The organism is Pedobacter cryotolerans (assembly GCF_005116475.1).
GTDB classification, from domain to species: domain Bacteria; phylum Bacteroidota; class Bacteroidia; order Sphingobacteriales; family Sphingobacteriaceae; genus Pedobacter; species Pedobacter cryotolerans.
The window spans coordinates 346,030-403,700 of sequence record NZ_SWBO01000004.1 but is presented as its reverse complement, the minus strand read 5'-3'; the positions used below and the strand labels follow the sequence as shown (position 1 = coordinate 403,700).

Sequence of the window (57,671 nt, the reverse complement as noted above, 5' to 3'; positions counted from 1 at the left end):
ATTTTACTACATTGCGTTGGTTGGCTACTATCCCAACTGCCCAACCGTCAATACGAGCCAAACCACAAATAATACTCTGACCGAACAGTGTTTTATATTCTTCAAATTCAGAATCATCAACCAAACGATTGATGATATCCCTCATTTCGTAAGGTTTTTCTCTATTTTCGGGTAAAATACCATATAATTCTTGCTGGTTTAGTTTTGGCATAGCCGATTTAATCCGATCAAAACCTGCATTTTCTGGAGCGCCCAACATCCCCATTATTTTCTTGATGCTATCTAAACAAGCCTGATCGTTAGGATGTTTATAATCAGTTACGCCAGAAATTTCACAGTGTGTAGTTGCTCCGCCTAAACTTTCATTATCTATATCTTCGCCTATGGCTGATTTTACCAAATAAGAACCAGCTAAAAAGACTGAACCCGTACCTTCAACAATCATGGCCTCATCACTCATGATAGGTAAATATGCACCACCAGCAACGCAAGAGCCCATAATTGCAGAAATCTGAACTATCCCATCGGCACTCATCATGGCGTTGTTTCTAAACATTCTTCCAAAATGCTCCTTATCCGGAAAAATTTCATCCTGCATAGGTAAATAAACGCCTGCGCTATCCACCAGATAAATTACTGGCAACCTATTTTCCATGGCAATTTCTTGTGCCCTTAGGTTTTTCTTAGCCGTCATCGGAAACCATGCTCCTGCTTTTACAGTGGCATCATTGGCCACAATTAAACATTGTCTGCCACTAACGTAACCAATACCAGTAACCACGCCTGCACTTGGGCAACCACCTTGTTCAGCATACATTCCATCGGCTGCAAAAGCACCAAGTTCTAAAAATTCGGTATCCTCATCAGTTAAGTAAGCTATTCTTTCTCTGGCTAAAAGTTTGCCTTTTTCTTTTTGTTTTGCCGCGTTTTTTTCACCTCCGCCAGCATATATTTTTTTCAACTTGGTTTTAAGTTCATAAACCAATTGTTTATTCACATCTTCGTTTTTGTTGAATTCTATATTCATTGTTTTATTTGGCTAGATCAGCATTTTTAACTTTAATGCTTTGGGGGCAAGTTAGTGGTTAAAATTAATAAACTAAAACCTGTTTTGGTATTCAGTAAACAGTTATTATCAAAAATTAAATACAAAATATAAAGTGTATTTGTGCATCAACAACAAAAAAATATATCCAGCGTTTTATCCTTAATGAAATACATCTTATTATTAGCTCTTTTTACAACTCAAATTACTAAAGCCCAAAGCTTTTCTTACCCTAGTTTAAACAAACAGGTTAAGCATATTGAGCAAATTATACCTGCACAATGGAAGGCTATTGATACGGTTTTTGGAGATTTGAATAATGATAAAACAGATGATCTTGCACTCATACTAGAATTTAATTTACCTATTTCGGAGCACCGAGCTTATGGAGACAATGAAACTGATTTGATTAAAGAGTTTCAGCGACCTAGGGTTTTGGTAATTTATTTTAAAAATCCACAAAGTGGAAAATATTATTTAGTTACCCAAAACAATAATTTTATTTTACGAGCTAACGAGGGTGGTTCATTAGGCGATCCATTAAAAAATATCAGCATTGCGAATAACAGATTACTATTACAATTTGAAGGCGGCGCCGATTGGCGTTGGATTTTAAATTATGAATTTAAGTACAGCAGTAAAGATTGGAATTTGGTAAAAGCAAATAACATTTATTACCATGCTTTTACTGGAGAAATGACTAACAATCAATATAATTTTGCTGAGCGTAAAAAAAGATTAATATCGGGTAATTTAGCCAATCAGAATGAAAATAACTTGATTAATGAAGAAGCACTAATTTTCACAAGCTATAAAACATTAAACACGTTTAAAAAGCCATGGACTTGGCAGATCAGTGATGGTATTTTTCTATAAATTTCTATTTTAACAAACTTTACCTATCTATTTAAAGATAACTGCTTATTAATTGATATTTTTGAATAAATAATGAATTGATATGACTTTAAGCATTAATACGCCAGCATTACTATTCCCTGCAATTAGTTTAATTATGTTGGCTTATACCAACCGGTTTTTATCTTTAGCTACGTTGGTTAGAAACTTACATTCAAAATACTTGAATGATGATAAAAACAGTGTGATCATTCCTCAACAGATTAAAAACTTAAGAACTAGATTGAAATTGATTAAAAACATGCAGGCTTTTGGCGTATTGAGTTTTATCTCCTGCATTGTGTGTATGTATTTTATTTACATTGGGCAAGAATTTACTGGAGAGATTTTCTTTGCTTTAAGTTTAATTCTTTTCACGGGTTCATTATTTATGTCGCTTATTGAGATACAAATCAGCACGAAAGCACTAGAATTAGAACTAAGCGATATGGAGTTGAATGACCCTTCTTTAGTGCAGTATATTAAAAAGAAGTTTGATAAGTAATTTGAGACATGCGTATTGAGATGTGAGATATGAGACCTTGCGAACTTCAAAACCTTTGAACATTTCAACCTTACAACGCTTTCAACTTTACAACCTTCTCAAACCAAATTCCGATCTCTAAACCAAACTTCATCTGGTGCAGCTTTAAAGTTTTGCATTTTTTCTACTAAAATCTTTGCATCAGTTTCATTAAAAACTAAATCTCTATTGGTTTGCTTTAAAAATCGATGCGCTACCATTACATCCATCTGTTTAAAAAGAGGGTCGTAAAAACCACCTACATTTAAAACTCCAATAGGTTTACCGTGCAGCCCCAATTGCAACCAAGTTAGCACTTCAAACAATTCTTCGAGTGTACCAAAACCGCCTGGTAAAATCACAAAACCATCTGCTAAATCGGTCATTTTTTGTTTACGCTGGTGCATATTTTCGGTCACAATCATTTCTGTTAAACCTTTGTGACCAACTTCTTTATCCATTAAAAATTGAGGAATAACACCTAAAGCTTTACCACCACGTTTTAAAATTTCATCGGCAATTACACCCATTACCCCTACACTGCCCCCGCCAAAAACTAAGGTTATATCTTGAGCAGCCATTGTTTCTGCCAAATCTTCAATGGCTTTTCTTAACACTGGGTCGCCATTAAAATTAGAGCCGCAGTATACACAAAGTGATTTCATTTCATTTAGATTAAACTCAAAAGTAATGAAATTGGCTCATCGATCAATAGTTCATTGGCATGATCAATTAAAAAAACTTTGACAAACCAATTGCCAGATGCACAAAGGTTTGTCAAAGTAGTACTAATGAACCAATGAAACCAATGAACTGTTAAAATGTAAACCTCAGAGTTGCTCCGTAAGTTCTCGGATCTCCGAGTACACCAGCATACAAACCTGAATTACCAGCAGCAGCTTGCAATTGCTCAAAGTAATCTGTTCCAGTTAAATTTCTGCTCCAAACAAAAATGGAAAATTTCTCAGATCTAAAACCTGCTCTTGCATTTAATAAGGCGTATGCATCTACATTTAAAATACTTGATGGTGTGGGATTTGATGAATAACCAGATCGATATGATGCATCTGCTGCTACAAAATATCTTCCAACTTTGGTTGCTAAGTTTCCTGATGTACTTAACTCTGTTCCTCCAGAAATATTCCATTTAGAGATACCTGGCAATCTGCCACCCGAAGCATCTTTAAAAGCAACTTGTGTAGCCACACCATTAATAATCTCGGTATTTCCAGTTTCTTCTAACGGAAGTGGTGCATTTGTAAATTTCACATATTTACCACCAAGATAAGCCACAGCTGCATTTAGTGTTAAAAATCTTTTTAACTGGTAGGTTCCATCTATTTCTAAACCTTTAACGTTTACTTTTTCTGCATTGGCTAAATATCCTCTATTTACACCTAATTGTGGAGATTGTACATTGGTTTGATAATCTTTTATATCAGTGTTGAAAGCCGTAACATTTAAGATTGCTCCCTTAGCAGGTTTAGTCTTAATACCCAGTTCGTAATGTTTTACAAACTCTGGCTTAACAACAGCCAATGATAAATCTGCTTGTCCATTTGCTATTGTAGGTAAACCACCAACATTTACACCAACTGGTTTATAAGCTGTAGAGAAAGTTCCATAAGCATTTAGATTATTATTTGGCCTGTAAGATAAAGTAATATTTCCCGATAGATTATTATTATCAGTACTAGTAATAAATTGCTGATTGCTGTAAACGGCTGATTTTAAAGTTAGCAAAGCTGCATCAGTTGTTTGCAAACCTCCGTAAGTTACTTGGTTATAGTCTACATCTTTTTTATCATAAGTATACCTCAAACCCGGCAAAACGTGAAAGTTCTCTAAAAACTCCCAATCTGCCTGAGCAAATACTGCAGTACTTAATGATTTAATTGTTGAGTTTGTCGTAATACCAAATCCATCTAACAAACCCGGGGTAGCATATAATGCTTGTGCGCCAGTATTACTTGTTTGCACAAATCTCCATTGGTCTTTACCAACTTCTTCTGTTTGACCCAAACCTTGTAAATTCTGACTGAGCGCAAACACACCTACCACGCCACTTAATTTTTCAGTTATATTTCCAGAATACCTAAATTCTTGTGAATACTGATCATGTCGAGAGTTTCCTTGAGATTTTGTAAGTGCAGATAGTTCAGAAAAATCCCTGTCATTGGTAGGATCCCAATTCCAAAACCGCCATGCAGTAGTTGATGTTAAGGTGCCATGACCTAATTTATAATCAACATTTACCGATAAACCTCCGATAGATTGGTTATGTCGCCAAGGTGTATTTGTATTAATTTCTCTAGAGAAAGGATCAATTTTTGGTTGATGATATCCTAAGTCTGAAACTATTTGAGCGTATTGTCTAAATGCGCTACGCTTAGTTGTGGTAACTCCGGCAATTACTAGCGGATAACCAGCCGGATGTTGGATGCTTACATCTCCACTCACTAAAATTTGAAGTTTATCTGTCGGCGTAAAATACAATTGTCCTTTTAAACCAAGGTTATTTTGTCCACTATATTTCCTTTCCTCTAAAGTATTCCAAATGGTACCATCTCTTTGGGTGCCCGAAATAGATAATTTTGCGGCCAAGTTTTTCGCTAAGCCTCCAGAAACTGAAGCTTTACCTTGAATAAAATTATAATTACCAACACTTATTTCTGCTTTTGCAGTTGGTGTTTGCGTTGGTTTGGTAGTAGTAATATTAAAAGCACCAGCTGTAGTATTTTTACCAAATAAAGTACCCTGTGGCCCGCGAATAACTTCTATTTGTTCGATATCTAAAAAATCTGTAGAAGTTGCTGCCGGACGAGCGTGATAAACACCATCAACATAAAAACCCACACCAGGATCAATACCATCATTTGTTAAACCAAATGTAGAACCTAAACCTCTGATATTTAAAGTAGTATTACGGGCATTTGATGCGTACAATTGCACAGAAGGAACCAATTCTTTTAAACGATTAACATTAAAAGCACCTGCATTTTCTGCTGCTTGTCCACCAATAACTGTTATGGCAATTGGTACATCTTGCAAAACTTCAGAACGTCTTCTAGAGGTTACAACGATTTGATCTAACAAAGCATCCTCTACCAATACCAATTCTATTGGAGTGTCTTGAAGTTTTAAAATCTGAAAATCTTGTGGCTTATAACCTACGGAACTAACTTGAAGGTAAAAAGGAATGGGCTGGTTAGTATTAATCTTGAACTTACCTAGTGTATCGGCCCGCACATTTAGGTTTGTCCCTCTTATTTTAATAGAGGCAAAAGAAAGAGGTATGCCTTCTGCACTTTTAATTACACCAGTTAAAGCATTCTGGGCATAAATAGATGTTGTTGAAATTGATAAAAAGATTAAAATTAAAAAGGAAAAGTAATTGTGTTTCATTGCGTTGTTTATAATTAAAATGGATGATTAATTTTAAAGTCTACTAATTCTATAGAACTTATCGACAAATGTAAATCATTATTTTAATTCACCAAATTTTATTTGGAAATAATTTTAAATAATTAGATTTTCGGAATTAAATATTGAAATTATACTTTTAAAGAGCTAATCTTAAACATTAAGAAATGAAGAAAATTAATTGTTTTTAATGCCTTAATGTTAAATTTTAGGTTTCGTGGAGACACAAACCAAGACATCTTCCTGTTAACCAGGATATTGTAAAATTAAGACACACTAAGTCTTCATCCTTCTTAATGCCTTAATGTTAAACTTTAAAAAATATTTAAACTTAAATTTTAAGGGTTGTGCAGACAAGAACCAAGGCATCTCGCTATTTTTAAACATTTAAGAAAATTTAAGGCTAAGCATTTTGCGACCTAAGTTTCTTGCACTGTTTTTGGTTATCTGAATCCGCCACGGCGGACAGGCTCCGAGTGAAGTGTAAATACTTTTTTCTAAACCTCGTAGCTTTTAAAAACCTACGAGGTTTGATGAGAAAAAAGATTGAAACGAAAAGCGGGACTATCGTAACCGATGCCCCGCTGTATTTGCTTTACAAATCCCCTAAATCCCCTAAAGGGGACTATGTTGATCATTCCCCCTTTGGGGGTTAGGGGGATTTTTATCTAGTATAATTTGGTGCTTCTTTAGTTATTGTAATATCGTGAGGATGACTTTCTCTCATACCAGCTGCAGTAATTTGTACAAATTGTGCTTCTTGTAATTTTTCGATAGTTGCTGCACCGCAGTACCCCATACTTGCACGTAAACCACCGATATATTGATACATTACCTCTGCCAAAGTACCTTTAAATGGTACACGACCAACAATCCCTTCGGGAACTAATTTTTTAATATCATCTTCTACATCTTGAAAATAACGGTCTTTAGAACCTTGCTCCATCGCTTCTATAGAACCCATACCTCGGTAAGATTTAAACTTACGACCTTCGTAAATAATCGTTTCGCCTGGGCTTTCTTCTACGCCTGCAAATAACGAACCCGCCATAACTGTGCTTGCACCAGAAGCAATTGCTTTCGCAATATCACCCGTATGTTTAATTCCACCATCGGCGATCACTGGAACGCCTGTACCTTTTAATGCTTTAGCACATTCGAAAACAGCATATAATTGAGGAACACCAACACCAGCAATAATTCTTGTAGTGCAAATAGAACCTGGTCCAATACCAACTTTAACGGCATCAGCACCAGCATCGGCTAAAAATTTAGCAGCAGCACCAGTGGCAATATTACCAACAATTACCTGCAAATCAGGATATTTTGCTTTAACTTCTTTTAATTTATCAACCACTCCTTTTGAGTGACCGTGAGCGGTATCAATGGTAATTACATCAACACCTGCATTTACTAAAGCATCAACTCTTTGTAAAGTGTCTGCAGTTACACCAACTGCTGCACCAACGCGTAGTCTCCCTCTTTCATCTTTACATGCAATTGGATAATTTTTTACTTTCGAAATATCTTTAAAAGTAATTAAGCCACTTAAATAACCATCTGCATTAACTACTGGAAGTTTTTCGATTTTATAATTCTGTAAAATTTCTTCTGCTTGAATCAAATTTGTACCTTCTGGAGCAGTAATTAAGTTCTCCTTGGTCATTACCTCGGCAATTGGTCTTGCCATATTTTTTTGAAAACGTAAATCGCGGTTGGTAATGATCCCTACCAATTTATTATCGGCACTTACCACCGGAATACCGCCAATTCTGTGCTCCTTCATAATTTTAAAAGCATCGGCTACAACTGCAGTTTCTAATAAAGTAACAGGATCTTGGATCATGCCGCTTTCAGAACGTTTAACTTTACGTACTTCTTCTGCTTGTCTTTCGATCGTCATATTCTTGTGCAACATACCGATACCACCGTTTTGAGCAATGGCAATTGCCAATTCTGCTTCGGTTACGGTATCCATTGCTGCAGAAATTAAAGGAACGTTGAGCTTTATTTTTTTGGTTAAAAATGTAGTTGTATTCACATCACGAGGCAAAATCTCTGAATATGCAGGCACTAAAAGTACATCATCGTAGGTTAAACCAGTAGCAATAAATTTGTTGGGATCGAGTTGCATAGCAAATAAATTAGGAGTTCTTATTTGCAGGGCAAAGATACAAAATATTAAACAATATAAAAATATCATTAAGTCTTGTTCTAGATAAAAAGAATTCAGCACCTTTAATGATTAAACCAAATTTATGAAAAAGTTCCTATTGATAGCCCTATTTTGTGTGATTAGCACCATTGTTTTTGCCCAAAACTTTAAATACGCATTTGTAACCGATACGCATGTTGGAACCGCTACGGGAGAAGAAGATCTGAGAAGAACCGTTTCTGACATAAATACTCAAAAAGATATTGATTTTGTATTGATTACGGGTGATATTACTGAAATGGGAACTAATGACGAACTAAAATTGGCCAAAAAAATTCTTTCTGGATTAAATAAAAAATACTACATCATTCCGGGTAACCACGACACAGGCTGGTCTGAATCTGGCGGCGTAAGTTTTATTAAAGAATTTGGCAATGACAAATTCACCTTCGATTATAATGGCTACCGCTTTATTGCCTGTGCATCCGGCCCCTATGTTCGCATGTCTGATGGGCATATTCCACGTGATGCAACCGTTTGGTTAGATAATATCTTAAAAAAAACACCAGCAGATATGCCTATTGTTTTCATTAACCACTACCCTATCGACAATAGTTTAGACAATTGGTATGAGGCAATAGATAGGTTAAAAAAGAAAAATATTCAGTATGCAATTTGCGGTCATGGGCATCAAAATAAAGCCTACAATTTTGAAGGGATAGAAAGTACTATGGGCAGATCTAATTTACGTGCTAAAGACAGCATTGGTGGTTATAACATTGTAAATATGACCAAAGACACAGCCTATTTCGCTACTAAACGTCCTACACAAGATTTACTGCCTAGTTGGAGAAAAATACCGTTGAAGACTTTTGTCAATCAAACAATAAAATCTTATGAAAGACCAGATTACAGCGTTAATCAAAAATATAATAATGTTAAAGAAGTTTGGACCTATCATTCTAATGCCAATGTGGTGAATACCCCAGTCTACAACGCTAATTATGTGTTCTTTGGTAACAGCATTGGATTGATTGAAGCATTAAATATAAAAACAGGAAACAAGATATGGAGTTACCAAACTGGCGGGGCAATTTATTCATCACCCTTGGTAAGTGGTAATTTACTTATTTTCGGTTCTGGAGATGGTCATATTTATGCTTTGAACGTTGCTAACGGCAAAGTTAAGTGGAAAATAAAAACTGATAACGCAGTTTTAGGTTCGCCAATATTAAAAGATGGAGTGGTTTACATTGGAGGTAGCGACAACTGCTTTAGAGCATTGGAAGCTAATACAGGTAAACAATTGTGGAAATTTAATGAGGTAGAAGGAACAATTGTAGGCAAACCACTTATTTATGAAAATAAAGTAATTTTTGGATCTTGGGGCAGGCATTTATACGCTTTGGATGTTAAATCAGGTCAATTGGTATGGAATTGGAATAATGGTAGTCCAAACAGAATGTTCTCCCCGGCTATGGCTACACCTGTTGCAACCAAAGGAATTGTATTTATAGCAACTCCAGACAGATTTTTAACTGCTATTGATAGTAAAGTTGGAACAACATTATGGCGCAATAAGGAAGCTACTGTTAGAGAATCTATCGGATTATCTACTGATAGTAGCTTTGTATATGGCAAAACTATGCAAGATGAAATTGTAGCTTACGAAACACAAAAAACCGACCCTGGAATTGCTTGGAGGCATAAAGCAGGTTATGGTTATGAACATACACCATCCGACTTGATAGAAAAAGACGGCAAAGTTTATTTTGGAACTAAGAACGGAGTAGTATATGCCATCGATCCAAAAACTAAGCAGAATTTGTGGTTACACAAGATAGATAACTCAATGATTAACACCATGCGTATGATTAATAAAAATATTTTGGCAAGCACAATGGATGGCAAAGTTACGCTCTTGCAAGCTCAATAATTTACTCCTTTTCGCAATGCTGCCTCAATTGTTTTGGTCCTTGTGGCCAAATAAATGAGGTGGTTTGTTTTTTCCAGCCCATGCTTTTATAAAAAGTATCAGCACCTGGAGCTGCACTTAAATTTACAAAGTGATAATCTATCAATTGGTTGTTTAGGGTAGTTACTAAATATTTACCTAAACCCTGACCTTGGAAATCTGGATCTACTACAATATCTGCCAATTGCGCATAGTATCTACCATCGCCTACTACCCTGCCGAATGCAATAATTTTATCCTCATTAAATATAAAAATAGTGGTGGTGCTGTTTTTAAAAGCAGCAGCAATTTCTTCCGCTTTGCGGTGTTTCCATTCTATTTTATAAAAAAGAGAAATTACATAATCCCAATCAATGGCATCAAGATTGGGATTTAATTTATAGTTATAATTTGGGTTTTCTGTTGGGATGTTCATTTAATTTTTAGGATTTACGTTCAATAAACGAAGGCTAACCTTAAATGTTTAATAAATTTTAATACTATTTTTTACCAACTACAACTTTGGTCATTGCATTCCAATCTAAATATTCATTTGCAACTGCTTTTATCTCTTCGGGTGATATTGTTTTTACCGTTTGGATATAATCGCTGTAATAACTATAATCTAAGCCAGAAAAGTATAGATTTTTAAATTTATCAGCATGAGAAAAAGCATTTTCTAAACTACCTAAAAGTGAACCTAGCATATAATTTCTAACCAAATCAAGCTCCTCAGCCGAAACTAAATCAGATTTTAAAACATTGATTTCTTTTTCAATTTCTGTTAATGCACTAGCGCAAACAGCAGTTCCTACTTCGGTTGCAATAAAGAAATAACCCGCATGTTTTAACGAAGCTATGCCCGAGCCAATGCCGTAGGTATACCCTTTTTCTTCTCTAATGTTTGCCATTAGGCGAGAACCAAAATAACCGCCCAATAACGTATTTAAAATTTGAAGTTTGGCAAAATCTTGATGCTTTCTGTTGATGGTTAAATTACCCAATCTCAATGCAGATTGCACGGCATCATCTTTTTCGATGTAAATTTCACTTCCTTTTACAGCAGAAAAATGAAATTGATTAACGCTTGATGTTGCTGCATTTTCCCAAGATTGACCAAAAAATTGATTTAATAACTGAAATTCTTTCTCTTCAAACTTACCAGCCGCAACAATTATACAATTTTCGGGTTTGTAAGCTGCTTTAAAATAAGCTAAAAGATCTGCTCTATTTAAAGTATCGTAATCAGCTGCCGCGATATCAGACCCATAAGCTGTGTTACCAAAAATGGTGTTGGCAAATGTTTTACGTGCTAAAAAATCATTCTTTTGCAAATTTACCTGTAATTTTTGTTTCTGATTTTGAATAAAAATATCAAGCTCATGCTGAGGAAAAATACTTTCGTTAAAAATTGACCAAACAATTGGTAAAACTGATACCAAGTGTTTATTTAAACTATGTAAAGTAATGGTTGTATGATCGGCACCATATTCTGTTTGTAAAAAAGCCCCATAATAATCAACTTTTTCGGCAATTTCTTTATCTGTTAATGTTTTAGTGCCATTGTTAATTAAACTATTAACCGTAACTGCCTGTAAAGGTTTAGATTGATCGTAGTTTACGTTTTCGAAAATAAATTCGATCCGAACCAACTCTTGCTGACCAGCATTTACTGTAAAAACCTTAATCCCATTAGCTAATTGTTGGGCTTTAGGTGCAATAAAATTGATTTCATTTACCTGTTTAAACTCAGGCGCTGTAGTACGATTAAGCATTTGCTAAATAATATAAGGTAGAAGATTTTTCTTTTTGTAAGGTAGTTTTTGCTGCTTCTTGAATTTGCAAAGCTGTTATCGAATGATATTTCTCAATCTCAGCATTCAATAAATCTGCATCACCCAATAGCTCGTAATATGCTAAATTCATGGCTTTGTCTAACAAATTCATTTCAGAAAACACCATTATCGATTCTGATTTATTGATCACTTTTGTTAATTCATCATCAGATACTAAAGTCGTCGTCATTTTTTCGAGTTCTGCCCAAATTGCCTTTTCGGCAACTTCCATTGTTACTCCAGCAATCAATTTACCTTCAACAATAAACAAGCCTTCATCTAAACTGCTTGAGATATAAGCATTAATATCGCTAAACAATTGCTGCTCTTTTAATAAGCTATTGTACAAACGAGATGACTGTCCCTGCGAGAATATATCCGTCATTAAATCATAAACCTGATAGGTTGGATCTAATCTTGCTGGCATTTTAAAAGTAATATAAATAGCGTTTAATGGCACATTTGCATTAACGGTTAATGTTTTTGCTTGAACTTGCTCAGGTTCTTTTGGCAAGTTTCTTTCATATTTATTACCTGCCGGGATAGGTTCAAACCATTTTTCGGCCATTGCTTTCACATCTTCAGTTTTCACATTTCCACCAACAACCAAAATTGCGTTTTGCGGATTGTAATGCTTCTTAAAAAATGCTTTAACATCTTCCATTTTAGCATTTTCTATTTGTGCCAAATCTTGCCCAATTGTTGGCCACCTGTATGGATGCTTTTCATAAGCCAATGGCCTTAGCTTCAACCAAACATCTCCATAAGGCTGGTTTAAGTACCGTTGTTTAAATTCTTCCATCACCACATTTCGCTGGGTATCTAAACTTTTCTCAGAAAAAGCCAAACTTAACATGCGGTCACTTTCTAACCAAAATGCAGTTTCTATGTTTTCTGCTGGCAAAGTGATGTAATAATTGGTGATATCATTACTTGTAAATGCATTATTTTCGCCACCAACACGTTGCAAAGGTTCATCGTAACTTGGTATATTTACAGAGCCTCCAAACATTAAATGCTCAAATAAATGCGCAAAACCGGTTTTTCCTTCCTCTTCATCTCTTGCGCCAACATCATACAAAATATTTAAAACCGCCATTGGCGTTGTTGGATCTTCATGAACCAAAACCTTTAAGCCATTAGCTAGCGTAAAACGATTAAAATCTACCATAGCCGACAAAGATAATTGAATTGTTGAATTGCGAAATGGTTAAATTGTTGGAGGATTGTTAAATTGTTGGATTGGTTGATTGTTGGAAAGTTGAAATGTTGGAATGTTAAAAGAGTTGGAAAGTTAAATATTTAAAATACGACCTAATCCCTAAACCCTACCCAAACTTTTACAAACCTTCAACCATTCTACCTTCTACCTTCAACCCTTTTTAATATCTTTGTACATGAATACTGCCGAACTACTCCAAAGGGCTTTAAATTTCGACTTTTTAACTAAAGAAGAAGGCGTTTTTTTATACCACAATGCCAAAACTGCTGAATTAGCTTATGTTGCTAACGAGTTGCGAAAAATTCAAGTACCGAGCGGTAAGGTAACTTGGCAAATTGATAGAAATGTAAATACCACCAACGTTTGTATTGCCAACTGTAAATTCTGTAATTTTTTCCGTCGCCCTGGCCACGATGAAAGTTACATTACTGATATAGAAACTTATAAAGTTAAAATAGAAGAAACTTTTCGCTTAGGCGGAGATCAACTTTTATTACAAGGTGGGCACCACCCAGATTTGGGTTTACAGTTTTACGCCAACTTGTTTAAAGAGTTGAAAGAATTATATCCTGATTTAAAACTCCATGCCTTAGGTCCACCAGAAATTGCTCACGTAGCCAAATTAGAAGGAATTTCGCATACCGAAGTTTTAAGAGAACTAAAAGCTAACGGAATGGATTCCCTTCCAGGCGCTGGTGCAGAAATTTTAAATGATAGGGTAAGGAGATTAATTTCTAAAGGTAAATGTGGCGGACAAGAATGGCTTGATGTAATGAGAGCTGCTCATCAGTTAGATATTACTACCTCTGCAACCATGATGTTTGGACATGTAGAAACCATTGAAGAACGTTTTGAACATTTAGTTTGGATACGCGAAGTACAAAGTGAAAAACCTGAGCATGTAAAAGGATTTTTAGCTTTTATTCCATGGCCTTTTCAAGATGACGGAACTTTATTGAAACGTTTACGTGGCATTAGCAACAATGTAAGTGGCGACGAATATGTGAGAATGTTGGCTTTAAGCCGTATCATGTTGCCAAACGTAATTAATATACAAGCAAGTTGGTTAACGGTTGGTAAAGCTGTAGCTCAAATGTGTTTACATGCTGGCGCTAACGATTTTGGCTCAATTATGATTGAAGAAAATGTGGTTTCTGCTGCTGGTGCACCACATCGTTTTACAGCAAATGGAATACAAACTGCTATTACAGAAGCTGGTTTTGAACCACAATTACGTGGCCAACAATATAATTACAGAGATTTACCTGCACAATTAGAGGAACAAGTAATTACATACTAAATTAACACCCTACCCATGCTAAAGAACATTCTTACTTTATTCATTTTATCAATCACCATTCTTTCTGCAAAAGCTCAAACTAGCTGGGTAAAACAAAAATTTGGAGATAAATTAATCCTTAATTTTCCCACTGAGGCTAAAAAAGTTGCAGAATCCACTTATTTAGCAAAAGATAGTACTGGAGCTGTTTATGGCGTTGTAATTATGGAGATTGATCAAAGTGCTTATAAAACTACTTTAAGCGCCGATACTTTAATGGTTAGACTTAAATTTATTGATGAAGTTGTAGGGAGTATCAAAGCTAAAATGCCTAAATACACCATTGGCAATCTTAAAATTGCGGAGATCAATAAAGTTAAAACTTACTCATTAAATGGTAAAAACGACGAAAATCAATCTACCGTACATTTAAATATATTTTTAATTGGTGATGTTTCTTATTCACTAACCTGTTTTTTACCCGCTGGCTTAGATCCTAAAAATAAAGATGCTTTTTTAAATGGTTTTTCGGTAAGCAAATAATACAGTTTTTGGTAACGATTTAACCTTCTTCTCAATTTAAAAACTGCAATGCTTTAAGTTATGCTCATTTTTTGATAAATTGAGCCCTGTAAATACTAAAGCCGTGTTAAATGCAATAATCGTTGACGACGAGGAATTCGCCCGTTCGTCTCTTTACTTCCTTTTACAACAAAATTGTGCTGATGTAAATATCATTGGTATCGCCAAATCTGTTAGCGAAGCTAGAGTGTTGCTAAATTTACACAATGTGGATTTGATTTTTTTAGATATTGCCATGCCTGGAGAAAATGGCTTCGAATTAATTCCTCAAGTTCAGCTCACCAATGCATCGGTTATTTTTACTACAGCTTATGACCAATATGCGTTAAAAGCTATTAAGGCTAATGCTTTAGATTACTTATTGAAACCAATTGATATTGAAGAACTTAAAGAAGCAGTGAATAAAGCTGTTAAATATATCAATTTAAACAAAGTTGAAAACAACCGTAACGAAAGCCTAAAAAACTTAGCGAATGATGTAAGTGGCGACAAAGTCATTAAAAAAATTACGCTTCCTAGTGCACAAGGTTTTAAATTAATCGACATTGATGATATTGTACACATCGAGGCCGACAGTAATTATTCTGTTTTTAATTTAACTAACCTCGAAAAGATTGTAGTTTCTAAGGTTTTAAAAGATTATGAAGAAATTTTGCCAGCAAATAAATTCGTTAGGATACACAAATCCAGCATTGTAAATCTAGAATATGTAAAACAATACAATTCTAAAAACGGTTTACAAGTGCTACTTACCAATGGAGAAAGCATCAATGTATCTAGAAGAAGAGCTAGCGATTTTTACGACAGTATAAAAGCATATACTAATATACAAGGTGAATAATAAGCTGTCATACATACAAGCTATTCTTTTCACACTGTTTTCACTTTGTGCCTTAAAAACTAACGCTCAAACTGCTTATTTACCTCATTACACTACAAAAAACGGACTTCCAAGCAACAATTGTTATTATACCACACAAGACAAAAAAGGATATATTTGGGTAGCTACAGATGCTGGTGTTAGTAGATTTGACGGCACAGTTTTCGAAAATTTTACTGTTGATGATGGTTTACCTGATAATCAAATACTGCAGCTACATGAAGATAGTAAAGGAAGAATGTGGTTTCTTTCTCTAAGCGGCCAACTTAGTTATTTTTATAATGGAAAAATTTACAACGAGCAAAATAATAAACAATTAAAAGGACTTAATTTTAATGCGGTTATTGTCTCTTTTTTTGAAGATAGCAAAGGAAGGATTTGGTTTGGCACAAACAAAAACATTTTAGGCTTATGGGATGGTAAAAGTTTAATTAAATATAGTTCTACCTTAAAAGAAAGCCAATATGCCAATGCCTATATACAAGAAGATAAACAGGGCAATATTTGGGCTTATAGTACGCAGGCAGTTTTTCTGTTCATAAAAAACAACTTTGTTCTCATACACGATAATAAATTAGCCCTCTCTTACAAAACCTTTTATACCAGAGCAGATAAATCTGTTTATTTCTTAAATAGTGAAGGATTAAACATTAGAAATGGCGCATTAAGTAATTTGGTTTTTAAGGTAAATCCAGAATTACTTAACAATAGACCTGGCTATATTTATGTAGATGAAAAAGGCTTATGGCTGGGAAATAATAGTGGAATTTATGTTGTTGACTTTAACGGAAAGACAACGCAACTGCTTAAAGATGTTGATGTAAGTCAGGTAATTAAGGATAAGAACAAAAACATTTGGTTTACTACAAACAACGGAATCTATAGATTACCAGAAGAAAATGAACGCGTTTTTATTTTTGGTAGAGGAAGTAAATTAGGTAACGAATCAATTAAAAGCATTAATAAAGATAGTTTTGGAAGATTATGGATGGGTTTAGGAAATAATAACATTCAAATTTTAGATCCAAAAAACAATAAACTAGAAAAAGTAAATATCCCTGACCAGAAAAAATATAACACCATAAAACAACTTCTAGTTGATGAAAAGTATAAGAAAATCTTTTTCGCATCTGATTATGGAGTTGGTTATGTTGATGAAAACTATCCAAAAAAGAAAGAAATTAACTACTTAAAAGAAGTAAACAATTCTGTTTTTGTGGTTAAAAACTTTAGCTTAAACACAGCAAATAGTTTAGCATTGGCTCTTTCATCTGGTGTGGTAATCATTAATGATAGGATCAACAAACTAGAATTTTCATCACTGCATTATCGAGAGAATAAAGATTATTTTCAAGATCGAGCTTACAGAGTTTATTATGATCATTTCCAAAACCTTTGGTTTGCAAACATTAATGGCATTAACGAATTTAAGAATGGTAATTTAAATCAATATTTTACCAAAAACCCTCTACTCACCAAAAGAGTTAATGATATTAAGCAACTAAAAGATAATTTATTTGCAATGGCAACAGATGGTTATGGTATTTTAATAATCAAAAACGGCAAGTTGATTAAACATCTCAATCTAAAAAGTGGCCTAAACAACAACATCATTACTAAACTTTTTGTTAAAGAAAATTATTTATGGGCAATTAGCAACAATGGTGTAAACAGAATAAATATTGCAAACGATACTTTTGTAATTAACTCATTTGATTATGCAAATGATTTATTATCTGATGATTTGAATGATTTATACATCACATCTAACATCGCGTATTTTGCTACAAACAGTGGGTTAGTTTATTTTAACTATAACAAACAGAATAAGCAAACCAAGGCACCAGCCACATTTATTTCTTCAGTTAGTGTAAATAGGGTGATGTTAGATTTAACACCAGCTAACTTTATTTTAAAACCAAGCGAAAGAAATATTACCATTAATTATAGCGCCATAGATTTTAAGAATAGAAAAATTAGCTATCGTTACCGTTTAAAAGATGACCAGAATTGGTCTGAAACAAAAAACAGGAGATTAGAACTTTCATCATTAGAACCTGGAACATATTGTTTTGAAGTTAGCGCTAAAAGTCAGGATAGTGAGTGGAGTAAACCAGCAAAAATTGATTTTAAAGTAGAGAAACATTTTTGGCAAACTACGCTTTTTCTCATCATTTTATTAGCAATAGGTGCATTTGTCATTTACATCATTACAGTTCGTATTACTAAAAGACAAAAAAATAAAGAGCAAGAACAATTATTATTAAAAAATAAAATTTTAATGCTCGAGCAGCAAGCGCTTCAGGCAATGATGAACCCCCATTTCGTATTTAACGTAATGAATTCAATACAGCATTACATCAATACCCAAAATACATCTTCGGCTAATAAGGTATTAACAGGTTTCGCAAAGCTGATTAGAAAAAACTTAGAGATTTGTACAAAAAGCTATATTAGTTTAGAAGAAGAAATAGCTTACTTAAATCTTTACCTCAGTTTAGAGAAAAATAGATTTGGAGATCGGTTTACGTATCACATATCTGTTGATCAGCAATTAGACAAAGAAGAAACACAAATCCCATCGATGCTTTTACAACCATATATAGAAAATGCGATATGGCACGGCATTATGCCCAAAGAAGAAGGTGGACAAGTGAAGTTAGATATTATCCAAAAAGATGACGAATATCTTTGGATAAAAATAATTGATGATGGTGTCGGCATAAAAAACTCATTATCAAACAAAAATACATCGCACCAAAGCAAAGGCATGAGTTTAACGCAAGAACGCATCAACCTACTAAATAAAATTGAAGCAAAACCCATACAGTTGTTTATAGAACAGAACGGCAAAAGCGGCACAACGGTTACAATTTTGGTTCCTTTAACCTAGATTTTACCGTTTACTCAATAATTACTACCACTTACTAATTATAATCTATTGCTTGTTCTATTAGCATTAAACTTGTTATAAGATATTAAACAAACACGAGTTGTTTGTTCAAAAAGCGTTCTTATAGGATTGACAAAAGATATTTTTTAACCTAACCTAAAACTATATCTCAATTCAGGTTTCATTTGTGTGTTAAAAGCGTCCCAATTATATTGAGACGCTTTTTTGCTTTAAGCTAATGGCGTAATTATTATAATTTCTAATAAATTAACCTAAGTAGCTGCATTTCAGCACCACAAAAAATCAAAAAAAACTTTCGTTAAAACTGTTTTTATTTTAATTTTGGCTCATCAAAAAACCATATACATGGTTTCATTCTATTAAAAGATTTTTGTAATTTAGACTAACGATTTAACTTTCCTACTATTAATTATTTGTTTTATGAAAGCGCCAAAAAAACCAACAGACAAAGACATCATCAATAAACCGATATCTAGCAGAGATGATGAAGATGAGGATGACGATTTATTATTAGATGATGAAGTTCTTGAAGTTGAAGAAGTAGAAGTTGATGAAGATTTTGATGTGCCTATTGATGATTTGGGTACTTTTGATGAATTTGATGACGATGATGACGACGACGATAGATTTTAATTACATATAAAAGAGTACATTTAAAAGCATCCTTAATTGGGTGCTTTTTACTTTAAGCTAGTTCCATTCGATGAAGATTATACCAGTTAACGATAACCAAACCAAAAAAGAATTTTTAGCAGTTGTAAACAAAATTTATAGCGGTGATAAAAACTATATTAGGCCATTAGATAGCGATATAGAAAAAGTTTTTAATGAAAAGGCTAATCCATTTTTTACGCATGGTAAATGTACCAGATGGATTTTGGTTGACGAAGACAATCAGACTATTGGACGTATTGCCTCATTTATTAATGATAAAAAAGCACATAATTATGATGTACCAACAGGTGGAGTTGGTTTTTTTGAGTGCATAAATAACAAAGAAGCTGCTTTTCTACTTTTTGACACGGCCAAAGAATGGTTATCGAAAAATGGCATGAAAGCAATGGAAGGGCCAATTAACTTTGGGGAAAATGATACCTTCTGGGGTTTATTAGTTGAAGGTTTTACACCACCTTCTTATGGTATGAATTATCACTTACCATATTATCACGATTTTTTTAATGCGTACGGCTTTACCACGGCGTATGAACAGCTCACTAACCATATTAACCTTACGATTCCGTTTCCGGCTCGTTTTACAAAAATTGCCAATTGGGTAGCTGCAAAGCCAGATTATAGTTTCGAACACTTTAAAAAGGCAAACGCAGAAAAGTACATTAATGATTTGATGGAAATATACAACGATGGTTGGCAAGACTTTGACAACTTTGTTCCTATTAAAAAAGAAACGCTTAGAGAGAGTTTTAAGCAGATGGAAGTAATTATGGATGAGCAGTTAATTTGGTTTGCTTACGCGAATGGAGAACCTGCATCATTTGTTGTAATCATTCCAGATGCTAACCAAATGATTAAAGGCTTAAATGGTAAGCTAGGCCTAATTGAGAAGCTAAAATTCGCCTACAAGCGATGGATTGGAGTTACAAGAATGCGAGCAATTGTGATGGGCACAAAAACATCTTTCCAAAAACTGGGCTTAGAATCTGCGTTAATTATTAAGTTAGGCGAATATGTATTGCCTAAAAATCAATATACAGAACTTGAGCTTTCGTGGGTTGGAGATTTTAATGATAAAATGCTCTCATTTCACCAAGCTACTGGTGCCACTTTTGGGAAGCGGCACCTTACTATGCGAAAGATCTTTTAGAAAAACCTCTAATCTCTTCATACAAATCAATTACTTTTTTCTGAAGTTTAACTATTTCATCATCTTGCGATGCAATTCGCTCTTTAAGCACATTAACTTCTGTAAAACTACCTGCATGTAAGTTTTCTGTATCTCTAGAAATGATTTGAAGCGTTGAAACATCAAATAATCTAGCAATTTGATCTAATCTTGAAATATTAATATCGGTTATACCAGTTTCTATTTTTGAAAAAGCCGGAATAGATATTTTTAATTTGCTTGCAACTTCTCCTTGGCTCCAACCATTTTTCTGACGAAGTTGTCTAATGTTTCTTCCTATAATATTCATTTGACTATTTGGTTTTGTTGTTTGTTTATTCATTTTAAACATCCAACTCTAATGCCAAATTATTCAAATCCATTCCACCAAAATCACCAGAACTCATCATTAACAAGTTAGTATGATCAAAATTTAAACCTTTTAAATAGCTTAATAAAGCAGTTGCTTCATTAAAAAATAAGATCCTTTCATCACCAAAAGATGTTTGAACATCAAGCTTACTTAAGGGATCCATTTTTTTGTGCTGAAACGTTTTGTCGTCTATGTAAACTATTGCCAAATCGGCATCATCCATCGTGTTTTTATACCCTGCTAAAAATGCCTTATTCAGGCTACTAAAAGTATGTAATTCAATGCAGGCAACTAATTTTCGATCGGCAAACTGAGCCTTAACTGCCTCAATTGTAGCCTTTAATTTAGATGGAGAGTGTGCAAAATCTTTATAAACATTGGTGCTTGCCCTTGCACTTAAAAGTTCTAAACGTTTAGCTGCACCAGTAAATGTAGAGATCGCTTCCATAAAATCATCCTCACCTATTTCCAGCTGTTCGCATACCAATTTTGCAGCATTTAGGTTCATTAAATTATGGTCTCCAAAAACTTTTAAAGGTAGCTTTTGTGGCAAAAGATATGTTACACCATCTTTTACTTCATTACTCGGAATTGAGTATGGAATCCGTACTATGTTTGCTTTAGAGTTAACAACAATTTTTCTTAATTCTAAATCATTTTCACAATAGATTAATTTTCCTTGGGGAATTATCGTCTCAATAAAAATTTTAAACTGAGAAATATATTCCTCAAATGTTGGAAATACATTGATATGATCCCAAGCTATTCCACTAATTACGCCGATGTTAGCTTTATACAAATGAAATTTAGGCCTCCTATCAATTGGCGAAGCTAAATACTCATCACCTTCAATAATAATTATAGGTGCGGTATCGGTTATTTTAACCATGGTATCAAAGCCTGTAAGCTGAGCCCCAACTAAATAATCAAAATCTTTATTGAAATGATTCAATACATGCAAAATCATGGATGTAATTGTGGTTTTACCATGGCTGCCCCCAATTACTACCCTAACCTTATCTTTAGCTTGCTCGTAAATATATTCAGGATAAGAATAGATTTTTAATCCCAATTCTTGCGCTTTCAACAATTCGGGATTATCTAAGCGAGCATGCATTCCTAAAATAACCGCATCAATAGCCGAAGTAATATTTTCGGCAAACCAACCAAAAGTAGCAGGTAACAATCCGTGCTTTGCTAATCTTGATATCGATGGTTCAAAAATTACATCATCAGAACCTGTTACTTTAAATCCTTTTTTATGTAAAGCAATCGCTAAGTTATGCATAGCGCTTCCGCCAATGGCGATAAAATGTACCCTCATAGTTTAAATAACCGATAAATTAGCTAATAGTTAATTTAGAGAAATAAATTGAGCAGCTACCCAATCTCCTATTTTTTTATGATCAACGTAATTAAGATTAAACTTTAAACAATGTTGCTTAATCATCTCCAAGTCTGGATCTTCATAAAAACCACTAAATAAAATAATTCCATTGTTCTTTAAAACCGCAGCATAAGTCTCAATCTGATCTAACAATATATTTCTATTGATATTTGCCAAAATTACATCAAATTCTTCTTTAGGAATGGTTTCTTTACTTCCGCAGAGCGATGTTAAATTGTCAATTTCATTTAAGGCAGCATTTTCTATAGCACTCAAATAACAAATATCATCATTATCTATAGCTACAATTTGCTTTGCCCCTCTTTTGCTAGTCAGTATACCCAAAATACCTGTACCTGCTCCCATATCTAATACCAGCTTATCTTTAACATCTGTTTCCAAAATGTAAAGCATCATCATGGTGGTAGTTTGATGATGACCCGTACCAAAAGCCATCTTGGGATCTATAACAATTTCATATTTATATTGTGGCTGATGCTCGTGAAAAGTTGCTCGCACGTAGCAATCTTCATTAATAATTAGTGGACTAAAATTCTTTTCCCACTCCTCATTCCAGTTCTCTGGCTCTATATGATGGATGGTATAACTGTATTTAAAATCATCGCTAAACGTTTTTAATAGATCGTCTAATTTAGTTTGTACAAATTCTGCAGCTACTATAAAGGCTGCTACACCATCCTCCGTATCTTCAAAAGTATCAAAACCAATATCCGCTAATTCGGCAACTAAAAGATCTTGTTGGTATTCTTCTATATCACTTAAACTTAAAGCAACTTTTAAATATTTCATTAAACTAATTAAATTATAGGTTTGCCTGAGCATAATCTCTCAACTATGCTCAAGACAGTTACATGCTAAGAATTAAATGCTTTAACAATATCAACAAAATCACGAGATTTTAATGAAGCACCACCAATTAAACCACCATCAATATCATTTTGAGCAAATAATTCGGCTGCATTTTTTGGATTGCAACTTCCACCATATAAAATAGTGGTATCATCAGCAATGTTTACACCGTATTTCGCTTCAACTTTTGCTCTAATAAAAGCATGTATATCTTGTGCTTGCTCTGGCGAAGCTGTTAAACCTGTGCCAATTGCCCAAACTGGCTCATAAGCTAAAACAACTTTAGCAAAATCTTCGGCATTTAAAGTAAAAACACCATTTTCTAACTGTTTTTCTAATACCTGGTAATAGCTCCCATTGTTTCTTTCGTCTAATGTTTCGCCGATGCAAAAAAGTGGGGTTAAATTATTTTGCAAAGCGATTACAGTTTTAGCTGCCAAAAGTTCGTCTGTTTCTGCAAAATATTGTCTACGCTCTGAGTGACCGATAATCACATATTCGCATCCAGTGGATTTTACCATTTTAGCAGAAATCTCTCCTGTAAAAGCTCCACTTTCATTTTGGTGACAGTTTTGAGCACCTATTTTTACTACACCAGCACCCAACTGCGTTAAGCTATTGATATGAATATAAGGGGCACAAATCACTGCAATTTGATCGCCTTTTTTCTCATCTCTAACCATGTTAACAATTTCAGAAAATAACGAAATTCCTTCGCTAAAATCCATATTCATTTTCCAGTTACCAGCTACAATTTTTTTTCTCATATCATCTTATTTGTCATCCTGAGTATCACGAAGGATCTCTGAGATGAATATTTGTAATTATTTATATTTCAATTGCAATATGCAATAAACTTATTAAGCTTATTTTTTATTGACGAACTTATAATGAAACTCTTAAAAACTTTAGTTATTGGGATCCTTCGCTGCACTCTGGACGACAAAACAACTTTAAAAATGTCTATATTCTTTAGTTCTTTCAAAAATTTCTGTTAAGATTTTAATTTCAATTTCATCCAAAACCATGTTTCTACGTTCTAGAACCAACTTTGCAGTGGCTAGCATTTTATTTAAACTATAAACTTCAAAACCATGTGCGCCACCCCATGCAAAATCTGGTATAAAATTTCTTGGAAAACCAGAACTAAAAATGTTAGCGCTTACCCCAGCAACCGTACCGGTATTAAACATCGTATTGATGGCACATTTGGCATGATCTGCCATAATTAATCCACAAAACTGTAATCCCGTTTTACGGAAACTTTGTTGTGCATAATCCCACAACCTAACCTCGGCATAATTATTTTTTAGGTTAGAGTTATTGCTATCGGCGCCAATATTACACCATTGCCCCATTACCGCGTTACCTAAATACCCATCATGCCCTTTAGATGAGTAGCCCCAAATTACCGCATTATTTATTTCGCCACCTACCCTACTGTATGGCCCTATTGTAGTTTGCCCATAAATTTTTGCACCCATTTTTACTTGAGAATTATTACACAAAGCAAATGAGCCACGAATATGAGTTCCTTCCCAAACTTGTGCATTTTTACCTAAATAAATTGGCCCTGCTGTACTGTTAAAGGTACTGCATTCTGCACTTGCTCCTTCTTCCGCAAAAAACTGGTCGCCAATAAAAGTATTGGTGTTACTAAGCGTAGCTGATGTTTTCCCTTTGGTTAATAAAGCAAAATCTAAAACTAATTCGTTATGGTTATTTTTAAAAATATCTTCAGGAAATTGAATATAGGTTAAATCTCCTATAAACTCAATTGCTTTGAATTTACTTAGCGCTTCATCGCAACTAATGATCTCCTCAGCTATTTTATAGGCAATAACCAATTCTGCTTTGATTAAAACTTCAGCTTCTTTTAAATCAGCAATAGCTGCTAACAATTCTTTATTCGGACAAACCCCACCATTGATATACAGCGGTGCAGTTAGTGCGGGATATTTAATTTGTAAATAATCTTGTGTTAGAAAGCCAAATTCGGCATTTAAATATTTAGCCCATTTTTCGGCAATGGTTAAAATACCAATTCTCAAATCGGCAACTGGCCTGGTAAAGGTTAATGGTCTGAGCGTTTGCCAAGACTTATCATCAAATAAATTGATCGTCATAAGCTACAAAAATAAAAAAAGTCCTGAGCTTATGACTCAGGACTTCAAAAAATATGGTGTTTTCGCTAAATTATTTCTTAGCGTAACGAGTTTTAAATTTATCGATACGACCAGCTGTATCTACTAACTTCATTTTACCAGTATAAAAAGGGTGAGAAGTATGAGAAATCTCTAATTTATATAAAGGATAATCATTACCATCTTCCCATTTAATAGTTTCTTTAGTCTCTACGCATGATTTAGTTAAAAATGCATATTCGTTAGACATATCTTTAAATACTACAAATCTGTAGTTTGATGGGTGCAAATCTTGTTTCATTTGAATATTATTTTAAGTTATTTATGTGAAACTATCAATGACTTGATTGCGTTTTGCGGGCAACAAAGCTGATGACAATCTCTATTTGTCTTTTTTAACCTCTATTTAAGAGGTTGCAAATATCACGATTTTATTTTTGAAAAACAAACTCAAATAAGATTTTTTTAAAACATAGGAATTTGACCAGAAATTTTATCTGTATCAAAAGCAACACGAGCTTCGCCTTGTTTAATAAACCTCGTTCCACCTTTAGAATTATCAATATTTATAATTCCCATTCTTATATCTTTTAACTCTGTTCCTTCTCTAGACCCTGATATTACAATTGCAAAAACTGCCGAGTTTGTACCAGCAAATGATTTCACTTTACCGTAAATTGTAAATTGATTTCCACTACCTGATATTGCTGTAACAATGCTAGTATCTGCCTCATTAAGTAAATTTTTGCCAATTAATTTAATATTGTTATCTTGATCTTGATCAAAAAACTTAACCCTACCGTCGAGAAACTTTAAATTTGGCACATCTTGAGATCTATTGCTTTTAAACAAAACGAAAGGTGTAAAAATAAATGCCTCATTATTAAATTTGGGAGGATTAACATCCTGATTAATTACCAATCCTAATTTTGTTAAGGTATCCTGAAATTCTTTAGGTATGATATCTGCAATTTTCTTTTGTAAAACTTCCTGTTTTGCAAGTTCATCAACTTTTTCTTTATCTTTTTTACAAGCGAATAAAGTAGTTGCAATTACCAATACGAGTAAACTTTGTTTAAATGTTTTCATTTTTTTTAGTTTTAAATTATTAATTTGATCATCAATTTCTTTTGCAACAAAGTCTCGGAAATACCTCAACCAGGTGCATTTATAACTTTTATATATTAATGGGGGTATTTAATTGTATGGCCACGTACGGTTTAATTTGAAATGGGCAATACTATACGTTAGAAATCTATAGTGTACAACTAAGTATCTATTTAGCAATTACTTCAATCTTCCAATTTACTATAATATGAGAAGCGTTTTTATTCCCACCTTCATAAAAATTGAGCTTAAACTGGTCTGAATTTCCTAGCTTAATAAACTTGCTCTCGCCAGGTTGCATCGTTTCTATCTGATTAGCATAATCTGCCAAATTGATAATTAATGGCGATCCATTACATTCTTCACAAACATATCCTCTATCTGCAAATACTTCTTTATCTTTCAAATTGCCTCTAAGAGAAATTTTCGTTTTTCTTAAATCTTCATTCGAAACGTTTGTAACAATGGTTTTGATGGCGTTGATATTAGTGGGAATATCTTTATAAGCTTTTGTTACGCCATCTTCGTTGCCTAATGCTTTAACATCATAACTTTCGCCATTCTTTTTCCACATGTTTGGGAAACTTGCATTTTTGCCAGGTGCTTGTACACTTGCAGAAAGTGATCCAAATAAATCTTCATCATTATCAGTATCTTCAACTTTTTTAGCGCTTAAATTTTGCAATACCAATTTCACATCGTATTTCCTATCGGCCGAAACAACACCACAATTGGTTGTTGCATAATTAACATTGGAATTAATCCAAGCTGGCGAATGATCTGCTGCAAAATTTAGGGTGTAACCTATTGGTGCGCCAATATTTTGCGCATTGAATTTTACTACAATTTTAGAATTTAAATTCCTTAACACTTCATCAATAGTTGTACCCATATTTATTGCTTGCCCGCCATACTGAAATGTTTTTATCTCTGTTTTACTTGAGGTTAAGATATTGGTTACTTCGCTAGTAGATAAATTAGAGGTGCCAACAGTAACAGCCCCTCCAACTGGCAAACCAACTCCTGTTACACCCAAACTTGTTTCAGTAGAAACCTTATTCATTACGGCATTATATAAAGCCTCTTTTGTAAATTCTGAAGTAAGCACCACATAAAACATTTGCCCATAAGAAACACTACTCACATAAACCAAATCTTGTTCTAATTGGGTTTTATCAATATCATTAAAAACATCAAACTGAGGTCCTTGCTGAGCGGTCATACTTGCTACATAAAAAACCTGTCTGAAACGTAGAATTACCGTATTTTTTTTACTTTCTGTTGATGTGGTTGTTGTACTTGTATTAGATACAGAAACTTTGTTAGCTAAATCTACAGTTACTGGAATTTTAGGAATTGGTACATTTAATTTAAATCCAACATCTACACTACCTGCTGTACCTAAAATAGAATTCATTTGCTCGTTAGACTCTACTAAAATTACCTCGGTTACTACATCTGCTGGTGTAACTCCGTTGATGTATTTACTTAGAATGTTTTTTGTAGCACCAGAAACAGTACCATAGCCAAAATTAGAAATAACTACCGGAGGATTATCTCCAATAGCTGCATCAAAAATATTCATTGTTAAATCCATAGGGTTTCTATTCATGAATTTTGTATAAGGTATAGGCGACTGCGTTTTAATGGTATTAAATTGATAAATTGCCCCAGGAAAAATGGCATTGCTAAAATTCGGTGAAGGAAAGAATAAACCAACTTCTTGCTGAGAATTGCGGTAATTAATAGGCAAAAAATTACAATCTGCATTTATTAATCTTTCAGGAAAAACCTTCTTTTCTTCAGCTAAATATTTGGCAAAGTTTGAAACGTCAACTACATCCTTATTAGAAGATTGAATAGGGATAGTAAATTGTTTTTGTGGTTTAAACTGCAAAGCCTTTTGCTTTGAAAGTGTTTTAAAGCTCGCATATTTTGTGTTTTTTTTTAACACAATTGGCAAATTAGGCCTTACTTGCGCTAAGGCAAAATTAGAAACTGTTAATGCTATAATTAATAGCCAAATTTTTGTTCTCATAACTTTTAGGTTTAATTGTTTTAGTATTGTAAAACTGAGGATAATACACTCCACTTTGTAGCCCTTGATAATGGGATTTTTACACTTAAAAACTACCTGAATTAGGGTATTTGTAAGCTGAAATTTTATTTTTACTTTGCCTAGATAAATTACACTATATGAAGAGTTTATCTCCCTTTTTGAAGTCTACTTTACCAATCATTATTTCAACTCTATTTGCAGTTAACCTAGCATTTAGTCAAACGCTAAATACAGATAGCTTAAAAAATTTAATTAAAACTGCTAAAGATGATACCACTAGAGCTATTCAGATGCGAAAACTGGCTTCTTATCAAATTTTACACGATAACAAAGCAGATGATGGATTAGCACTTTTAAACAACACAGAAATTTTAGCCAAAAAGATTGGTTTTGCTAGAGGAATTTGTGAGGTATTGCTTACCAGAGGTAATTATCATTTTCGCAGAAGTGAGTGGGGAAAAGCCATTGAATGTTTTAGCGAAATAAATGAACATGCTGATAAAATACCAGATTACACTATAAAAAATCGTTCAAAAATGATTGCATTAAACAATCTAGCTGGCATTTATAGTAAAAATGGCGATAAAACCACAGCACTCAATTACTATTTAAAAGCTAGGGTTATTTTAGAGAAATTAAAACCTGACGCGACATCGTTGTGCACTATTTACATCAATATTGCTACTCACTATAGCGCTCTAAATCAAATTAAAAAGACAAATGAATACCTCAACCTATGTTATCCTTTATTAAATAAGGCAAAACCATATTTAAAACACCTTTATTGGTCTGAGAAAGTAGGTTTAGCAGACAATATGAAAAATGGCAAAATGTATAAGTCTTATATGGACTCTTTAAAGAAAAACCTAAAAACTAACGAGCTCAGTGATTTTGAAAAAGATAATTACCGAATGGCACTGTACGAAATGGAAGGTAAATACAACCAAACGTACTTAAAGAACATACCTAAAGCCATCAGCATTTACAAAAACAAATTAGCTTTAGCTCAAAAGATTGAAGATGTAGCAGAAATAAGTTATACCAATAACAAATTAGGTGAAATCTATTACAACCTAAACGATTATAACCTTGCTACCGATTACCTTAAAAAAGCAAATGAGGGTGCTAAAAAAGATGCCATCCAAGAGATTGTACTTTCATCTTCAAAATTATTAAGTGAGATTTATTACAAACAAAACAAAAGTGATAGCGCATATCGCTCCCTATCTTCTTCTTTCGCCATAAGAGACAGTCTTAACACCGAAAAAAACTTAGCCCAATTGAACTTTTTAGAGAATGGATATCAAACCGAAAAGAAAGAAAAAACAATTGCGCAACTTAAACTACTGAATATTGAAAAAGAACTTGCAGCCAATCAGCGGAATAAATTACTGCTAATTGTAATTATCTCAAGTATTGCTTTGCTAATTATATTGGTGTTATTGTACAGATCTAGTAGACAAAAACAAATCATTGCTGATAAGGATAGCGTCTTAAAAGGAGAGCAAATTAAATTTTTAGAACGCCAACAACAAGTAGTTTCCTTACAATCTATGGTAAACGGACAAGAAACAGAACGCAATCGAATTGCCCAAGATTTACATGATGGTTTAGGTGGTCTTTTCTCGACCATTAAAATGCAATTAAGCACCCTTAAACACGAAGAAAAATATTTAGAAAGTAACGAATTGTTTCAGAAAAGCTACAAATTGGTAGACATGGCTTCGGTTGAAGTAAGAAGAATTGCGCACAACATGATGCCCGAAGTATTGATAAAAATTGGTTTAGTACCAGCTATACAAGAGTTGTGCAATAGCGTAAATGCGGGTAAATTGTTAAATGTTTCTGTACAAGCTTACGGAATGGACGAAAGATTAAATGCATCAACAGAAATGATGTTGTTTAGAATAATTCAAGAATTATTAAATAACATTATTAAACATGCCAATGCAACTGTTGTAATCATTCAATTTAATAGAGAAGCCGAAAGGTTAAGTGTAACCGTAGAAGACAACGGCAGAGGCTTTGATTTGAAAGAAAACAATACCACCGCAGGTTTGCAATCTGTTAAAAATCGGGTAGATTATCTACAAGGCAAATTATCGATAGATTCTGAACATGAAGTGGGTACCACAGTTTTGATGGATTTTCTGATAAATAATCAGTAATTTAACAGCATTAAAATAAAATAATGCTCATCTCTTTCTAATTGTTTAAATGATTACAATCTTAATTATAGATGACCACCCGCTTGTTGGAGATGGAATATCAACTATGTTAAACGGCGAAAGCTATTTAAAAATTTTAGGAATTTGTAAAACGGCTAAAGAGGCGTTGGCTTTTTTAAAAACTAACCAGCCAGAAATTATCTTATTAGACATTAATTTGCCAGATATGAATGGCTTGGCCTTGTGCGAACGCATTCGTGAAAACAATAACAGCAGTAAAATTATCGGCCTTACTTCTACCAACGAGGCAGGCATTATCGTACAATTTTTATCAAAAGGTGCCAATGGTTATTTGCTAAAAAATATGGAACGCGACGAATTACTTTTAGCCATTAGGGAGGTAATGAACGATAAAATATTTTTAAGCAAAGCTGCAAATCAGAAACTATTAGAGCAATACAACACCGTAAACCAGGCTTTAAAAAGTGTACCGATTTTAACCCGTAGAGAAAAGGAAATCCTCGGTTTATTATACGAAGGCTTTAACGGACCTCAAATTGCTGAAAAATTATTCATTAGCCACTTTACGGTAGAAACACACCGCAAGAACTTGATGCAAAAAATGAATGCCAATACTACACAGTTATTGCTTAAAAAAGCGAAGGGTTTTAATTTGGTTTGATAGGTTGGTAGACCTACAACCTTATACTTCTTAATCAGTTTGCGGATATTGAGCAAAAAAAATGCCCCCGTTTAAAGTCGAGGGCTACTTAATGTTTTCACAACGGAATAATCCTTATTGTGATTTGCTTTCAATTTCAAATATAGAACTTCTTTTTATATCCGCATTACGGGAATCCGTAATTTTTAAAATATTTTTTTGATTAGCTTTAAAAATCTATTGATTAACGTATGAAAAAAATATTAGGACTTGATTTGGGGACGACATCTATAGGCTTTGCGCAAGTAAATGAAAGCGAAGATTTTCAAAGCTCAACAATTGAGAGAATTGGTGTACGTGTAAATCCACTTACTACAGATGAACAAACCAATTTCGAGAAAGGTAAACCAATAACAGTTAACGCAGATAGGACCTTAAAACGAGGAGCCAGACGAACCTTAGACCGTTATCAATTAAGGCGCTCGAACCTAATAGATGCTTTAGCAAAAGCTAATGTCATAACAAAGGATACTGTTTTGGCAGAAGATGGCAAAAACACTACCCATTCTACTTTCGCCCTACGGGCAAAATCAGCAACAGAAAAGGTAGAGAAAAATGAATTTGCAAGAATATTGTTAGCTATTAATAAAAAACGAGGTTACAAAAGCAGCAGAAAAGCCAACAACGAAGATGAAGGTCAAGCAATTGATGGAATGGCAACTGCAAAAAGGCTATATGATGAAAACCTAACACCTGGTCAATTAGCTTATCAATTATTAAAGAATGGCAAGAAACATCTGCCTGATTTTTACCGTTCTGATTTGCAAGCAGAATTTGAAAAAGTTTGGGATTTTCAAAAACAATTTTATCCTGAAATTTTAACCGAGGGATTTAAAAAAGAGCTAAATGGAAAAGGGCAAAGAGTTACATCTTCTCTTTTTTGGCTAAAACACCAATTTAATACAGCAGAAAATAAAGAAAAAACTAGAGAAGCTAAAAAACTAAAAGCATACGAATGGCGAGCAGATGCAATAAACAAACAATTAGAGAAAGAAGAAGTTGGTTATGTAATTACAGAGATAAACAGCAACTTAAATAATTCGAGTGGTTATCTTGGTGCAATTAGCGATAGAAGCAAGGAGCTGTACTTCAATAAACAAACAGTTGGCGAGTACTTATATAGTCAAATTCTAAAAAATTCGCATACAAGATTAAAAAATCAAGTTTTTTATCGCCAAGATTATTTAGATGAATTTGAAAAAATTTGGGAAACACAAGCAAAGTTTCATACTGAATTAACCGAAGAGCTCAAAAAAGAAATTCGTGATATCATTATTTTTTATCAACGAAAACTAAAATCGCAAAAGGGATTAGTAAGTTTTTGCGAATTTGAAAGTAGAGAAATAGAAATTGATAGAAATAGTCAAAAAGTAAAAAAAACAATTGGTTTAAAATCAGCACCAAAATCTTCTCCCCTATTTCAAGAATTTAAAATTTGGCAAGTTTTAAGTAATGTACTAATTAGAAAAAAAGGTAGTAAAAAACGCATTGTAAACCAAACAGACAGAGAAGAAGAGCTATTCCTTTTAGATTTAGAAACAAAACAAATTTTATTTAACGAACTAAATATAAAAGGAAATTTAACATCAAAAAAAATTATAGAATTATTAGGATATGATGTAAAAGACTGGGAAATTAATTATTCTGCTTTAGAAGGAAACAGGACGAATAAAGTGTTATATAATTCTTATTTAAAGATTTTAGATTTAGAGGGTTATGACACAAAAGATTTATTAAAAGTAAAATCAAACAAGGATGAAGTAGAACTCGATGACATTGAAATATCAGCCATAGAAATTAAAGATATGGTTAAAAGTATTTTTGAAACATTAGAAATAAGAACAGAAATTTTAGATTTTGATGCTGAATTAGATGGAAAAGCTTTTGAGCAACAACTTTCTTATCAATTATGGCATTTGTTACTTTCTTATGAGGGGGATAATTCGGCAAGCGGTAACGAGAAACTGTACGAATTGTTAAATCAAAAGTTTGGTTTCAAAAAGGAGCATAGTCAAATTTTAGCTAATATTGCTTTACAAGATGATTATGGCAGTTTAAGCGCCAAAGCAATGCGCAAGATTTATCCACACATTAAAGAGTTGCATTTTGACAAAGCTTGCGATTTAGCAGGATATAAACACTCGGCTTCATCATTAACAAAAGAAGAAATTGCTAACCGACCTTTAAAAGATAAATTAGATTTATTGAAGAAAAATAGTTTGCGTAACCCTGTGGTTGAGAAAATTTTGAACCAAGTTGTAAATGTTGTAAATACTTTAATTGAAAGCAATAGCAAAAAAGATGCAGATGGGAATATTATAGAATATTTCAAATTTGATGAAGTAAGAATTGAATTGGCTCGCGATTTAAAGAAAAATGCAAAGGAACGAGCAGAATTGACAACAAATATTAACGCATCAAAAATTGTACACGAAAAAATATTTAAATTCCTACAAACAGAATTTGGCATAAAAAATCCAACAAGAAATGACATTATTCGTTACAAACTGTATGAGGAGTTAAAAAACAACGGTTACAAAGATTTATATACAAATACTTACATCGCAAGAGAAATTTTATTTAGTAAACAAGTAGATATAGAACACATTATACCTCAATCTAAAGTTTTTGATGATAGTTTTTCTAATAAAACTATTGTTTTTAGAAAAGATAATTTAGATAAAGGCAATAAAACAGCATACGATTATATTGACAGCAAATTTGGCAAAGAAAAACTTACAGATTTTGAGCAAAGGATAGAGTTTCTTTTTGAGCTAGGAAAGAAAAACAAAGAAGAAGGAATATCAAAAGCAAAATATCAAAAACTCCTTAAAAAAGAAGCTGATATTGGTGATGGTTTTATAGAACGAGATTTAAGAGATACGCAATACATTGCAAAAAAAGCAAGAAATATGCTCTACGAAATTTTCAGAGTGGTTACCCCAACAACTGGAAGTATAACAGATAGATTACGTGAAGATTGGGGCTTAATTAACATTATGCAAGAACTTAATTTTGATAAATTTAAGCAATTAGGTTTAACAGAAATGGTAGAGAAAAAAGATGGTAGCTTTAAAGAGCGTATTGTAGATTGGAGTAAGAGAAATGATCATCGGCACCATGCTATGGATGCCTTAACCATTGCATTTACCAAACATAGTCACATTCAATACCTCAACTTTTTAAATGCTCGAAAAAATGAGAGCCACAAAGAGCACAATGCTATTATTGGTATAGAAGAAAAAGAAACTATAATTGTTATTGATGATTTAGGCAATAAAAAAAGAAGGTTCAAGTTACCGCTACCCAATTTTAGAGAAGAAGCCAAAAAACAGTTAGAAAACGTATTGGTATCGCACAAGGCAAAAAACAAAGTAGTTACCAAAAATAAGAATAAAACAAAATCGGCCAAGGGCGAAAAAACTAAGATAGAGCTTACGCCCAGAGGCCAATTGCACAAAGAAACAGTATATGGTAAGTATCAATTTTATGTTGGTAAAGAAGAAAAAGTAAGCGCAAAATTTGATGAACAAACTATAAAAAAAGTTGCAAACCCACAATATAAAAAGCTTTTATTTCAGCGTTTGGCAGATAACGGAAATGATGTCAAAAAAGCTTTTACGGGCAAAAATGTTTTATCTAAAAATCCGATTTATTTGGATGAAGCCAAAACAGAAACACTTCCAGAAGCTGTTAAATTAATTTGGCTAGAAGATGATTTTTCGATAAGAAAAGACATTAACCCAGAAAATTTTAAAGATATTAAAGTAATTGATAAAATTTTAGATGAAGGTGTAAAACGAATTTTAAAAGAACGATTAGCAAAACACAATAATAATCCGAAGGAAGCATTTTCTGATTTGGGTAAAAACCCAATTTGGTTGAATGAGGAAAAAGGAATTTCAATTAAAAAAGTTAAAATAAGTGGAATTAACAATGCAGAACCTTTGCACTACAAAAAAGACCATCTGGGCATTAAGATTTTAGATGAAAATGATAAACCCATTCCTGTAGATTTTGTAAGTACAGGCAATAATCATCACGTAGCAATTTACAAAGATGAAAAAGGTAATCTACAAGAAAGAGTAGTTTCACTTTTCGAAGCTATAGAAAGAGTAAACCAAGGCTTGCCAATTATTGATAAATCCTATAATTCATATTTAGGATGGGGATTTTTATTTACAATGAAACAAAATGAATATTTTGTATTCCCTAATGAAAAAACTGGTTTTAATCCTAAAGAAATAGATTTACTAGACCCTAAGAATAATAAGATAATTAGCCCAAATTTGTTTAGGACGCAGAAGATTGCTACAAAAAATTACATGTTTAGACATCATCTTGAAACGACAGTAGAAGAAAAAAAGCAATTATTTGGTGTGACTTATAAACCTATTTGGACTACAAATCCTTTAAAAGACATTGTCAAAGTCCGCATTAATCACATTGGACAAGTCGTAAAAATAGGAGAATACTAGCTACAGAAATTATGAAAAAGTATAATAAAAATACTGAAGAGATTAAAGAATTAAATGACTCTTCAGTATCCTATCAAACCAAGAACAGAATCAGATTTTACAACTCTTTTGAAGAAGAAGCCGAAGATAATTATAAACATTTAGCATCGTTAAATGCTGAACAGCACTTAATAAATGCCAAAAACTTAATTGAAAGAGTTTTTAGTAATTACCTAAAAGATAACAAACGAAGCAATAGAATAAACTTTAGCTAAAATGGATATTTTATTAGAGGATCATAAGCAGCTTTTACTTTCGCTTTTAGCCAACAAAGTTGATTTTATACTTATTGGTGGTTATGCAGTAATACATTATGGGTACGAGCGTACTACTTCAGATATGGACATTTGGCTAATGCCTGATAACAATAATAAGGAAAGACTGATAAAAGCTCTCAATGAATTTGGAATAATTGAAGAGGATTTGAAAATATTAAATACTATTGATTTCAGCGAAGTATTTGTTTTTAGTATTGGCGAACAACCAAATAAAATAGACTTTCTTACTAAAGTACAAGGCCTAAATTATGAAACTGCTAATGCCAAAAAAATATTTTTTCCTTTAAAGGACAAAAAAGTACCGATTATTCAATATCATCATTTACTTCAAATTAAAATGATTGCCGGAAGAACCCAGGATAAAGCGGATGTTGAAATTCTTCAAAAAATTAACCAGTTTAGAGAGAACAAATGGTAAACAAATAATTTATGATTAAAAGAACGCTCCACTTCTCCAATCCAGCTTACCTCAACCTACAAAAAGATCAATTACAAATTGATTTGCCTCATTTAAAAGTTTTGGGAGAAAAGGAATCTAAAAAATCAGTACCTATAGAAGATATTGGCATTGTGATTTTAGATCATCAACAAATTACCATTACCCACGCCTGTATAGCTGCGCTGTTAGATAATAATGCAGCGATTATTACCTGCAACCATAGTCATTTGCCTACTGGCATGTTGTTGCCAATTGATGGCCATGATATACAAAGCGAGCGTTTTCGCTATCAAATAGATGCTTCGCAACCTTTAAAAAAACAATTGTGGCAACAAACGGTTCAGGCAAAAATATTAAACCAAGCAGCGGTATTGTTCGAAAGAAATATCCCTTGCGATAACATGGTACACTGGGCCAAAAATGTACGCTCTGGCGATCCAGACAATTACGAAGCCAGGGCAGCAGCTTATTATTGGAAAAATGTTTTCCCGAAAAAGGTCGACTTTTTTAGAGGTAGAGATGGCGACCCACCTAATAATTTACTCAATTATGGTTATGCCATTTTAAGAGCAATCGTTGCAAGAGGTTTGGTAAGTTCTGGTTTACTCCCTACCCTAGGCATCCATCATCGCAATAAATACAATGCCTATTGTTTGGCAGATGATATCATGGAACCCTATAGACCTTATGTAGATCAAATCGTTTTACGAATCATTGATAACGGAGAAAACTTCTTAGAATTAGGTACTTCTATTAAAACTCAATTGTTAGGCATTGCCACTGTTGATGTACAATTTGAAAGAGGCAAAAGTCCGCTAATGGTAGGTTTGCAAAACACCACTTCTTCCCTAGCCAAATGTTATGAAGGTGTAATTAGAAAGATCAATTATCCTTACCTAAATAACTTTGATATTAAAAAAACAAATAATGCCAGAATGTTAGACAATGAGGTAATTAGCGGTTTGGAGAATGAAGGTGAAACTGAATAATTAAATGAATGCGCTTAAATGAATATAGAATTTTGTGGGTTTTAGTTTTTTTCGATTTACCAACCGAAACCAAAAAAGAACGCAGCGTTGCTGCTAAGTTTCGTAAAGAAATTATGCGAGATGGTTTTGCGATGTTCCAATTTTCTATTTATTTAAGGCATTGTAGCAGTAGAGAAAATGCTGATGTACACATTAAACGAGTTAAAAACTTATTACCAGAAAAAGGGCATATCGGTATTATGACCGTTACCGACAAACAATTTGGGATGATGGAATTATTTTATGGCAAAAAAGAAACAGCTTTACCAGATACACCACAACAATTGGAGCTTTTTTAGATTCTTCGCGTCATTTCGAACGCAGCAAAGCAAGGAGAAATCTTTAAACAAAATTTTAAACCATTATTTAATTTCCTTTCTACCTATCTTAATCCCTTCATTACAATTAAAATAAAGTATTAGAATGAAAATCCGGAAGCTTTTGCAACCGGATTTTTTTTATTCTAATTTTCGAACTAACTAACTGATATACAATTTTTTGAACCATGGTCTGTTGTTGTAAATATCAGTAGTTCAAAGAATGAAAGCAAATCACAACGCCCTTACGTTATGGATAACACAGTATTAAGTTGTTGTAAATATCAGTAGTTCAAAGAATGAAAGCAAATCACAACCATTTTTCGCAAATAAATAATTCATCACTTGTTGTTGTAAATATCAGTAGTTCAAAGAATGAAAGCAAATCACAACAAGATAGTCCTGGTAGATTCTTCCAAGGTGTTGTTGTAAATATCAGTAGTTCAAAGAATGAAAGCAAATCACAACTACCTGTTTGATATCCCCCTGTTGAAGTATGTTGTTGTAAATATCAGTAGTTCAAAGAATGAAAGCAAATCACAACACGGTACAAATAACATTTTCACATCGGCATGTTGTTGTAAATATCAGTAGTTCAAAGAATGAAAGCAAATCACAACACTTTACTGATAGATCGGTTTACAATGGTTGTTGTTGTAAATATCAGTAGTTCAAAGAATGAAAGCAAATCACAACAGGGGTTAAACCTGTATTAGTTTACTTTGCGTTGTTGTAAATATCAGTAGTTCAAAGAATGAAAGCAAATCACAACCATATACTTTAGATGCTGGAGTTGCGCCTTGTTGTTGTAAATATCAGTAGTTCAAAGAATGAAAGCAAATCACAACATATTATGATAGGGTTAATGGCTTAGGTGAGTTGTTGTAAATATCAGTAGTTCAAAGAATGAAAGCAAATCACAACTTAGACGATGAAACTGATCATCTAATTTTAGTTGTTGTAAATATCAGTAGTTCAAAGAATGAAAGCAAATCACAACACATTGCGGTGCTTTCTAAAATTCAAATCGGTTGTTGTAAATATCAGTAGTTCAAAGAATGAAAGCAAATCACAACACCAATATTGCGGCCCTTGTCAGAAACAAAGTTGTTGTAAATATCAGTAGTTCAAAGAATGAAAGCAAATCACAACTAGTTTATGTAAGTTCATTACAACGGTTATGTTGTTGTAAATATCAGTAGTTCAAAGAATGAAAGCAAATTTTCGCTTCGCGAAAATTTGCTTTCATTCTTTTTTTTGCTTTTAAGGTAGTTGGCATTCAAATAAGAAAGTGAATAGGCTTACACCAGCCACTTTGATAGCGTGAGGTAAAATGAAAACCAACAAGCTAACCCAACTTACCCAATGCTTTCAATTTTTCCTCAACTGGACTAAAATAAACATCATCATCAGTTCTCGCTCCTCTAGGCTGAGGAAATCGATTAATTTTACCATGATTTTCTATTTCAAATCTTCCTACGTCTTCTCCATCAATATTAATGTGGAAATTTATTCCATTTTTTCTGACGATTACATGTGCCAATTTTTGATTGATCAATAAGTCGAATATAATTTTTTCGCCTTCCATTTCTGGTGAGTTAATGGTAACTGGGATTTGTTGATCAGGGTTATTGCTGGTTTCTACAGTTGTTTTAACATTACCAGTATAGGCATCATCACTTAAGGTATCGTAACCTTGTGTTCCAGTATTGTCTAATCCGTCTTTTGGAGAAGTTTGCGCTGTATGTTTATCATTTCTATTCGACATGGCTTTTGCTTTAATATCAAGATAACAATTGAAGAAGAGATATGTTTAGGTAGAAGGTGTTGAGTTGGATAGATGGGAAGTTGTTCGCTCCTAACGCCAAACTAGTATCTTGATACCCTCAACCCCTAGCAAATGGGTTAGGCCAACCATCCTGCATCCCTCTCTTTTGGAGAGGGAAACTAACCAAATGCATTCCACCACATACTTTGATAGGGTGAGGCTATAAACACTTGGGTTATGCCCACCATCCTAAAATCCCTATAAACAGGTATTGCTTAAAATAGCTTTTAGGAGTAAATTTATGTGATCAAATTATCCCTCAATCATGAAAACTACAACAATCTCCTTTTTAACCATTTTATTTATTTTAACTATTAGTACAAAAGTATTGTCACAAACTAAACAAGCAAACATTAGAATAGATAAAAATGGAAACGAATTGCCTTTAAAATCAAACGATGAAGAGAAAAAAGAGCAGCTTATTAAACGCTTTTTGGAGCATCCCCTAGACTCTAGCAAGTTTCTTGAGCGAAGTTTTGCAGATTTTTCAAAATTATTACAAACAGACTTTTCTACTGGTAAATCTATGAGTTACGCTACTGTAAATGTAACTAAGCCTACTGCAGAAGTTTCTTATGCCATACGACCACGTGGTATTGGTAAGAATAAAATTTTAAAAAACAGTTTTATAAATCTTGGGTTACAAGGCGGCTTTGGGAATGATATCATTAGTTTGATCAGTACTCAAAAACCTGCATCAAACTTCAGCGCTAATGTCTCATTTTCATTTATTTTAAAGCAAAAGTACTGGTATTTGCCAAGCGATAAATACGATTTATACTCAACCTTCATTAACAATTACGATACTTTGTTTATGACGAAGGAAGAGGGCATTCAACAAAAAACACTTTTAGCTCAAAAGCTTAAATTATCCTATAAACTTAAAACCTTTGACGAAAAAGTAGACACTACAAAAAATATGAATGATTTAAAAAAATTAAAAGACAGCATCTACCTTAATATGATTGCCTATAATAGTTTAGTCAATCAGTTAAGTAAATATGAAAAGTTTGCAACAAAGAGGGAAAAACTTTTAGATTCACTAAACACAAAATTCAACTACAATTCAAGACATATATTTTGGGGTACCATAAGTCAGAAAGCAGGTGGCAACCGTTTTAATTATTACGACAAGGTAAATCCGCAAAACACTACTGCTAATGCTAAAAAAAGTATCAGCTCCTATGAGTCTACTTTTACGCTAAACTATTTTCACAAAACAGAAAATCCAAGAGGATATCAAAACTTTTTGAGCAACATGTTGCTAACAGGAGGTATTACAGCTGGCTATTTTAACAACTTTGCGGAATTGAGTTCTACGGAATTTAAAAAAGTAGAAAAAACCGATGTTACCAATACTAGTTATACCAATACAGCGGTTACCACGGTTTATGATTTAAGCGATTTTAAAACTTATCATGGCACTAAAGCATTTGTAGAAGGATATAAAATGTTTACGGCTACAGGTAATTTAGGTTTACGTTTTAAATACATTTGGGATATGCCGTATGGCAAAGCTGATATTGCTACCAAGCGAAAAGCTCAGCAAAACATCGAGACAGGTATTGTATTTAATACCGCAAAAAAAGGATCAACAAGAGCAGCAAGCCCTATAAGTTTTGAAGTGTTTTATAGTTTTAACGATATACATGGTAGAAATGTTAGTGCCGTAAACGTTGGACAAAAATTTTATAAAAGAAATCAAATTGGGGTAAAAACAGCTATACCATTTAATTTTTAAAATTTACCCCATGCAGATAAAGCGTTATACTTTTCTAATTCAAACTTCATTTCAATATTTACCCATTAAATTGCTACAATAAATAAATAATCATAAATTCATAAAGCTAAACTAAAGAATATCAGCATTTAACAAATTATAATTATTAAATCCATCTAATAACTAACCAAACCATGTCAACAGCAGATCACATCAAAGAAGAAAAAAATGAACTGGTACTATCCTACCTCACTTTAAGAAACCTTATCGGATTTGGTGGTATGTTATTGCCAATTGTATTGGCCATATTCCCTAAAAGACCTTCGGAATATGCAGGCTTTGAGCCTTCTATTAGTGATTATTATTTTACCGACCGCGGAGATATTTTGGTAGTGATACTGTGTATCATTGGGGCTTTTTTAATCAGCTATTATGGTTATACTTTTAAAGAATGGCTACTAACTTTTGTTGCCGGAATATGTGGTATTGGAGTAGCATTTGTACCTACTGAGATAATTTGCAACGATTGTCATCTTTCGGTACACACCCCACATGGAGGCGTGTTTGATACCCTTGTTGGAACTGGCTGGCATTTTGCATTTGCTGCTACCTTTCTATTGTGCCTTGCTATAATGTCAATCGTATTTTTTACCAAAGGTGATGACCGAAAACCATCAACGGAAAACAAAGGAAGAACGAGCCAAAAATCAAAACGCAATTTGATATTTAAGATTTGCGGCTGGACTATCATTGCATCTTTGGTTATACTTGGCCTATATTTTATTTTAAAGCATTATACAGGTATAGATTTAAAACCTTTTCCGATAGTTTACGTATTTGAAGCAATTGCAGTAGAAGCCTTTGGCTTATCGTGGTTAGTAAAAGGGCAAACCTTATGGCCTGATGGAGAACATTACTTAACAACTGGATACAAAAGATTAAGGAATATATGGGGCGGATAGAGGGTTGGAATAGTGAAAATTCTTACCCTAACCCAAAAAACTTATTTGTTTTGATAATTACCCACCAATTCAATTAAAACATCAGGTTTATTGGTGATAATACCATCAACACCCATCTTTGCTAAAGCAATCATGTCTTCTTTTTTATCAACTGTCCATGGTAAAATTAACATCTTTTTTTCATGTACCTTTTTAACCATTTCTGCATCTACACCACTATAATATGGACTGTAAATTGCTGGGGTGAACCCTAAGTTGGCAAGTTCTTCATCAAGGCCACCCTTTTTAGCATTCATTTGTTTTAAATAAGCCTCAACTTCTTGAGCAGAAAGTCCATATTTTTTAAGCTGGTCTTCAGAAATATTCATTTTACCTTGTACCAATAATGCCAATTTTACGGTAGGTTCTGTTTGGTGTAAAACCTGTAGCGTTCTTACATCAAAAGATTGAATGATTAGTCGTGGTTTTATATTTTTTTGATTAATTACATCCATCAAGTTTTTCACAAATACAGCTGGCTTAGGATGGAATTTATCATCGCCTAAGGGAGAACATTTAGTTTCAATATTATAATATACTGGCCTTAAGTTATTTTTTTTAACATAAGCTTCTACACTATCAATTAAATCGGTTAGCAATGGCTTATGGCTTTTTAACTTTTGTTGTTCTGGAAACATGGGATGGTTTTTTACACCTAAACTATATTTACGAACACTATCATATCCGATCTGATAGATGTTATGGTTTTTCTCGTCAGCTTTATCAATTTCGGTGCCATTTGGCTTGCTCATAAACGTAGCCGACATATAATTATCATGAGATACAACCACTTTACCATCTGCCGAAATCACTACATCAAGTTCTAATGTTTTAGCCCCTAACTTTACAGCATTTAACATTGCGGGTATGGTGTTTTCTGGCAATAATGCCATGCCACCACGGTGTGCTTGTACATCTAACTTTTGTTGTGAAAATGCTGAGCTTGATAACAGCAAGCCTATTAATATTAAATTCGCTTTCATGATAAATTACTTTTATTGAATGTTCAAATGTAGCTTGTCATCATGCTCAATTGTGTTATGCTAATATTAAATTTTAGTTTTTGAAATAAATGGAGTATCGAAATTTGTTCGTTTGTAGTGCCTCGGCTTTAGTCTTTTCTAAGTAGATTTGCTAAATTGTTTAAACAACTAATGAACAGCGAATTTTCTAATAGCAAGCAAATTATAAAAGTTAGCTCCTTTAATGAACTGATAGATACGGTATTTGAGGGAGAAAGAAATGCAATTTGCTGGCAGAGAAATCTTAATGGAGATTTTAAAGAAGTGGTTGCACAACTACTGCTTAAAGAAAATATTACAGATATAGGTATTGAAGAGCTTTTAGCCCTAACTTTATCTAATGATGGTGCCGCAGCAAGATCAATTTTGTTAAACGACATTAAATTATTAACAGATTCCGGCGCATCTCCATCGCTCAATTTAATTAAAAACTACCAACGAGATGATGAATTGGATTTCATTTCTACTGATGTATATTCTTATCATGTTGATCGATCTCCTATTGCAACAGATACTTTTTTATGCACTTATTTTGGTGCAGCAAGTGAGATTTTACCCAACCATCAAGTTGAGCAAAAGATTTTAATCCCTGAAATTCGGCAAAAACTTAAAGATTTATATGATGGTACTGAACCCACATTTGAAGACTTTTTGGAAGCCTACTTCTTCGATCTCCACTACCAACCTAAACCCGATGCTCATCCTGTAAATTTAGGTATTGGCAACCTATGGAAACTAGCGGTAGACCACCCAAAGCAACAAGCTTTACCTTGTGTGCACCGAGCTCCTATAGAAACCAAAGGAGAATATAGGCTGCTTTTGATTTGTTGAGCTTGGGTGAAGGGTGTTGATTAGTTCATTGGTTCATTGCAGTATGCTTTAGCCGATGGAAATTGAGGAGTTCCAAATTCATTCTAACCCCTAAACTTTTAAACTTTGTAGCTTGTCCGTTCTAAACCCTAACCCTCTAACCACTAAACAATCTAATTAAGCTTAAATTGAATTGGTTTGTGATCTTTTGGTAATTTCTAAAATCGCTTTATCTAGCTCTGTAGCGGCAGTTTGAATATAGTCTAAAACTACTTTGCGTTCTTGGTGTTCATCAACAATTTTAACTACTTCTAATAAACCCAATATTTTAGTTAAAGGCGCTCTTAAAATGTGCGAATTGATCCACGAAACCTCTTTCAGTTTTTGGTTTTGCTCCTCTATCGCTTGGATGTATTTTTCTTGTTCAGTAACATCTTGTGCAATAATGAGTTTGGCTTTGCGACCTTTAAAAGTAAAGTGCACACTTTGAATATTTACTGTGATTAAATCGCCATTCTTTTTTTGATGGGTTAATAAACCTTGGTGTAAATTTTTGTGTTTGGTTTGCGTTAGCGCTACTTTGAGCTGCTCTTGTTCATCAATAGTTCTAATGTCTAAAATGGTCATTTTCATGAACTGCTTGTACGAGTAACCATAGTGGTTAATGGCAGCTTTATTCACATCTAAAAAACGTAATGTTTTGATATCAAAAACCCATTTTGGCAATGGACTAAGTTGAAATAAATCGCTGTAACGTTTTTCGGTAGCTAAAATTAATTGTTTGTCTAGCTTACGGGTGGTAATGTTCCTGAAATATACCGATAAGCCATTATGAGATGGATACGCACTAATATCGTACCATTGGGCGGTAACTGCCGAGAAGCTTTCAAATTGTACTGGCTTTTTTAATTTCATCGCCTGCTGGTACTGGTGGTAAGAAGAAGAACCAACGGCTTCCGAAAAAACTTCCCACAAATTTTGGTGCAGAAGGTCTTCTTTATTACGCTTTACTTCTTCGGCAGCCCTGCTGTTCCAAAAGGTAATTTTCCATTTTTTATCTACTGCAAAAAATCCATCAGCTATGCTTTCGAAAATTTCATTTTTTTCGTTAATGGTTTTTTCTGCTAATAATTGTGCTTTTTTTCGTTGATCAATGTCTTGAAAACTTCCGCTAACTTTCTGACAGTTTCCATTGATCATTTCTGGCTCTCCAATAATGCGGATCCACTTTTTATTCTTCTTGGCAGTTAAAATTTCTACTTCTAAATCGAAGGCTTTACCTCCACTAATGTCATTAGAAATTTGATCTAAAACAGCTTGATTTTGTTTGGCGTGTTTAAAAAAGTAAGCAGTATTGGATAGGTCTGGATTAAAATCTTTTTTTACTTCATAAATTTGCTTGGTCATGTTAGACCAAAATATCTTTTGGCTGTGTGGCTCGTAAGCCCAACTGCCAATACCAGCTAAACTTGATGCTTTGCGTAATACGTTTTCAAGCTCTTTTTTTTCGGTTACATCCCGTAAGGTAATGATCCAATTGGTAAGGATATCATTTTCATTTTTTAAAGGAGAAAAGGAAGCATTTACCAAATATAATTCGCCACTTTTTTTGTAGCTAGGTAAAGTGTTTTCAAAAGCTTCACCAGCATAAATATTGTTTCTGAGCTGATTTAGATGTGTTTGATCTGTAACTGCTGCCTGTAAAAAACGTGGAGAATGGCCTTGCAACTCGTTAAAAGTATAACCTGTAATGATGGGGAAAGCCTTATTAACATAGATAATTTTAGAGTCATTTGCTATGGCTGGATCAAGTTCGAGTATCATTACTGCATCACTTATATTTGCCACTACAGACTCTAACAAGCCAAGTTTAGTGTTTTGATGCTTAGGTTTTTGAACGGTAATTTGATGGCTAATTACAGTTACATTAACCACAATAAACTGCTCATGAAATGCAAAGTTTGCGCTTAAGTTTAAGCAAACTAACAGTGGTTGCCTACCAGGATAATTTAAGGTAACTTGTATAGTAGCCGATGGTTTAAGGGCTGTCCTCAACTCTTCAAACAATGCCATTACCTTTAACTTTTCGCTATCGATAATTAAAGTGAGGAAAGAGGTATATAAAATTTCGTTATCACAATAACCATCAATTTTTGCTATAGCTGAGCTGCGAAAAATGATATGATAATTTTTGTCTAACAACATTACCGCTTCCTTGCTATTTGCAAACAACATAGCTAAAATGGGCTGCAGTTGGTGTAAATTTTGAGTTAGAGATACCATTAGAAAGAATTAAGTGGATGATCTTTATAAATAAATACAATTAAACTGCCGGTTAGTTAATTTTATAGCTACATCAATCTCTTTTACAGAGTTAAATTAACTATAGATTAAATTTCCCCATAGCTAAATGTAAATAAAATCTATAAACTTGCTCAAAAATCTTAGTTTAATTAGGTTTAAAATGGCTATCCTTTTGTTTATCAAGAAGAAAGATTTTGTTCGAAAAAATTATTTATTGGTTAATTATTGCTTGCCTTAGCTGATAAAAAAGGAAAAACTCGTTAGTCTGTGAGTTAATCATGGTAAACAGTAAACCCAAACCAATAACCTATTGATTGAATAGTTGAGGAATAAATCTCACAAAACCTTAAACACGCTGTATAAACTTACAATCTAACCTAAAAATGAAGGTTTATTGATTTATTGGCAAACCATAATGATAGTACGAACGTTTATGTTCTAATATTTTTTATATCTGAATAGATTAAATCATCATGGATTATACGCAAACTGGTAAAAAACTCGATATAGATTTGCTTTCTAAAGTAATGGATGCAACAAATACGGGCATTGTAATTACCGATAATTTATTACCCGACAACCCTATTGTTTACTGCAATCCGGCTTTTGAAGAGATATCAGGTTACTCAAGAGAAGAAATTATTGGACATAATTGTAGGTTTTTGCAAGGTAAAGATCGCGGACAAGAGCAACGAGCAATTATAGGTGCTGCTATTGCCAATGGCGAAAACTGCCACGTAGAAATTCGCAATTATAGCAAAACAGGTAAATTATTTTGGAACGAACTTTACATCTCTCCTGTTAAGGATGATGAAGGTAATGTAACCAATTTTATAGGCATACAAAACGATGTAACCTTACGCAAAAAAGCGCAGCTTGAATTAGAAATGAACCAAGCTGATATGGAGAAAAAGGTAGAGGAACGTACTCGAATGCTAAAGGATAATCAAGAATATTTAAAAAGTATTGTAGAAACCATTAGAGAGAGCTTATTGGTAATGGATAAAAATTACAATATTTTAAGCGCCAACAACCATTTTTTGAATACGTTTAAAGTTTCTATTAACGAAACTAAAGGTAAAACACTTTATGATTTGGGTAATGGGCAATGGAATATTCCTGAACTTAAAGTGATGATGGAAGAGATTTTACCTACCAACAACCCAGTTTTAGATTATGAGGTTGAGCATGAGTTTCCACACATTGGTAAAAAACTAATGTTATTAAATGCCCATCGCATTGAATTAGAAGGGCAATATAAAGATTGGATTTTATTGGCGATTGAAGACATCACCGATAGAAGAGCCATACAACAACGCAAAGATGATTTTCTTTCTATTGCTAGTCATGAGTTAAAAACTCCATTAACCACAATTGTAGGTTATATGCAAATGATGAATCGGCTTATGCCAGAAAACGCATCAGATAAATTTAAAAACGTAGTTGATAAAACTTCTAGATATGTACATCGTTTAAACCAACTTTTAGGCGAGTTATTAGATGTTTCGAGGATACAAACTGGCAATATAGAATTACATCCAGAACCGTTTGATTTTGATAGGATGGTAATGGAAACCATTGATGGCATAAAAGCTGCCTCGCCAAAAAGAAACATTGAATTGGTTGGCAAAAGCGGCACGAACTACAATGGTGATGAATCTCATTTGGTGCAAGTAATTTCTAATCTGTTAAGCAATGCTTTAAAATATTCGCCAGAAAACACTACTGTAACGGTACAGGTAAATGCCATTAGCGATTTTATTAAAGTTTCGATTACAGACAGAGGTATGGGCATCAGTCATGATGAACAAGCGAAAGTATTCGACAGGTTTTATCGTGTTGGAGAAATCCAGCGTCATTATCCTGGTATGGGCATTGGTTTGTACATCTGTCAGCAAATTATTAGTAACCACGGCGGTACCATTTGGGTAGAAAGCGAAAAGCAAAAAGGTTCGGTATTTAGCTTCACACTTCCTGTTAATAGATAAAAACATTAAATGAAAAACAAAAAAATATTGGTATGCGATGATGACCAAGGCATACTAGAAATGTTAGAATTGATACTGGAAGATGAAGGTTACCAAGTTGTAATTGAACCTAAAAGTGTAAATGCGCTGAAAAGAATTGAACAAGAAACACCAGATTTAATTTTATTGGATATTTGGATGCCAGTAATTTCTGGCGATCAAATTTTGAGATCTTTAAAATCAGATACTGAAAAGGCTAAAATACCCGTATTTATGTATTCTGCCAGTACAGATGGTAAAGTAATTGCAAAGGCAGCAGGAGCTGATGGTTATTTAGAAAAACCTTTTGATATAGAAGTTTTGCTAGCTAATATTGATGATTTGATTAAAGCTTATCCAATGGGTTAGGTGGATAATTGTAGAGGTGGTTAGAGGTTAGGTATTTTATTGTATTAAAAGCTAAAACTCAGGTCTTCGACTACGCTCAGACTGACAATAGGCTAGCTGCATTTCTCTAAACACTAAACCCTTAAACTCTAGCCTTAATTTGAGAAAGCTTGATTTTCTAATTTAAAAGCTAAACGTTAATATTAGTGTCTTCGACTACGCTCAGACTGACAATAGGCAAAAAGTTTAAAACTGCATTTCTCTAAACCCTAACCCCTAAACTCTAATCTTTAATTTGAGAAAGCTTGATTTTCTAATTTAAAAGGTAAACGTTAATCTTAGTGTCTTCGACTACGCTCAGACTGACAATAGGCAAAAAGTTTAAAACTGCATTTCTCTAAACCCTAACCCCTAAACTCCAATCTTTAATTTGAAAAAGCTTGATTTTCTAATTTAAAAGGTAAACGTTAATCTTAGTGTCTTCGACTACGCTCAGACTGACAATAGGCAAAAAGTTTAAAACTGCATTTCTCTAAACCCTAACAACTAAACTCTAACCTTTAATTCGAAAAAGCTCGTTGCTCTAAACCCTACTCTCACTTTTCATAACTCAACAAATCAGCTTTGCTACCAATTGATTTATTAGTGTACAAATCATAATGAAAATCTTCTAACTGTTGCAAAAGGTATTGCAAGGTATATTTTTCGCTTGTGCTTAGCTTACCAGTAATAATACTGCTTACTTTATTCATATCAGTAAATACCTCAAAAAGCAAGGTTTTGCCATCATTGGTTATACCTATTCTTTTACCTCTTTTATCATTTTGATCATCCCACTGGTGCACTAAATTATTTTTAAGCAATCGGTTTACAACTTCTGTACCCGATGCTTTTTCTAACAAGCTCATGTTTATTAACTCGGTTTTGCTTAAACTTTGATGCGTTAGCAATAGCGCTAAGCAGGTAAAATCTTCGGCAGTTGCTAAATTTGTTTTTTGTAAGGCTTTTTTAATATAAGATTTTGCATACCTACTCATGTAAACAAACAAACGGGCAATGTTATTATCTAACTGATAGGCCATTGCCACCACCTCTGGTTGCTGCTCGCCAAAGCGAATATCTTTTACCTTGTTTTCCAATTGCTCGCCGCTAAGTTTAGCATTTAGAAACCCCGAAAAATTCTCGATAGATAAAGGAACGTTATTTTGCTTCTGCTCTTCAAATTCTGCTACGAGCGTAACCAATTGATTAATGAGTTGATAACTATTCATGTTCATTATGGTTAAAACTGTGAGCAAGCATCATTTCTACCGCATTTATTGCACTATCCATTGCGGCATTGATAGAGCCATACAACAAATGATCGCCGCAAACATAACAATGTTCACTCCATTGTATATCAGCTGCAGTGCTGTTGTATTTTACGCTTTCGTTATTTGGCAATGCATACGGAATATCATAAATAGCTAAAAGTTTCCAATCAGCCGATGCTGGATACCAATTAACCAATTCGATTCTGGTTTGGGTTTCAATCTGCTTTGTTTGCAAGGACAAATCTGTATTTAAAGATACCGCAACTAACGATTTGCCTTTTGGCGCATAAGCTGGAGAAATGTGGTCCATAATGGCAATATTGCGAATATACTCACCTTGGTTGGCATTTAAAGCAATGCGTTCGCTTGGCTCTTTAATAAAAGGTGCACTAAAATACAAGGTAATTGCACTTTTCCCCTTTTGCGATATAGCTTTTGGGAATGGAAAATTTGCTGCATCTGTAGCTACGATGATGGCTTTTGCTGTAAATAATTTTCCAGATTGTGTGGTAACAGTTGTACCTTCAATTGCAGTTACCTTTTCATTTAGCAAAAGTTCATCAACCAATAAATCTTCAGCTAATTGCGCACTAATCATACCCATTCCTTTTGCAGGCACTGCTGCAGCACCTTCGCTAAACATTTTAAATAAAAACTCAAATAGCCTACTTGATGTAGTTAAGCCTTGCTCTAAAAATATACCAGAGAAAAATGGTCTGAAAAAATTTTCGATGAATTTTGTACTAAAACCTACCCTTTGCAAATATTGGTAAGTGGTAGTTTCTTTGTCTTTAAATATTTCATCCAACGATGTGAATTTGAGCTTTATTTTTAATTGTAATAAAAGCAATTTATCTTTTAAAGTGCCAACTGGCGATAATAAGGTAGTAAACAATAATTTTGGATCTCTTAACGGATCTGCAATGCGGTATTTTTTATTTCCCTTATGTATTAAGGCACCAGGTTTAAAAGCGCTAAGATCGAGTTGTTGGTAGTTGAGTATTTTTTGAACAGTAGGATATGATGTGAGCAATACCTGAAAACCGCGATCTAGCAAAAACCCTTCTTTATTATCTGTACGTACCCTACCACCTACCCCATCTGCAGCATCAATAAGTAGCACTGTTTTGCCTTTTTGTTTGGCTAACTTGGCGGCCGTTAATCCGGCTATGCCTGCTCCAACTATAATTACATCTATTGCTTTACGCTGCATTTAATACTCCTTTTTAACCTTTAACAAATGAACTGCTTGGTTTGGTTTTGCATAAGATAACCTTTCTAAAGGTTTATTTTCGAAATAGCCATCTAAACCACCAACAGTAAGGCTACCTGCTAAACTATGATTAATATAACCATCGCTTGCCAGGATATTTTCATTCAACTGGATGTGTTTAATCTCACCGATAATAATTGTGGTGTTATTGAGTGCAACTGGCAATAGCTCACGCAACTCCATACCAATTTTAATGGTTGATTCGGCTACAAAGGGAGCCTGAAAATTCGGAATAAAATATTCGGTTAAGCCACATTCTACAAATTCTGAAACACCACTAGGATATCTGGCACTGGTTTGGTGCGCTTGCTGATAAAAAGAGGTTAACACATTATTTAAGGTATAAAAACCAGTACGTTTGATATTGCTTAACGTATCATGGTCTTGCGAACCTGGTCTAAAAACCATACCGAGCAAAGATGGCGAAGCTCCTAGATGAAACACAGAGTTGAACAAACCTAAATTGCTATGACCGTTTTCACTCATGGTACCAACCAAATGCAAACTTTTTAAGCCGGGTAAAGAATTGATGAGTGTGGCCCTAAAACGATCTTCTAATTGCGCTAAGGTATTTGCAGAAATGTTCATTAGCTGATGTATTTTAGAAATTCGTCTTTAGTAGCTTGTTCTTTAAATTTACCGCTAAATGAGGTGGTAATTGTAGTGCTACCTGAATCTCTAATACCACGAGAAGATACACAATGGTGACTGGCATCAATCATTACCGCTACATCTTCTGTACCCATTACCTTTTTAATTTCTTCGGCAATTTGAATGGTTAATCTTTCTTGTACTTGTGGGCGTTGCGAATAATACCTTACAATTCTGTTTAGTTTTGATAAACCAATTACTTTACCGTTGCTAATGTAGGCTACATGGGCTTTACCAGTTATTGGCACAAAGTGATGTTCGCAATTGCTAAAAATTTCGATGTTCTTTTCTACCAACATTTCTTTGTACTGGTAAGGATTTTCGAACAAGGTTGGAGTTGGTTTATTGGCTGGATTTAAGCCGCTAAAAATTTCCTTTACGTACATTTTAGCAATTCTTTTCGGTGTATCTTTTAAACTATCGTCTGTTAAATCTAAACCTAAAATATTTAAGATATTATTAAAGTGGCCAGTAATGAGTTCAATTTTTTCTTCGTCTGTTAATTCAAATGCGTTTGGCTTTAATGGGGTTTCAAAGCTTATTTTTTTTGGAGATACTTCTAGGTTCTCAATGATCATGTTATGTTATTTATTTAGTACGATAAAGTACGGAAATACTTAATTATTGGATGTAAACATACTAAGTTTAGTGAAACATTTATTTTCGTCTAAGAAATATGACTTTTTGGAGATGGTTAATTGGTTACATGTGGAGTTGGAAAGATAGTTAAGTGGTTTCCCGAGAAATCGGGATTTCGCAAGCTCAAAATTGGTTAATTGTTGTGGGGAGATTCAACTTAATTGATTGGTTAGTTGGATAGTTGTTTAACTGTTTAAATTGGTGGTTTTCATTTGACACCAAACTCCAAACGCCAATCGCTATATCTCATCTTTTCGAAATGCTATTGCCACTAATTGCTCTCTGCCTATTACATTTAAAACGCAACATATCTGCATTGGCTTTAAAGGCATGTTTTACACCCACACCAGAAGAAACCCTTTTGCGCCATCTTTTAAAACCAGACGGACTGAGTTCGCTACGCATTAATTTTTCTACTTCACCCTGTGTAATACCAAACTGCAATTTTATGGCATCAAAAGTAGTCCGGTCTTCCCAAGCCATTTCAATAATGCGGTCTTTTTCTATTTCGGTAAAATATTTCATGTTTTAAAATAAGCACATATTTACGTTCAAATATAGCAGTAAGGCTTTGTGGAGATTGTAATTTATTTATCATTAAAATAGGTTACAAATAAAAAAGCCGCCTCTACATTATTTTGTAGAGACGGCTAAAGCTATTTAAAGTTTTTAATAAGCTCCTAAATAGAAACTACCAGATTGGTTTTTAAGTTTAGCACCTTTTGTTACTTGTTTAGTTTTGTAATTGATTACATATAAATTTCCATCAACTCCGTTTGGTGTCATTGGTACATATACATTATCGCCTGCAAAACCTATATTTTGAAACTGACCAAAGGTGCCTGTAATTGAAGTAACACCTGTTGCAGTATTTCCTGATCTTCCAGAATAACCGATATCTGTTTGGTTATCTGTAGTTAATTTGGTTGCTGTTTTTGCGTTTAAATCAATTAAAGCGATATAACCACCATTTACACCAGTTTCATTGTACAAAACAATACCAACACCGTCTTTTAGGTATCTCCAAGCTCTAATGGTAACTGCATTTGTTGTGTTTAATGCTGTTTTTAGGTCGAAGTTATAATTATCATATTCGTTTGTTGCACTGCTAATTCTTAAAATTTGCGAGCCAGAAGTAGCCGTTGCTTGATAAACATTACCATCTGTACCTACATATTGAGTCATGGTGCGGTAAGAGTTGTTGTTAATTTTACTGATGGTTGGATCTGCATAAATTAGTTTAGGATTAGTTAGTGAAGGATAATCAACCACCAATGTAGCTGTACCTAAATCTCTTGTTCCTGTGCTCCAAGTTTGGTTACCTGCGTTGTTAACTGTAGATTTTTTAGTTGGGTCTGTTCTAGTTAAATTACAACCAATGTAAATTTTGGTTTTTGCTTTATTTAAAATAGGCACATCAATACGACCAATTTGATAACCAGCTTTGGTTTGTTCAGCAGTAAATGGAATGGTAAATTCTGTTTGACGAGTAATTTTTGGATCATCTAAATTTAAAACTGCAATTTTGGCTGTGCTTTTTACATCTATAAAATCTGCACCAGCACCTACACCAGAAGCCTGAATTTCTGCCGATGCAAAAACGCCTACTCCAATACCTTCGGCAGCAACTACCCAACGAGGTGCAGTACCTAAAATTGGTTCAGTGTTCACTTCTTCGCGGGTATCAACAAAATTTTTATCGCCTTCTACTTTATATTTATTAAAAATGCCACCATCAGTACCTGTGTATTGTATGTTGTACAAGAAATTTCCATTAACCGAGCCTTGTACACGAGCAGTACGTTCAGACCTTAATCCATAACCATTCGTGAAAGCATTCACTTCAAAATTCGGATTACTCGCTTGTTCTAACGTAACGGCATAAGCCATTGTTCCCCCATCTCCGGCAACGCCATCTTTAGGGAAAGCGGCAGTTAATGTTAAATATTTTCTGCTCATGTTATCAGCCCCAGATAATTCAGGTTCTACCGCATCATTATTTTTTTTACAAGCGCTAAATAAACTCATGGTTACCATTGAACCGAAGATCACTTTTGTAAGTAAGCTAGTTTTCATATTGTTATTTTTTTAAATTATTAATAGTGAAGTTTAATTTGAAATAAAAGGCTCTGCCAGGTTTTTGCACGCCAAAATTGTCATACAACTCGGCATTTAAAATATTTTTACAATCTAAGCTGGCCACCAATTTCCCGCTAGGAAAACGGTAACTCGCTCCTAAATCATGAGCAAATTGCGTAGGTGTGGTAAACCATTCAGATTCAATCCAAATGGTACTAAAAGCGCCTACATAACCAGCATTGTAATAGGCATTTAATACCGAACGTTTTTGAAAAACATCATTAAAACGATACTGTACGTTGGCATTTACTGTAAAAAACGGTTCATTTGGCACTTGTCTGTTGTACAACGTATTCGGATTTCCTCTTTCATCCTGTTCTAATTTAAATAGGGTATTAAATTTAGAAAAGTTAAGCATTGCATTTAATCGGTTGTTGTAGATGTAATTGATCTCTGCCTCAAAACCTAAAGATTGCGTTTTGGCTAAGTTTACAAATTGCGTTACCTGAATATCTTCTACTTGATTTTCTCTACCTTCAATTACTGGATCTAGGCGAGTTTGCTGAATGATTTTATCGTATCCATTTCTCCAAAAACCGTTGGCATAAATGGCTACTTTGTGCAGTTCTGAACTCGAGAAACCATAACGAGCGCCCAAATTATAATTTACTGCCAATTCTGGCAAAATAGCTGGGTTAGCTAACAAATTATTTTCTGGCTCGCCATAAATATGCCTATCTGTGGGCATGATAAATGATTTCTCAGCCGAAAAAATTAAATATCCATTGTCAATTGCCTGATAAGATAATGTTCCTCCAAAACCTTTATTATCTCTTTTAACACTGTTGTTTTGATAAATTAAAACACCATTACTTTCGCCAACAGGTACTAGCTGATCGGTTTGGTAAATGGCATATTTACCGAAAATATTGGTTTTTAATTTCCCCTTTAATAAATCTGCCTCGTAATTCATGGCAAAAATATTGGTAGTTAAATCGTTTTGAGTTATCCATTTACTTCTTTCTGGAATGAGCAAATCCTGATCATTACGATTTGATTTTTCGAACTTGTGATTAAAAGAAAGTCTATGACTTGAAAAGATGTTATAAGATAGGTTTGAGCGAACATTTGTGATGGTTCTATCAATATTAGTCATTACAGCATCTCCCTGTTGGCCTTTTCCTGGTTCGTAACCATAAGTTTCTGGCGGACCATCTGCATTTTTCACCAATAATGTTCCATCCCAATTGTAGCGTAAACTAACGGTGTCTTGCAAATAAGTACTTCGCTTACTGTGAACAGCATTTACGTTTAAAGCTAAACCATCAATCAACAAATCTTTTTTTGCATAGTTTAAGCTAAACACATTCGCTTGGTATTCATTAAATCGGCCAAAATAAGGCTTCGTCATGGTTATCCCATGGGGGATTTCTTTGTATGAGTCTGAAACATTATAGCCGATAAAAAACTGATCTGCCCATTTCACATCTGTAAAGCCAACTTCGAAACGGCCACCAATGGTTTCAAACTTATCGTTAGGTCTAAGGGTGCGGTAATTTCTAACAATTCTTCCGCCAGGTAGCGTATATTTAGAAAACTTACCCCACATTTCGTAATTGTTATCCGAGTGACTGTAGAACCCTGAAATTCTTGTTGTAAATCCGTTTTTCTGATTGCGGTACAAAGCACCTACATCTGCACGATAAGTATTAAATGAACCATACGAAACTGCCGCATTGAGGTTGTTGGCAGATGCATCTTTTTTCATGATTACATTAATGGCACCACCAATGTAATTGCCACTTAAGTGCGATGGTAATACACCTTTGTAAACCTCAATGCGCTCAATCATAGCTGGAGGGATGTTGTTGAGGTTAAATGATGAGCCATAAGTAGAAATCTCAATGCCATCTAAAAACAAGCCAATGGTACTTCCACTCATGCCATTTAAGTTATATTCAATTGGTGAGCCTTCACCACCATTTTGCCTTACTCGCACACCAACTGCCCTATCTAACAACTCATTGGTAGTTAAATTTCTTAAAGAAGCTTCTTTAGTTTCGATAATTGAAACCGCAAAACCCGATGTTTCTATTTCTTTTTTAACTGTTTTTTGTACTATGGCAACTTCTTTTAAATTTTGATCATTTGCCGAAACCAGTTTAACCAGATGTTGCAACTCTGGTTTATTGAGCTGAATTTGAAAACTATAAGGTTTAAATTGGATTGAAGTTATTGTTAGCGCATAAGAGCCGTATGGTAAATCTTTAAATTCGAAACTTCCATTTTGGCTGGTAGACAAGCCTCTTTGCAAAGATTTAATTTGAACAGCAATTCCTTCTACTGGATTGCCATATTGATCGACAACTGTACCAAATATTTTTCCTGTTTGTGCATTTACTGTTATACCAAAGAAAAGAATTGCAACAAGGATTAAAAGGTATTTCATGTGTGTTTTGTAATATTTTAATATCTTCTTTAGAAATAGTCTAAATAATAATAACTTCGCTGCAAAGATATATACCACACATGACGCCTAAGGGAGAAGAACTAACGCAAAAGGGAGAAATTCCACTAATTTTTGAACTAAAAAGGAAGATTACGGCTAGTTTTTCCGCACAAGATGATATTTCATCAGCTCAAAATTCTTCAACAAAAATTCTTAAAATGATTTTTGTGTTAAAGGGTACTTTAACCATTTGTGGGTTGCATAGCAAAAAACC

47 protein-coding genes and 1 CRISPR repeat array (2 of these 48 only partly in view) are annotated in these 57,671 nt (G+C 33.8%); of the genes, 22 read left to right on the top strand and 25 right to left on the bottom strand.

Features of this window, described 5'->3' with window-relative positions; genetic code table 11:
- Positions 1 to 1,027: the 5' portion of an acyl-CoA carboxylase subunit beta gene (locus tag FA045_RS09645; protein ID WP_136876855.1), read on the bottom strand. The gene continues 602 nt to the left of window position 1, outside the view; 1,027 of the gene's 1,629 nt are visible here — the first part of the coding sequence; it begins with the start codon at positions 1,025 to 1,027; its stop codon lies beyond the left edge, outside the window.
- Between the two features lie 183 nt (positions 1,028 to 1,210).
- Between FA045_RS09645 and FA045_RS09640 the strand changes: the two genes are divergently transcribed.
- Together FA045_RS09640 and FA045_RS09635 are read left to right on the top strand one after the other, a co-directional pair.
- On the top strand, positions 1,211 to 1,921 hold the full coding sequence (locus FA045_RS09640) for a hypothetical protein (RefSeq protein WP_136876854.1): 711 nt from the start codon (positions 1,211 to 1,213) through the stop codon (positions 1,919 to 1,921).
- An 82-nt stretch (positions 1,922 to 2,003) separates the two neighbouring features.
- Positions 2,004 to 2,444, top strand: a complete 441-nt coding sequence (locus FA045_RS09635) for a DUF2721 domain-containing protein (RefSeq protein ID WP_136876853.1) — start codon at positions 2,004 to 2,006, stop codon at positions 2,442 to 2,444.
- Between the two features lie 98 nt (positions 2,445 to 2,542).
- On the opposite strand, the gene FA045_RS09630 is transcribed toward FA045_RS09635, so the two are convergent.
- The 3 genes from FA045_RS09630 to guaB all read right to left on the bottom strand — a co-directional run bounded on the left by FA045_RS09630 (position 2,543) and on the right by guaB (position 8,019).
- Entirely contained in the window at positions 2,543 to 3,127 is a 585-nt protein-coding gene (locus FA045_RS09630; RefSeq protein WP_136876852.1) for an LOG family protein, read from the bottom strand.
- Between the two features lie 151 nt (positions 3,128 to 3,278).
- Positions 3,279 to 5,867, bottom strand: a complete 2,589-nt coding sequence (locus FA045_RS09625) for a TonB-dependent receptor (RefSeq protein ID WP_136876851.1) — start codon at positions 5,865 to 5,867, stop codon at positions 3,279 to 3,281.
- A 682-nt stretch (positions 5,868 to 6,549) separates the two neighbouring features.
- A complete protein-coding gene (gene guaB, locus FA045_RS09620) occupies positions 6,550 to 8,019 on the bottom strand; it encodes an IMP dehydrogenase (RefSeq protein ID WP_136876850.1) in 1,470 nt (489 codons plus the stop codon).
- Between the two features lie 124 nt (positions 8,020 to 8,143).
- Between guaB and FA045_RS09615 the strand changes: the two genes are divergently transcribed.
- Entirely contained in the window at positions 8,144 to 9,976 is a 1,833-nt protein-coding gene (locus FA045_RS09615) for an outer membrane protein assembly factor BamB family protein (protein WP_136876849.1), read from the top strand.
- A 1-nt stretch (position 9,977) separates the two neighbouring features.
- On the opposite strand, the gene FA045_RS09610 is transcribed toward FA045_RS09615, so the two are convergent.
- The 3 genes from FA045_RS09610 to FA045_RS09600 all read right to left on the bottom strand — a co-directional run bounded on the left by FA045_RS09610 (position 9,978) and on the right by FA045_RS09600 (position 13,000).
- On the bottom strand, positions 9,978 to 10,430 hold the full coding sequence (locus FA045_RS09610; RefSeq protein WP_136876848.1) for a GNAT family N-acetyltransferase: 453 nt from the start codon (positions 10,428 to 10,430) through the stop codon (positions 9,978 to 9,980).
- 64 nt (positions 10,431 to 10,494) lie between these two features.
- The gene (locus FA045_RS09605) at positions 10,495 to 11,769 is read right to left on the bottom strand and encodes a M16 family metallopeptidase (RefSeq protein ID WP_136876847.1); all 1,275 of its coding nucleotides are present in this window, start codon (positions 11,767 to 11,769) and stop codon (positions 10,495 to 10,497) included.
- On the bottom strand, positions 11,762 to 13,000 hold the full coding sequence (locus tag FA045_RS09600) for a M16 family metallopeptidase (RefSeq protein WP_136876846.1): 1,239 nt from the start codon (positions 12,998 to 13,000) through the stop codon (positions 11,762 to 11,764). The genes FA045_RS09605 and FA045_RS09600 overlap by 8 nt, the downstream gene beginning before the upstream one ends.
- A gap of 226 nt (positions 13,001 to 13,226) precedes the next feature.
- Here FA045_RS09600 and FA045_RS09595 point away from each other — a divergent pair, with 226 nt between their 5' ends.
- The 6 genes from FA045_RS09595 to FA045_RS09570 all read left to right on the top strand — a co-directional run bounded on the left by FA045_RS09595 (position 13,227) and on the right by FA045_RS09570 (position 20,528).
- Positions 13,227 to 14,351 carry a CofH family radical SAM protein gene (locus FA045_RS09595; RefSeq protein ID WP_136876845.1) on the top strand — a complete coding sequence of 375 codons (1,125 nt, stop codon included), beginning with the start codon at positions 13,227 to 13,229 and terminating at the stop codon, positions 14,349 to 14,351.
- Between the two features lie 15 nt (positions 14,352 to 14,366).
- On the top strand, positions 14,367 to 14,873 hold the full coding sequence (locus tag FA045_RS09590) for a hypothetical protein (protein ID WP_136876844.1): 507 nt from the start codon (positions 14,367 to 14,369) through the stop codon (positions 14,871 to 14,873).
- Positions 14,874 to 14,976: 103 nt separating this feature from the next.
- Positions 14,977 to 15,753 (top strand): LytR/AlgR family response regulator transcription factor, encoded by a 777-nt coding sequence (locus FA045_RS09585; RefSeq protein WP_136876843.1) that lies wholly within the window; start codon positions 14,977 to 14,979, stop codon positions 15,751 to 15,753.
- A complete protein-coding gene (locus FA045_RS09580; protein ID WP_136876842.1) occupies positions 15,746 to 18,685 on the top strand; it encodes a sensor histidine kinase in 2,940 nt (979 codons plus the stop codon). The genes FA045_RS09585 and FA045_RS09580 overlap by 8 nt, the downstream gene beginning before the upstream one ends.
- A 441-nt stretch (positions 18,686 to 19,126) precedes the next feature.
- Positions 19,127 to 19,339, top strand: coding sequence for a hypothetical protein (locus FA045_RS09575; RefSeq protein WP_136876841.1), 213 nt, complete (start codon positions 19,127 to 19,129; stop codon positions 19,337 to 19,339).
- Positions 19,340 to 19,409: 70 nt separating this feature from the next.
- On the top strand, positions 19,410 to 20,528 hold the full coding sequence (locus FA045_RS09570) for a GNAT family N-acetyltransferase (RefSeq protein WP_136876840.1): 1,119 nt from the start codon (positions 19,410 to 19,412) through the stop codon (positions 20,526 to 20,528).
- On the opposite strand, the gene FA045_RS09565 is transcribed toward FA045_RS09570, so the two are convergent.
- The 8 genes from FA045_RS09565 to FA045_RS09530 form a co-directional block, all read right to left on the bottom strand.
- Complete coding sequence (locus tag FA045_RS09565; RefSeq protein WP_136876945.1) at positions 20,509 to 20,856, bottom strand: helix-turn-helix domain-containing protein; 348 nt, start codon at positions 20,854 to 20,856, stop codon at positions 20,509 to 20,511. The genes FA045_RS09570 and FA045_RS09565 overlap by 20 nt on opposite strands.
- A gap of 34 nt (positions 20,857 to 20,890) precedes the next feature.
- Positions 20,891 to 22,243 (bottom strand): UDP-N-acetylmuramate--L-alanine ligase, encoded by a 1,353-nt coding sequence (locus tag FA045_RS09560; protein ID WP_136876839.1) that lies wholly within the window; start codon positions 22,241 to 22,243, stop codon positions 20,891 to 20,893.
- Positions 22,244 to 22,273: 30 nt separating this feature from the next.
- Positions 22,274 to 23,116, bottom strand: a complete 843-nt coding sequence (gene prmA, locus FA045_RS09555) for a 50S ribosomal protein L11 methyltransferase (protein WP_136876838.1) — start codon at positions 23,114 to 23,116, stop codon at positions 22,274 to 22,276.
- Between the two features lie 65 nt (positions 23,117 to 23,181).
- Positions 23,182 to 23,943, bottom strand: coding sequence for a triose-phosphate isomerase (gene tpiA, locus FA045_RS09550; protein WP_136876837.1), 762 nt, complete (start codon positions 23,941 to 23,943; stop codon positions 23,182 to 23,184).
- A 186-nt stretch (positions 23,944 to 24,129) separates the two neighbouring features.
- Complete coding sequence (locus FA045_RS09545; protein ID WP_136876836.1) at positions 24,130 to 25,302, bottom strand: putative sugar nucleotidyl transferase; 1,173 nt, start codon at positions 25,300 to 25,302, stop codon at positions 24,130 to 24,132.
- 70 nt (positions 25,303 to 25,372) lie between these two features.
- Complete coding sequence (locus tag FA045_RS09540) at positions 25,373 to 25,621, bottom strand: type B 50S ribosomal protein L31 (protein WP_136876835.1); 249 nt, start codon at positions 25,619 to 25,621, stop codon at positions 25,373 to 25,375.
- Positions 25,622 to 25,785: 164 nt separating this feature from the next.
- Entirely contained in the window at positions 25,786 to 26,409 is a 624-nt protein-coding gene (locus FA045_RS09535; RefSeq protein WP_136876834.1) for a hypothetical protein, read from the bottom strand.
- Between the two features lie 187 nt (positions 26,410 to 26,596).
- On the bottom strand, positions 26,597 to 28,465 hold the full coding sequence (locus tag FA045_RS09530; RefSeq protein WP_136876833.1) for a thiol-activated cytolysin family protein: 1,869 nt from the start codon (positions 28,463 to 28,465) through the stop codon (positions 26,597 to 26,599).
- A 158-nt stretch (positions 28,466 to 28,623) separates the two neighbouring features.
- Between FA045_RS09530 and FA045_RS09525 the strand changes: the two genes are divergently transcribed.
- From FA045_RS09525 to cas2, 7 genes are all read left to right on the top strand, one after another.
- Positions 28,624 to 30,654, top strand: a complete 2,031-nt coding sequence (locus FA045_RS09525; protein WP_136876832.1) for a tetratricopeptide repeat-containing sensor histidine kinase — start codon at positions 28,624 to 28,626, stop codon at positions 30,652 to 30,654.
- A gap of 49 nt (positions 30,655 to 30,703) precedes the next feature.
- A complete protein-coding gene (locus tag FA045_RS09520; RefSeq protein ID WP_136876831.1) occupies positions 30,704 to 31,336 on the top strand; it encodes a response regulator in 633 nt (210 codons plus the stop codon).
- Between the two features lie 230 nt (positions 31,337 to 31,566).
- Positions 31,567 to 35,853: a type II CRISPR RNA-guided endonuclease Cas9 gene (cas9, locus tag FA045_RS09515; RefSeq protein ID WP_136876830.1), complete on the top strand. Its 4,287-nt coding sequence runs from the start codon at positions 31,567 to 31,569 to the stop codon at positions 35,851 to 35,853.
- An 11-nt stretch (positions 35,854 to 35,864) separates the two neighbouring features.
- A complete protein-coding gene (locus FA045_RS09510) occupies positions 35,865 to 36,107 on the top strand; it encodes a hypothetical protein (RefSeq protein ID WP_136876829.1) in 243 nt (80 codons plus the stop codon).
- 1 nt (position 36,108) lies between these two features.
- A complete protein-coding gene (locus FA045_RS09505; protein ID WP_136876828.1) occupies positions 36,109 to 36,588 on the top strand; it encodes a hypothetical protein in 480 nt (159 codons plus the stop codon).
- Between the two features lie 11 nt (positions 36,589 to 36,599).
- Positions 36,600 to 37,598, top strand: coding sequence for a type II CRISPR-associated endonuclease Cas1 (gene cas1 / locus FA045_RS09500; protein ID WP_136876827.1), 999 nt, complete (start codon positions 36,600 to 36,602; stop codon positions 37,596 to 37,598).
- Positions 37,599 to 37,606: 8 nt separating this feature from the next.
- Entirely contained in the window at positions 37,607 to 37,936 is a 330-nt protein-coding gene (cas2, locus tag FA045_RS09495; protein ID WP_136876826.1) for a CRISPR-associated endonuclease Cas2, read from the top strand.
- A 213-nt stretch (positions 37,937 to 38,149) separates the two neighbouring features.
- A CRISPR array of direct repeats spans positions 38,150 to 39,182; the repeat unit is 46 nt; unit sequence GTTGTTGTAAATATCAGTAGTTCAAAGAATGAAAGCAAATCACAAC.
- Positions 39,183 to 39,302: 120 nt separating this feature from the next.
- Here the strand turns inward: cas2 and FA045_RS09490 are convergent.
- A complete protein-coding gene (locus FA045_RS09490) occupies positions 39,303 to 39,722 on the bottom strand; it encodes a hypothetical protein (RefSeq protein ID WP_136876825.1) in 420 nt (139 codons plus the stop codon).
- 325 nt (positions 39,723 to 40,047) lie between these two features.
- Between FA045_RS09490 and FA045_RS09485 the strand changes: the two genes are divergently transcribed.
- Both FA045_RS09485 and FA045_RS09480 read left to right on the top strand, forming a co-directional pair.
- Complete coding sequence (locus FA045_RS09485; protein WP_136876824.1) at positions 40,048 to 41,523, top strand: hypothetical protein; 1,476 nt, start codon at positions 40,048 to 40,050, stop codon at positions 41,521 to 41,523.
- A gap of 173 nt (positions 41,524 to 41,696) precedes the next feature.
- The gene (locus FA045_RS09480) at positions 41,697 to 42,464 is read left to right on the top strand and encodes an LMBR1 domain-containing protein (RefSeq protein WP_136876823.1); all 768 of its coding nucleotides are present in this window, start codon (positions 41,697 to 41,699) and stop codon (positions 42,462 to 42,464) included.
- A gap of 41 nt (positions 42,465 to 42,505) precedes the next feature.
- Here the strand turns inward: FA045_RS09480 and FA045_RS09475 are convergent, their stop codons facing one another.
- Entirely contained in the window at positions 42,506 to 43,486 is a 981-nt protein-coding gene (locus FA045_RS09475) for a glycerophosphodiester phosphodiesterase family protein (RefSeq protein ID WP_136876822.1), read from the bottom strand.
- Between the two features lie 171 nt (positions 43,487 to 43,657).
- Between FA045_RS09475 and FA045_RS09470 the strand changes: the two genes are divergently transcribed.
- On the top strand, positions 43,658 to 44,356 hold the full coding sequence (locus FA045_RS09470) for a DUF1826 domain-containing protein (RefSeq protein WP_136876821.1): 699 nt from the start codon (positions 43,658 to 43,660) through the stop codon (positions 44,354 to 44,356).
- A gap of 162 nt (positions 44,357 to 44,518) precedes the next feature.
- Here the strand turns inward: FA045_RS09470 and FA045_RS09465 are convergent, their stop codons facing one another.
- Positions 44,519 to 46,618: a PAS domain S-box protein gene (locus FA045_RS09465; RefSeq protein WP_136876820.1), complete on the bottom strand. Its 2,100-nt coding sequence runs from the start codon at positions 46,616 to 46,618 to the stop codon at positions 44,519 to 44,521.
- A gap of 494 nt (positions 46,619 to 47,112) precedes the next feature.
- Between FA045_RS09465 and FA045_RS09460 the strand changes: the two genes are divergently transcribed.
- Together FA045_RS09460 and FA045_RS09455 are read left to right on the top strand one after the other, a co-directional pair.
- Positions 47,113 to 48,627, top strand: coding sequence for a sensor histidine kinase (locus tag FA045_RS09460; RefSeq protein WP_136876819.1), 1,515 nt, complete (start codon positions 47,113 to 47,115; stop codon positions 48,625 to 48,627).
- Between the two features lie 9 nt (positions 48,628 to 48,636).
- Positions 48,637 to 49,014 (top strand): response regulator, encoded by a 378-nt coding sequence (locus tag FA045_RS09455; protein WP_136876818.1) that lies wholly within the window; start codon positions 48,637 to 48,639, stop codon positions 49,012 to 49,014.
- A gap of 575 nt (positions 49,015 to 49,589) precedes the next feature.
- Here FA045_RS09455 and FA045_RS09450 read toward each other — a convergent pair.
- From FA045_RS09450 to FA045_RS09420, 7 genes are all read right to left on the bottom strand, one after another.
- Complete coding sequence (locus tag FA045_RS09450; RefSeq protein WP_169305040.1) at positions 49,590 to 50,264, bottom strand: MarR family winged helix-turn-helix transcriptional regulator; 675 nt, start codon at positions 50,262 to 50,264, stop codon at positions 49,590 to 49,592.
- Entirely contained in the window at positions 50,257 to 51,519 is a 1,263-nt protein-coding gene (locus FA045_RS09445; RefSeq protein ID WP_136876816.1) for an FAD-dependent oxidoreductase, read from the bottom strand. The genes FA045_RS09450 and FA045_RS09445 overlap by 8 nt, the downstream gene beginning before the upstream one ends.
- Entirely contained in the window at positions 51,520 to 52,167 is a 648-nt protein-coding gene (locus FA045_RS09440; RefSeq protein WP_136876815.1) for a flavin reductase family protein, read from the bottom strand.
- Positions 52,167 to 52,808 carry a GTP cyclohydrolase I FolE gene (gene folE / locus FA045_RS09435; protein ID WP_136876814.1) on the bottom strand — a complete coding sequence of 214 codons (642 nt, stop codon included), beginning with the start codon at positions 52,806 to 52,808 and terminating at the stop codon, positions 52,167 to 52,169. The genes FA045_RS09440 and folE overlap by 1 nt, the downstream gene beginning before the upstream one ends.
- Positions 52,809 to 53,115: 307 nt before the next feature.
- On the bottom strand, positions 53,116 to 53,394 hold the full coding sequence (locus tag FA045_RS09430) for a TIGR03643 family protein (RefSeq protein ID WP_136876813.1): 279 nt from the start codon (positions 53,392 to 53,394) through the stop codon (positions 53,116 to 53,118).
- A 144-nt stretch (positions 53,395 to 53,538) separates the two neighbouring features.
- Entirely contained in the window at positions 53,539 to 54,945 is a 1,407-nt protein-coding gene (locus FA045_RS09425; protein ID WP_136876812.1) for a hypothetical protein, read from the bottom strand.
- 4 nt (positions 54,946 to 54,949) lie between these two features.
- Positions 54,950 to 57,397 (bottom strand): TonB-dependent receptor, encoded by a 2,448-nt coding sequence (locus tag FA045_RS09420; RefSeq protein ID WP_136876811.1) that lies wholly within the window; start codon positions 57,395 to 57,397, stop codon positions 54,950 to 54,952.
- An 80-nt stretch (positions 57,398 to 57,477) separates the two neighbouring features.
- Here FA045_RS09420 and FA045_RS09415 point away from each other — a divergent pair, with 80 nt between their 5' ends.
- A protein-coding gene (locus FA045_RS09415; protein WP_136876810.1) for a helix-turn-helix domain-containing protein crosses the window boundary here: on the top strand, positions 57,478 to 57,671 show its 5' portion. 736 nt of this gene lie beyond the right edge of the window; the window shows 194 of its 930 coding nt (coding positions 1-194); its start codon is at positions 57,478 to 57,480; its stop codon lies off the right edge, out of view.

Bases quoted from the DNA above. Each gene is read 5' to 3' on its own strand.
- FA045_RS09575 (WP_136876841.1), top strand. From the start codon at position 19,127: ATGAAAGCGCCAAAAAAACCAACAGACAAAGACATCATCAATAAACCG.
- FA045_RS09570 (WP_136876840.1), top strand. From the start codon at position 19,410: ATGAAGATTATACCAGTTAACGATAACCAAACCAAAAAAGAATTTTTA.
- FA045_RS09455 (WP_136876818.1), top strand. From the start codon at position 48,637: ATGAAAAACAAAAAAATATTGGTATGCGATGATGACCAAGGCATACTA.
- cas9 (WP_136876830.1), top strand. From the start codon at position 31,567: ATGAAAAAAATATTAGGACTTGATTTGGGGACGACATCTATAGGCTTT.
- FA045_RS09470 (WP_136876821.1), top strand. From the start codon at position 43,658: ATGAACAGCGAATTTTCTAATAGCAAGCAAATTATAAAAGTTAGCTCC.
- FA045_RS09510 (WP_136876829.1), top strand. From the start codon at position 35,865: ATGAAAAAGTATAATAAAAATACTGAAGAGATTAAAGAATTAAATGAC.
- FA045_RS09565 (WP_136876945.1), bottom strand. From the start codon at position 20,856: ATGAATATTATAGGAAGAAACATTAGACAACTTCGTCAGAAAAATGGT.
- FA045_RS09615 (WP_136876849.1), top strand. From the start codon at position 8,144: ATGAAAAAGTTCCTATTGATAGCCCTATTTTGTGTGATTAGCACCATT.
- FA045_RS09485 (WP_136876824.1), top strand. From the start codon at position 40,048: ATGAAAACTACAACAATCTCCTTTTTAACCATTTTATTTATTTTAACT.
- FA045_RS09605 (WP_136876847.1), bottom strand. From the start codon at position 11,769: ATGCTTAATCGTACTACAGCGCCTGAGTTTAAACAGGTAAATGAAATC.
- FA045_RS09560 (WP_136876839.1), bottom strand. From the start codon at position 22,243: ATGAGGGTACATTTTATCGCCATTGGCGGAAGCGCTATGCATAACTTA.
- FA045_RS09640 (WP_136876854.1), top strand. From the start codon at position 1,211: ATGAAATACATCTTATTATTAGCTCTTTTTACAACTCAAATTACTAAA.
- FA045_RS09440 (WP_136876815.1), bottom strand. From the start codon at position 52,167: ATGAACATTTCTGCAAATACCTTAGCGCAATTAGAAGATCGTTTTAGG.
- FA045_RS09525 (WP_136876832.1), top strand. From the start codon at position 28,624: ATGAAGAGTTTATCTCCCTTTTTGAAGTCTACTTTACCAATCATTATT.
- FA045_RS09535 (WP_136876834.1), bottom strand. From the start codon at position 26,409: ATGAAAACATTTAAACAAAGTTTACTCGTATTGGTAATTGCAACTACT.
- FA045_RS09635 (WP_136876853.1), top strand. From the start codon at position 2,004: ATGACTTTAAGCATTAATACGCCAGCATTACTATTCCCTGCAATTAGT.
- FA045_RS09450 (WP_169305040.1), bottom strand. From the start codon at position 50,264: ATGAATAGTTATCAACTCATTAATCAATTGGTTACGCTCGTAGCAGAA.
- FA045_RS09445 (WP_136876816.1), bottom strand. From the start codon at position 51,519: ATGCAGCGTAAAGCAATAGATGTAATTATAGTTGGAGCAGGCATAGCC.
- FA045_RS09520 (WP_136876831.1), top strand. From the start codon at position 30,704: ATGATTACAATCTTAATTATAGATGACCACCCGCTTGTTGGAGATGGA.
- FA045_RS09545 (WP_136876836.1), bottom strand. From the start codon at position 25,302: ATGACGATCAATTTATTTGATGATAAGTCTTGGCAAACGCTCAGACCA.
- FA045_RS09430 (WP_136876813.1), bottom strand. From the start codon at position 53,394: ATGAAATATTTTACCGAAATAGAAAAAGACCGCATTATTGAAATGGCT.
- cas2 (WP_136876826.1), top strand. From the start codon at position 37,607: ATGCGCTTAAATGAATATAGAATTTTGTGGGTTTTAGTTTTTTTCGAT.
- folE (WP_136876814.1), bottom strand. From the start codon at position 52,808: ATGATCATTGAGAACCTAGAAGTATCTCCAAAAAAAATAAGCTTTGAA.
- FA045_RS09610 (WP_136876848.1), bottom strand. From the start codon at position 10,430: ATGAACATCCCAACAGAAAACCCAAATTATAACTATAAATTAAATCCC.
- FA045_RS09600 (WP_136876846.1), bottom strand. From the start codon at position 13,000: ATGGTAGATTTTAATCGTTTTACGCTAGCTAATGGCTTAAAGGTTTTG.
- FA045_RS09625 (WP_136876851.1), bottom strand. From the start codon at position 5,867: ATGAAACACAATTACTTTTCCTTTTTAATTTTAATCTTTTTATCAATT.
- tpiA (WP_136876837.1), bottom strand. From the start codon at position 23,943: ATGAGAAAAAAAATTGTAGCTGGTAACTGGAAAATGAATATGGATTTT.
- FA045_RS09480 (WP_136876823.1), top strand. From the start codon at position 41,697: ATGTCAACAGCAGATCACATCAAAGAAGAAAAAAATGAACTGGTACTA.
- FA045_RS09460 (WP_136876819.1), top strand. From the start codon at position 47,113: ATGGATTATACGCAAACTGGTAAAAAACTCGATATAGATTTGCTTTCT.
- FA045_RS09490 (WP_136876825.1), bottom strand. From the start codon at position 39,722: ATGTCGAATAGAAATGATAAACATACAGCGCAAACTTCTCCAAAAGAC.
- FA045_RS09595 (WP_136876845.1), top strand. From the start codon at position 13,227: ATGAATACTGCCGAACTACTCCAAAGGGCTTTAAATTTCGACTTTTTA.
- cas1 (WP_136876827.1), top strand. From the start codon at position 36,600: ATGATTAAAAGAACGCTCCACTTCTCCAATCCAGCTTACCTCAACCTA.
- FA045_RS09590 (WP_136876844.1), top strand. From the start codon at position 14,367: ATGCTAAAGAACATTCTTACTTTATTCATTTTATCAATCACCATTCTT.
- FA045_RS09425 (WP_136876812.1), bottom strand. From the start codon at position 54,945: ATGAAAACTAGCTTACTTACAAAAGTGATCTTCGGTTCAATGGTAACC.
- FA045_RS09420 (WP_136876811.1), bottom strand. From the start codon at position 57,397: ATGAAATACCTTTTAATCCTTGTTGCAATTCTTTTCTTTGGTATAACA.
- FA045_RS09505 (WP_136876828.1), top strand. From the start codon at position 36,109: ATGGATATTTTATTAGAGGATCATAAGCAGCTTTTACTTTCGCTTTTA.
- prmA (WP_136876838.1), bottom strand. From the start codon at position 23,116: ATGAAATATTTAAAAGTTGCTTTAAGTTTAAGTGATATAGAAGAATAC.
- FA045_RS09465 (WP_136876820.1), bottom strand. From the start codon at position 46,618: ATGGTATCTCTAACTCAAAATTTACACCAACTGCAGCCCATTTTAGCT.
- FA045_RS09530 (WP_136876833.1), bottom strand. From the start codon at position 28,465: ATGAGAACAAAAATTTGGCTATTAATTATAGCATTAACAGTTTCTAAT.
- FA045_RS09630 (WP_136876852.1), bottom strand. From the start codon at position 3,127: ATGAAATCACTTTGTGTATACTGCGGCTCTAATTTTAATGGCGACCCA.
- FA045_RS09540 (WP_136876835.1), bottom strand. From the start codon at position 25,621: ATGAAACAAGATTTGCACCCATCAAACTACAGATTTGTAGTATTTAAA.
- FA045_RS09475 (WP_136876822.1), bottom strand. From the start codon at position 43,486: ATGAAAGCGAATTTAATATTAATAGGCTTGCTGTTATCAAGCTCAGCA.
- guaB (WP_136876850.1), bottom strand. From the start codon at position 8,019: ATGCAACTCGATCCCAACAAATTTATTGCTACTGGTTTAACCTACGAT.